The 57149-nt window shown below is 65.3% G+C and carries 50 protein-coding genes and 2 pseudogenes (2 of these 52 running past the window's edge); 41 read left to right on the top strand and 11 right to left on the bottom strand.

Annotated features, from left to right (window positions below; genetic code table 11):
- Nucleotides 1–2249: the 5' portion of a penicillin-binding protein 1A gene (locus MRB47_RS16835; RefSeq protein WP_376785885.1), read on the bottom strand. It extends 91 nt beyond the left edge of the window; the window shows 2249 of its 2340 coding nt (coding positions 1–2249); it begins with the start codon at nucleotides 2247–2249; the stop codon falls past the left edge of the window.
- A 308-nt stretch (nucleotides 2250–2557) separates the two neighbouring features.
- On the opposite strand from MRB47_RS16835, the gene MRB47_RS16830 reads away from it, so the two are divergent.
- The 18 genes from MRB47_RS16830 to MRB47_RS16745 all read left to right on the top strand — a co-directional run bounded on the left by MRB47_RS16830 (nucleotide 2558) and on the right by MRB47_RS16745 (nucleotide 24294).
- Entirely contained in the window at nucleotides 2558–3628 is a 1071-nt protein-coding gene (locus MRB47_RS16830; protein ID WP_088887567.1) for a pilus assembly protein PilM, read from the top strand.
- The gene (locus tag MRB47_RS16825) at nucleotides 3625–4236 is read left to right on the top strand and encodes a PilN domain-containing protein (protein WP_084002064.1); all 612 of its coding nucleotides are present in this window, start codon (nucleotides 3625–3627) and stop codon (nucleotides 4234–4236) included. The genes MRB47_RS16830 and MRB47_RS16825 overlap by 4 nt, the downstream gene beginning before the upstream one ends.
- Before the next feature lie 2 nt (nucleotides 4237–4238).
- Entirely contained in the window at nucleotides 4239–4916 is a 678-nt protein-coding gene (locus tag MRB47_RS16820) for a type 4a pilus biogenesis protein PilO (protein ID WP_252101254.1), read from the top strand.
- Nucleotides 4913–5467: a pilus assembly protein PilP gene (locus MRB47_RS16815; protein WP_287805337.1), complete on the top strand. Its 555-nt coding sequence runs from the start codon at nucleotides 4913–4915 to the stop codon at nucleotides 5465–5467. Before MRB47_RS16820 ends, MRB47_RS16815 begins: the two co-directional genes overlap by 4 nt.
- Nucleotides 5464–7608 (top strand): type IV pilus secretin PilQ, encoded by a 2145-nt coding sequence (gene pilQ, locus MRB47_RS16810; protein WP_411275708.1) that lies wholly within the window; start codon nucleotides 5464–5466, stop codon nucleotides 7606–7608. The genes MRB47_RS16815 and pilQ overlap by 4 nt, the downstream gene beginning before the upstream one ends.
- Before the next feature lie 18 nt (nucleotides 7609–7626).
- Nucleotides 7627–8496, top strand: a complete 870-nt coding sequence (locus tag MRB47_RS16805; RefSeq protein ID WP_252101252.1) for a hypothetical protein — start codon at nucleotides 7627–7629, stop codon at nucleotides 8494–8496.
- Nucleotides 8497–8505: 9 nt separating this feature from the next.
- The gene (locus MRB47_RS16800) at nucleotides 8506–9525 is read left to right on the top strand and encodes an IS30 family transposase (RefSeq protein WP_252100635.1); all 1020 of its coding nucleotides are present in this window, start codon (nucleotides 8506–8508) and stop codon (nucleotides 9523–9525) included.
- Nucleotides 9526–9541: 16 nt separating this feature from the next.
- Nucleotides 9542–10264: an Ig domain-containing protein gene (locus tag MRB47_RS16795; RefSeq protein ID WP_252101251.1), complete on the top strand. Its 723-nt coding sequence runs from the start codon at nucleotides 9542–9544 to the stop codon at nucleotides 10262–10264.
- A gap of 119 nt (nucleotides 10265–10383) precedes the next feature.
- The gene (aroB, locus tag MRB47_RS16790) at nucleotides 10384–11499 is read left to right on the top strand and encodes a 3-dehydroquinate synthase (RefSeq protein WP_252101250.1); all 1116 of its coding nucleotides are present in this window, start codon (nucleotides 10384–10386) and stop codon (nucleotides 11497–11499) included.
- A gap of 75 nt (nucleotides 11500–11574) precedes the next feature.
- Nucleotides 11575–12729: a deoxyguanosinetriphosphate triphosphohydrolase gene (locus MRB47_RS16785; RefSeq protein WP_371814853.1), complete on the top strand. Its 1155-nt coding sequence runs from the start codon at nucleotides 11575–11577 to the stop codon at nucleotides 12727–12729.
- Nucleotides 12730–12802: 73 nt separating this feature from the next.
- On the top strand, nucleotides 12803–13435 hold the full coding sequence (locus MRB47_RS16780) for a DUF1415 domain-containing protein (RefSeq protein WP_411275707.1): 633 nt from the start codon (nucleotides 12803–12805) through the stop codon (nucleotides 13433–13435).
- On the top strand, nucleotides 13432–14361 hold the full coding sequence (locus MRB47_RS16775; RefSeq protein WP_252101249.1) for a class I SAM-dependent methyltransferase: 930 nt from the start codon (nucleotides 13432–13434) through the stop codon (nucleotides 14359–14361). Before MRB47_RS16780 ends, MRB47_RS16775 begins: the two co-directional genes overlap by 4 nt.
- 82 nt (nucleotides 14362–14443) lie before the next feature.
- Nucleotides 14444–15145, top strand: a complete 702-nt coding sequence (locus tag MRB47_RS16770; RefSeq protein WP_012655704.1) for a transposase — start codon at nucleotides 14444–14446, stop codon at nucleotides 15143–15145.
- 181 nt (nucleotides 15146–15326) lie between these two features.
- A complete protein-coding gene (locus MRB47_RS16765) occupies nucleotides 15327–20060 on the top strand; it encodes a glutamate synthase-related protein (RefSeq protein WP_252101248.1) in 4734 nt (1577 codons plus the stop codon).
- A 63-nt stretch (nucleotides 20061–20123) separates the two neighbouring features.
- Nucleotides 20124–21602, top strand: coding sequence for a glutamate synthase subunit beta (locus MRB47_RS16760; RefSeq protein WP_012655706.1), 1479 nt, complete (start codon nucleotides 20124–20126; stop codon nucleotides 21600–21602).
- A 316-nt stretch (nucleotides 21603–21918) separates the two neighbouring features.
- On the top strand, nucleotides 21919–22719 hold the full coding sequence (locus MRB47_RS16755; protein WP_041835888.1) for an amino acid ABC transporter substrate-binding protein: 801 nt from the start codon (nucleotides 21919–21921) through the stop codon (nucleotides 22717–22719).
- Nucleotides 22720–22877: 158 nt separating this feature from the next.
- Nucleotides 22878–23531: an amino acid ABC transporter permease gene (locus tag MRB47_RS16750; protein WP_012655708.1), complete on the top strand. Its 654-nt coding sequence runs from the start codon at nucleotides 22878–22880 to the stop codon at nucleotides 23529–23531.
- Nucleotides 23512–24294 (top strand): amino acid ABC transporter ATP-binding protein, encoded by a 783-nt coding sequence (locus tag MRB47_RS16745; RefSeq protein WP_011804195.1) that lies wholly within the window; start codon nucleotides 23512–23514, stop codon nucleotides 24292–24294. The genes MRB47_RS16750 and MRB47_RS16745 overlap by 20 nt, the downstream gene beginning before the upstream one ends.
- A gap of 191 nt (nucleotides 24295–24485) precedes the next feature.
- On the opposite strand, the gene speE is transcribed toward MRB47_RS16745, so the two are convergent.
- Both speE and speD read right to left on the bottom strand, forming a co-directional pair.
- Nucleotides 24486–25448: a polyamine aminopropyltransferase gene (speE, locus tag MRB47_RS16740; RefSeq protein ID WP_252101247.1), complete on the bottom strand. Its 963-nt coding sequence runs from the start codon at nucleotides 25446–25448 to the stop codon at nucleotides 24486–24488.
- Nucleotides 25448–25858, bottom strand: coding sequence for an adenosylmethionine decarboxylase (gene speD / locus MRB47_RS16735; protein WP_011804197.1), 411 nt, complete (start codon nucleotides 25856–25858; stop codon nucleotides 25448–25450). Before speD ends, speE begins: the two co-directional genes overlap by 1 nt.
- A gap of 363 nt (nucleotides 25859–26221) precedes the next feature.
- On the opposite strand from speD, the gene MRB47_RS16730 reads away from it, so the two are divergent.
- From MRB47_RS16730 to hisA, 18 genes and pseudogenes are all read left to right on the top strand, one after another.
- Complete coding sequence (locus MRB47_RS16730) at nucleotides 26222–27082, top strand: ABC transporter ATP-binding protein (RefSeq protein WP_252101246.1); 861 nt, start codon at nucleotides 26222–26224, stop codon at nucleotides 27080–27082.
- Complete coding sequence (gene mlaE, locus MRB47_RS16725) at nucleotides 27079–27861, top strand: lipid asymmetry maintenance ABC transporter permease subunit MlaE (protein WP_011804199.1); 783 nt, start codon at nucleotides 27079–27081, stop codon at nucleotides 27859–27861. Before MRB47_RS16730 ends, mlaE begins: the two co-directional genes overlap by 4 nt.
- A 34-nt stretch (nucleotides 27862–27895) precedes the next feature.
- Nucleotides 27896–28381, top strand: coding sequence for an outer membrane lipid asymmetry maintenance protein MlaD (gene mlaD / locus MRB47_RS16720; RefSeq protein ID WP_252101245.1), 486 nt, complete (start codon nucleotides 27896–27898; stop codon nucleotides 28379–28381).
- Nucleotides 28378–29130: a VacJ family lipoprotein gene (locus MRB47_RS16715; RefSeq protein ID WP_252101244.1), complete on the top strand. Its 753-nt coding sequence runs from the start codon at nucleotides 28378–28380 to the stop codon at nucleotides 29128–29130. Before mlaD ends, MRB47_RS16715 begins: the two co-directional genes overlap by 4 nt.
- A 178-nt stretch (nucleotides 29131–29308) precedes the next feature.
- Nucleotides 29309–29956, top strand: a complete 648-nt coding sequence (locus MRB47_RS16710; RefSeq protein WP_252101243.1) for a phospholipid-binding protein MlaC — start codon at nucleotides 29309–29311, stop codon at nucleotides 29954–29956.
- Nucleotides 29957–29974: 18 nt separating this feature from the next.
- A pseudogene (locus MRB47_RS16705) lies at nucleotides 29975–30256 on the top strand (lipid asymmetry maintenance protein MlaB); the annotation flags it as partial.
- Between the two features lie 97 nt (nucleotides 30257–30353).
- Nucleotides 30354–31271: an ABC transporter ATP-binding protein gene (locus MRB47_RS16700; protein ID WP_011804204.1), complete on the top strand. Its 918-nt coding sequence runs from the start codon at nucleotides 30354–30356 to the stop codon at nucleotides 31269–31271.
- Nucleotides 31268–32023, top strand: coding sequence for an ABC transporter permease (locus MRB47_RS16695; protein WP_012655715.1), 756 nt, complete (start codon nucleotides 31268–31270; stop codon nucleotides 32021–32023). The genes MRB47_RS16700 and MRB47_RS16695 overlap by 4 nt, the downstream gene beginning before the upstream one ends.
- A gap of 1 nt (nucleotide 32024) precedes the next feature.
- Nucleotides 32025–32273, top strand: a complete 249-nt coding sequence (locus MRB47_RS16690; RefSeq protein ID WP_047349912.1) for a BolA family protein — start codon at nucleotides 32025–32027, stop codon at nucleotides 32271–32273.
- A 221-nt stretch (nucleotides 32274–32494) separates the two neighbouring features.
- Nucleotides 32495–33817, top strand: a complete 1323-nt coding sequence (gene murA, locus MRB47_RS16685) for a UDP-N-acetylglucosamine 1-carboxyvinyltransferase (protein WP_252101242.1) — start codon at nucleotides 32495–32497, stop codon at nucleotides 33815–33817.
- Nucleotides 33814–34464 carry an ATP phosphoribosyltransferase gene (gene hisG / locus MRB47_RS16680; protein ID WP_011804208.1) on the top strand — a complete coding sequence of 217 codons (651 nt, stop codon included), beginning with the start codon at nucleotides 33814–33816 and terminating at the stop codon, nucleotides 34462–34464. The genes murA and hisG overlap by 4 nt, the downstream gene beginning before the upstream one ends.
- 163 nt (nucleotides 34465–34627) lie before the next feature.
- Entirely contained in the window at nucleotides 34628–35947 is a 1320-nt protein-coding gene (hisD, locus tag MRB47_RS16675; protein ID WP_012655717.1) for a histidinol dehydrogenase, read from the top strand.
- Nucleotides 35948–36112: 165 nt separating this feature from the next.
- Nucleotides 36113–36298: pseudogene (locus MRB47_RS20020) on the top strand (hypothetical protein); the annotation flags it as partial.
- Nucleotides 36299–36388: 90 nt separating this feature from the next.
- The gene (locus tag MRB47_RS16670) at nucleotides 36389–36814 is read left to right on the top strand and encodes a PIN domain-containing protein (protein WP_228403841.1); all 426 of its coding nucleotides are present in this window, start codon (nucleotides 36389–36391) and stop codon (nucleotides 36812–36814) included.
- 39 nt (nucleotides 36815–36853) lie between these two features.
- A complete protein-coding gene (gene hisC / locus MRB47_RS16665) occupies nucleotides 36854–37960 on the top strand; it encodes a histidinol-phosphate transaminase (RefSeq protein WP_252101241.1) in 1107 nt (368 codons plus the stop codon).
- Complete coding sequence (gene hisB / locus MRB47_RS16660; RefSeq protein WP_011804212.1) at nucleotides 37957–38589, top strand: imidazoleglycerol-phosphate dehydratase HisB; 633 nt, start codon at nucleotides 37957–37959, stop codon at nucleotides 38587–38589. Before hisC ends, hisB begins: the two co-directional genes overlap by 4 nt.
- 50 nt (nucleotides 38590–38639) lie before the next feature.
- A complete protein-coding gene (hisH, locus tag MRB47_RS16655; RefSeq protein WP_011804213.1) occupies nucleotides 38640–39308 on the top strand; it encodes an imidazole glycerol phosphate synthase subunit HisH in 669 nt (222 codons plus the stop codon).
- A gap of 58 nt (nucleotides 39309–39366) precedes the next feature.
- On the top strand, nucleotides 39367–40110 hold the full coding sequence (hisA, locus tag MRB47_RS16650) for a 1-(5-phosphoribosyl)-5-[(5-phosphoribosylamino)methylideneamino]imidazole-4-carboxamide isomerase (protein WP_220638560.1): 744 nt from the start codon (nucleotides 39367–39369) through the stop codon (nucleotides 40108–40110).
- 6 nt (nucleotides 40111–40116) lie between these two features.
- On the opposite strand, the gene MRB47_RS16645 is transcribed toward hisA, so the two are convergent.
- The 8 genes from MRB47_RS16645 to MRB47_RS16610 all read right to left on the bottom strand — a co-directional run bounded on the left by MRB47_RS16645 (nucleotide 40117) and on the right by MRB47_RS16610 (nucleotide 53939).
- Entirely contained in the window at nucleotides 40117–41313 is a 1197-nt protein-coding gene (locus tag MRB47_RS16645) for a spherulation-specific family 4 protein (protein WP_252101240.1), read from the bottom strand.
- Between the two features lie 70 nt (nucleotides 41314–41383).
- Complete coding sequence (gene pelG, locus MRB47_RS16640; protein ID WP_013517775.1) at nucleotides 41384–42757, bottom strand: exopolysaccharide Pel transporter PelG; 1374 nt, start codon at nucleotides 42755–42757, stop codon at nucleotides 41384–41386.
- Nucleotides 42757–44289, bottom strand: coding sequence for a GT4 family glycosyltransferase PelF (gene pelF / locus MRB47_RS16635; protein WP_252101239.1), 1533 nt, complete (start codon nucleotides 44287–44289; stop codon nucleotides 42757–42759). The genes pelG and pelF overlap by 1 nt, the downstream gene beginning before the upstream one ends.
- Nucleotides 44286–45287, bottom strand: coding sequence for a membrane protein (locus tag MRB47_RS16630; RefSeq protein WP_011804218.1), 1002 nt, complete (start codon nucleotides 45285–45287; stop codon nucleotides 44286–44288). Before MRB47_RS16630 ends, pelF begins: the two co-directional genes overlap by 4 nt.
- Complete coding sequence (locus MRB47_RS16625) at nucleotides 45280–46674, bottom strand: PelD GGDEF domain-containing protein (RefSeq protein WP_011804219.1); 1395 nt, start codon at nucleotides 46672–46674, stop codon at nucleotides 45280–45282. The genes MRB47_RS16630 and MRB47_RS16625 overlap by 8 nt, the downstream gene beginning before the upstream one ends.
- Nucleotides 46675–46681: 7 nt before the next feature.
- On the bottom strand, nucleotides 46682–47236 hold the full coding sequence (locus MRB47_RS16620) for a hypothetical protein (RefSeq protein ID WP_011804220.1): 555 nt from the start codon (nucleotides 47234–47236) through the stop codon (nucleotides 46682–46684).
- 21 nt (nucleotides 47237–47257) lie between these two features.
- Entirely contained in the window at nucleotides 47258–51148 is a 3891-nt protein-coding gene (locus MRB47_RS16615) for a tetratricopeptide repeat protein (RefSeq protein WP_252101238.1), read from the bottom strand.
- A complete protein-coding gene (locus MRB47_RS16610) occupies nucleotides 51108–53939 on the bottom strand; it encodes a bifunctional glycoside hydrolase 114/ polysaccharide deacetylase family protein (protein WP_252101237.1) in 2832 nt (943 codons plus the stop codon). Before MRB47_RS16610 ends, MRB47_RS16615 begins: the two co-directional genes overlap by 41 nt.
- Nucleotides 53940–54111: 172 nt before the next feature.
- On the opposite strand from MRB47_RS16610, the gene galE reads away from it, so the two are divergent.
- From galE to MRB47_RS16585, 5 genes are all read left to right on the top strand, one after another.
- Entirely contained in the window at nucleotides 54112–55131 is a 1020-nt protein-coding gene (gene galE, locus MRB47_RS16605) for a UDP-glucose 4-epimerase GalE (protein ID WP_103737805.1), read from the top strand.
- A 158-nt stretch (nucleotides 55132–55289) separates the two neighbouring features.
- Complete coding sequence (gene hisF, locus MRB47_RS16600; protein ID WP_252101236.1) at nucleotides 55290–56069, top strand: imidazole glycerol phosphate synthase subunit HisF; 780 nt, start codon at nucleotides 55290–55292, stop codon at nucleotides 56067–56069.
- 104 nt (nucleotides 56070–56173) lie between these two features.
- Nucleotides 56174–56572, top strand: a complete 399-nt coding sequence (gene hisI, locus MRB47_RS16595; RefSeq protein WP_252101235.1) for a phosphoribosyl-AMP cyclohydrolase — start codon at nucleotides 56174–56176, stop codon at nucleotides 56570–56572.
- A 6-nt stretch (nucleotides 56573–56578) separates the two neighbouring features.
- Complete coding sequence (locus MRB47_RS16590; protein ID WP_011804226.1) at nucleotides 56579–56977, top strand: phosphoribosyl-ATP diphosphatase; 399 nt, start codon at nucleotides 56579–56581, stop codon at nucleotides 56975–56977.
- A protein-coding gene (locus MRB47_RS16585) for a DUF4870 family protein (RefSeq protein ID WP_252101234.1) crosses the window boundary here: on the top strand, nucleotides 56977–57149 show its 5' portion. 214 nt of this gene lie beyond the right edge of the window; only the first 173 of its 387 coding nucleotides appear in the window; its start codon is at nucleotides 56977–56979; its stop codon lies beyond the right edge, outside the window. Before MRB47_RS16590 ends, MRB47_RS16585 begins: the two co-directional genes overlap by 1 nt.

The following is a 57149-nucleotide window of genomic DNA, read 5'->3' as shown; positions in this document are numbered from 1 at the left end:
TCCATACCCAGGCTGGCGACGCCCGCGTTGCGCGCATATTCTTCGTAGAACCATTCGCCACTCACGTTCACGACGCCTGCGGGTACGGTGGGCTCTGCCACTGGGACGCCCTTAAGCGCTTTTTCCATGAAGCTGATCCAGACCGGCAGGCTGAGTCCGCCGCCGGTCTCACGGCTTCCGAGGTTGCGCGGCGTGTCGTAACCGATCCACGTCACAGCAGCCAGCGTGGGCTGGAAGCCTGCAAACCACGCATCGACTGCATCATTGGTCGTTCCTGTCTTGCCATAGATATCGGGGCGTTTGAGCGTGGCCTGTGCACGTGCCGCCGTGCCGGAGCGCGCGACTTCCTGAAGCATGCTGTTCATGATGAACGCGTTGCGTGGCTCAATGGCGCGGGGGTTGTCTGTGACGGCGGGAGGTTGGAAATCCGACAGGATGCGTCCCTTGTGGTCCGTGACACGGGTGATGAGATAGGGGTTGACGCGGTAGCCGCCGTTGGCAAACACCGCGTAGGCCGAAGCGAGTTGCATCGGGGTGACAGAGCCTGCGCCCAGCGCCATCGTCAGATAGGGGGGATGCTTGTCGGCTTCGAATCCGAAACGGGTCACCCAGTCCTGCCCGTTCTTGGGGCCGACAGCCTGCAGGATGCGAATGGAGACGACGTTCTTGGAGCGGGCAAGCCCTGCGCGCATGGTCATGGGACCGTCGTACTTGCCATCGTAGTTCTTGGGCTCCCAGGGTTGCCCGCCTGTCACGCCCGCACTGAAGAACAAGGGAGCATCGTTGATCACCGTGGCAGGTGTGAAGCCCTTTTCCAGAGCGGCGGAGTAGATGAACGGCTTGAACGCCGAACCTGGCTGGCGCCAGGCCTGGGTGACATGGTTGAACTTGTTCTTGTCGAAGTCAAAGCCGCCCACCAGGGCACGTATGGCACCGGAACGCGGATCGATGGCCACGAAAGCACCTTCCACCTCAGGAAGCTGGGTGATTTCCCAAGTCTTCTTGGGTGTTTGTACGACCCTGATGACCGCGCCCCGGCGCAGTTTGATGTTGGGCGGGGCTTTCTCGCTGAGTCCGGACTGCGCGGGCTTGAGGCCTTCGCCCGTGATCTCGATCTGTTCGCCATCGGCGCGGGCCGCCAGAATCCTCTTGGCGTTGACCTCCAGCACGACCGCGGCGAGCACATTGCCGTTATCCGGGTGGTTGGCCAGAGCGTCGTCGATGGCGTCTTCGGTCTCCTCAGACGCGGAGGGCAGGCTGACAAACCGCTCAGGCCCGCGGTAGTGCTGTCGGCGCTCGTAGTCCATGATGCCTTTGCGCAACGCGGTGTAGGCTGTCTCCTGCTCGCCGGCATTCAGCGTGGTGTACACATTCAATCCGCGCGTGTATGCCTCGGGGCCGTACTGCGCGTAGATGAGTTGACGCGCCATCTCAGCCACGTACTCCGCATGGATACGGGTCGAATCCGTCGACGAGCGCAGCTTGAGATCTTCTTGCTTTGCAGCAGTGGCTTCCTCGGCAGTGATGAAGCCGTTTTCCAGCATGCGATCAATGATGTACAGCTGCCGGATCCTTGCGCGCTTGGGGTTGGAGATGGGGTTGTAAGCGGATGGGGCCTTCGGAAGGCCAGCAAGCATGGCTGCTTCGGCAATGGATATGGACTTCAGCGGCTTGCCAAAATAGGTTTCTGCGGCTGCTGCAAATCCATAGGCGCGATTCCCCAGATAAATCTGGTTCATGTAGATCTCGAGAATCTGGTTTTTTGTTAACAGATGCTCGAGCTTAAATGTAAGTAATATTTCGTAAATTTTTCTGGTAAATGTTTTTTCGGAAGAAAGATAAACATTTCGCGCCACTTGCATGGTAATAGTGGAAGCCCCCTGGCTTTTTACGCGTCCTAGATTGGCCAGCGCAGCGCGCAACACCCCTTTGTAGTCCACGCCCCCGTGCTGGAAGAAGCGTGCGTCTTCGATCGCCAACACTGCGTTGGTCATCACAGGGGGGATGTCCTGGATGGGCGTCAAGTTGCGCCGCTCCTCACCGAACTCTCCCAGCAATGCGCCTTCTGCGGAGTACACCCGCAGGGGTAGCTTAGGGCGGTAGTCCGCCAGATCGGACACATCAGGCAGATTGGGATATGCCACCGCAAGGCCCAGTCCGATGGCGAGAGCACCGGTCAACGTTGCGGCGACGCCCAGGCCAAGGATCCACGTGAACCCCAGCAGAAGCCAGCGCACGGCGCGTGGCATTGAGGATGTGGGCGGGGAAGATGTTCTGTCGGGAGGCTGTGGCATAGGGTCTCGATACGAGGCAACCCGTCATTATAAAAATCTTGGCGTGTCGGCTTGGCTGGGCCGCCTTGCCCTGGTCAGCGCGCAAAAAATAGGGCCGACATTTCAGCGATAGCACCTGAAAATCGTCTGCTTTTGACAACGCCGCTTTTGTGCGAGAAAGGTAAAACTCTTGGCTGGTGAAAAACCTTACTGATAGCATTCATGTGAAGTGTTAAGTTTTGTTGCGTCATATAGATAAGTAGCGGAGGGGCACCTTGATCTCAATGGGGTCGTTGTTCAGTCGTCAGTCTGCCCCATTGCTGGGTGTGGACATCAGTTCTTCCAGCGTCAAGCTGGTGGAGTTGGGGCGAGATAAGGGAGGGGCGCTGGTTCTCGAGTGCTGTGCAATCGAGCAACTGGAGCGTGGGTGGATCACGGATGGCAACATCGAAAAGTTCGATGAAGTCGCCGAGGCGTTGCGTCGCGTTGTGAAAAAGAGCGGGACCAAAACCAAGAATGTCGCCCTTGCATTGCCATCCTCTGCTGTGATCACCAAGCGCATCACGCTGCCCGGCGGGATGTCCGAGCAGGAACTGGAAGTGCAGGTGGAATCCGAAGCCAACCAGTACATTCCTTTTTCGCTGGACGAGGTGAGCCTCGACTTCTGCGTCGTGGGCCCCAGCAAGAGCGCGCCAGGCGATGTCGACGTGCTGATTGCGGCCTCTCGCAAAGAGAAGGTGCAAGATCGTCAAGGTCTCGCTGAGGCGGCTGGACTGAAACCCGTGGTCGTCGACATTGAGTCGCATGCGGCACGCTTGGCAGCAGGGCGGCTGATTGAAGGGTTGCCCAATCGGGGCGCCGATGCGGTCGTTGCCCTCTTTGAGGTGGGGGCAATGACGACGAGCATGCAGGTCATTCGGAATGACGATGTCTTGTATGAACGCGACCAAGCCTTTGGTGGTGCGCAGTTGACCCAATTGATCGTGCGCCAGTATGGGTTCTCACAAGAAGAAGCGGAGGGCAAGAAGCGCAATGGCGACTTGCCTGAAGACTATCAATCTGCTGTCCTGCGCCCCTTCGTGGACAGTCTCGCTCAGGAAATCAGCCGCGCGCTGCAGTTCTTCTTTACGAGCACCCCATACAACCGCGTGGATCACATCATGCTCGCAGGCGGATCTGCCCCTCTGCCCGGCTTGACGGAATCCGTCATTCAGAACACGGGGTTTGCGTGCAGCGTCATCAACCCCTTTGATGGCATGGAAGTAGGCGGGGGTGTCCGCCTCAAAAAGATGGTGCGCGAGGCTCCGTCTTACTTGACCTCCTGTGGGCTGGCAATGCGGAGGTTCCTGCAGTGATTCTTATCAACCTACTCCCGCATCGGGAGGCTGCTCGTAAACGCAGGCGGGAGGCGTTTCAAGCCGTCATGCTCGCTTCAGCATTGGTAGGCCTTGCCATTGCTGCGGCTATTTATTGGTGGTTTCAAGCGATGATTACCGATCAGCAGGATCGTAATAATTTTCTTCGAAGCGAAATCAAAGTCCTTGAAGGACAAATCAAGGAAATCGCGACCCTTGAAGAAGAAATTGCTGCCCTTTTGGCTCGGCAAAAAGCTGTAGAAGATCTTCAATCCGATCGAAATTTGCCCGTACACCTTCTTAATGAGCTGGTCTTGCAGTTGCCGGATGGCGTTTATATAACAAGTCTTAAGCAGGCAGACCAGACGGTCACCATGCAGGGGATGGCGCAGTCTAATGAGCGTGTTTCAGAGATGCTACGCAATCTGGCCAATAATACGCCCTGGTTCTCAAAGCCAGAATTGGTCGAAATTGTCGCAGCTAACGTTTCGTTAACTCCCAAAGATCAGCGTCGTGTTGCCGCCTTTAATTTACGTTTCCGATTGGTGCGTAGTGCTGAAGCCCAAAAGGCTATGGAAGCTGCCAGCGCAGCAGGCACGGGGAAGTAAAAATGGCAAAGAAAAATAAGCCGAAATTTGATTTCGCAAAACTGCTAGAGGATTTGCAACGGCAATTCCAGAATTTGGACCCAAAAGATCCTTCTCTGTGGCCGGTGTTGCCTCGTGCGTTACTTTGTGTACTCATCGCTGCAGGTGTAGCTACATTTCTCTGGTTTTTTAAGTTGACAGACTATGAGCAGGAATTAACTGCCGAGAGAAGCACTGAGCAGACGTTGCGAGAGGACTATCAGAAGAAACTCGTGAAAGCCGTTAGTCTAGACGCGCTCAAAAAGCAAAGAGAGCAGATTCAGCAATACGTGATCCAGTTGGAAAAACAGCTGCCAAGCAAAGCGGAAATGTCTGCGCTACTTTCAGATATTAACCAGGCAGGCCTTGGCCGAAGTTTGCAGTTCGAATTGTTTCGTCCTGGGCAGATCGTGGTTAAAGATTATTATGCTGAATTACCTATCTCTATTCGAGTGGCGGGCAAGTACCACGACATGGGGGCCTTTGCATCTGATGTGGCGAATCTTTCGCGCATCGTTACCTTGAATAATCTGTCAATTACTCCTGCTTCAAAGGACTTAAATGGTAATTTGACCCTTGAGGCCACGGCGCGAACATTCCGCTATCTTGATCCGGAGGAGATACAAGCGCAGAAGGCCGCAGCTAAGGGGGCCAAGAAGTGAGATACCACAATGTACTAATTGCCGCGCTAGCCGCCGTTTTCATACTGACGGGGTGTGGGCCTAGCGGAGAGGATGAGCTTCGCCAATGGATGGCAGATCTGCGTGCGACAACGAAACCACGTGTCACGCCGTTGAAGGAACCCAAGCAGTTTTTTCCTCAAGACTACATTGCGGATAGTGGCGTTGATCCCTTCAATTCAATGAAATTGACGCTGGCATTAAGGCGGGACTCTGCAGAGTCCGCGGCCAATGCTTCGCTAATCGCACCAGAAATGGCGAGAAGAAAAGAGCCGCTGGAGGCATATCCGTTAGATGCAGTTCGTATGGTGGGAAGTATGAACAAAACGGAAGTGCCTACCGCGTTAGTAACCGTGGATAAATTGTTATATCAGGTTCGAGTGGGCAATTATCTTGGGCAAAATTACGGGAAAGTTGTCAGCATCACTGAAACGTACATCCGTTTACGAGAAATTGTTCAGGACCCATCTGGCGATTGGGTAGAGCGGATGACAACACTAGATCTGCAAGAGGGGAGTGAGGTGAAAAAATGATTCAAGAAAAAGTACGTCTTCGTGCATATTTACGGATGATGGGTGTAATAGTTACCGCAGCGCTGAGCGTGTCCGTAGCTCAGGCACGGGGGTCTATTGAATCTATCTCTGGCCTTTTGCAGGGTGGTGCCGAAGTTCTACGCATTGAGTTTTCCGAACCACAAGAACTCCCTACCGGGTTTTCAATCCAGAGCCCAGCACGTATTGCTCTTGACTTTCCTGGGGTGACCAATGGCACAGGCCGCACGCTGATAGATATTAATCAAGGGAACGTGAAGTCTGCCAACATTGTGCAGGCGGGAGAGCGGGCGCGCGTAGTCTTAAACCTCAAGCACCCCACGTCATATAGAGCCGAATCACAAGGTAACGCTGTGATGATATTGCTGGAGGCGGCAACTTCATCTGCGAAAATGCCGACGTCTCAGGCCGGCTCCTTTGCTGAGAGTCAGAACGTTGATGTGCTACCTCTTAAGGACTTGGATTTTCGACGTAGCACGGACGGTGCGGGGCGCATTGTTGTAGGACTTCCCAACAATCAGGTAGGCGTCGATTTACAACAGCAGGGGAAGGGATTAATCGTTGATTTCCTGCGCTCATCCTTGCCCGAGGGATTGCGGCGTAAGTTGGATGTGTCGGATTTTGGTACGCCGGTTCAGACTATCACTGCGACCCAACAGGGGGAACGCGTGCGCCTGATGATCGATCCTGTGGGGGAATGGGAATATAGCGCTTATCAAAGCGATAATCAATTTGTTGTTGAAGTTCGGCCGAAAAAGGTTGATTTAACTAAATTGACCCAGGGACCTACATACTCGGGCGAAAAATTGTCGCTGAATTTCCAAAATATTGAGGTTCGCTCATTATTGCAAGTGATTGCCGATTTTACGAATTTTAATATTGTCACGTCGGATACGGTTACAGGAGCACTGACATTACGACTAAAAGATGTCCCTTGGGATCAGGCTTTGCAGATTATCATGGACGCCAAAGGGCTGGGGATGCGCAAGTCTGGAACGGTGCTGTGGATCGCTCCGAAGGATGAAATCGATGAGCGTACGAAAAAGGACTATGAGGCCGCATTGGCTATCCAAAAGCTAGAGCCTTTGCGTACGCAAGCGTACCAGTTGAATTATGCGAAAGCTGCCGACATGGTAGTTCAGTTGACGACAAACACTTCATCCGGCGGGGGGGGGGGATCGAGCCAGAATACTCGTTTTCTTTCCGAGCGCGGCAGCGCGCTAGCTGAGCCTCGAACTAACCAGCTGTTTGTAACTGACACGGCTGCAAAACTTGAAGAGGTCCGCCAACTGTTGCTCACTCTTGACGTGCCCGTGCGGCAAGTGATGATTGAAGCACGCATTGTCGAAGCCCGGGATTCTTTTGGGCGTTCCCTTGGCGTACGCTTGGGCGGCGGGGATTTGCGTGCCAACAGAGGTGGAGACGGAGGTTATGCCTTGGGCGGTGGCAATCGCCTTGCACTAGGCACCAACTACAGTAATGCTACTAACTCAGCTGGTTTTGGGGGCAACGTGGATGTTGGCGGCAGTTTCGTTAACCTGCCGGCTTCCCTCTCGAACGTGCGAGATATGGGCTCGTTCGCTTTGTCTATCTTTAACTCGGCGGCTAATCGATTCCTAACGCTAGAGTTGTCTGCCATGGAAGCGGATGGGCAGGGTAAGATTGTTTCGAGTCCTCGTTTAATTACTGCCGACCAGACGAAGGCATTGATTGAGCAGGGTACAGAATATCCCTATTCAGTAACCGCACCAAATGGTGCTACCACGATTGCGTTTAAGAAAGCGGTTCTGAAACTCGAAGTCACCCCTCAGATTACCCCTGAGGGAAATATTATCCTCGATCTGGATGTGAACAAGGATAGCCGGGGGGAAAGCACCGATCAGGGTGTAGCGATAGATACTAAACATATTCGTACGCAAGTGCTTGTCGAGAACGGTGGAACGGTGGTGATTGGGGGTATATTTGAAATGGAAGAGACCAATCAAGAAAATAAGATTCCTTTGCTGGGAGATGTTCCAGTAGTGGGTAATTTATCTAAAAATCGCACTAAAGAATCTACCAAGCGTGAGATGTTGGTTTTTATTACTCCTAAAGTAATTACTGATCGTGGTCCAGTGCGTTAAGTTTGTAATGGGTGAATTATGAAAAATTTTAAATTCAATGTTATTTCTGCAATGGCAGCTGCCGTGCTTGTGGGGTGCGGTGGGGGAGGCGGCAGTGGCGGCGAGTCCCATTTCCCTTACAGCATCACGCTGCGTGCCGAAAAGACGCAATTGCCTCTGAATGTCAGCAACTACCCGGTGGGTCAAGGTGTTTACGCTCCTTTCTCCACTACCTTGTACGTGCAGGCCAAGGAAGGCGATCGCGCAATTCCTGGTGGGGAAAATGTCTTCAGCTGCAATATGGCTGGCGGTCTCGATTCGGGCCGCTTGTACTATCTCGATGGGGACCCGGCACACGAAGAGGAAGTGGATGATGGAAATGGCGGCAAGGTGAAGGTACCGTTGGCCTACCGCAGCATCACCCTCGGCTCGAACTCCGGCGGCAATTCGTTCCACTTCCATGCGAAGAATCAGGCTGGCACCGCACGTATTACTTGCAGCGTGACAGACCCGCGCGATCAGAAGGTGCATTCCGCCAGCGTTGATATCGTCGTCGGGGGGGTGACAGGTAAGCCTGCGAGTGTGAGCATGGTTGTTCCCTCGGAACGAAGCTACATGGGTACGAAGGGCAATGCAGACATTCGCAACCTCCCCAGTACTGTCATCATGCAGGCGTTTGTGCAAGACGACGCCATTCAGCCGGTATCCAGCAATTCCGGAGCCAATGTGCAGGTGCGTATCCTGCCGGGAACGGATGCGGCTTCTGGTGCGCGCTTGGTTGCGGGGAGCCTGAGCGGCAGCGTGCTGCAGTTGCCTTCGATTCGCGGAGTTGCACAGTTCTCGTTGCTCAGTGGTACTGATACGGGGGGCGGTCTCAAATCTGAAGTGCAACACCCTCACCAAGGGTAATGTACGCAAATGGGAACGAGATACGAGCACTTGCAGCCAGAAGACAGAGTGACGCTGGCATCGCTGCGCCAGCAGGGCTGGAGCATCAGGGCCATAGCCCGCCTTCAAGGCCGCAGCCCCAGCACCATCAGCCGTGAGTTGCGGCGCAACGCCTGCCACGGCGGTTACGCCAGCGCGCCTGCGCAGCGTCTGTGCCAGCTGCGGCGCATTCAGGCCAAGCCATACCCCAAGCTGCACAGCTGCGGGGCGTTGTGGACTCTTGTGACCACCATGCTGTGCTGGCTGTGGTCGCCCCAGCAGATTGCACGCACACTCCAGCGCATGTATCCCCAGGACCCAACCATGCATGCCTCGCACGAGAGCATCTACACCGCCATCTATGCATACCCACGCGGTGAGTTGCGCCGCCAGCTCATCGCACTGCTGCGCCAAGGCAAGAGTACACGCCGCCCGCGTTCAGCAGGCTCTGATCGGCGTGGTCAGATTCCAGACATGGTCTCTATCCATGTTCGCCCACCCGAGGTCAATGATCGCGTGATCCCGGGGCATTGGGAGGGGGATCTGATCAAGGGTGCTGGCAACCAATCGGCGGTGGGTGTGCTGGTAGAGCGCTCAACGCGCTTGGTGCTGCTGTGCAAGATGCCTGACGCATCCGCAGACAGTGCGCTGGCCGCGTTCACCAACAAGCTGCGCCAGATCGCACAGCCGATGCGCCAGACGCTCACCTACGACCAGGGCAAGGAGATGGCCCGGCACAAGGAACTCGCCCAAGCCCTTGGCATGCGGGTGTACTTTTGTGATCCGCACAGCCCTTGGCAAAAAGGCAGTTGTGAGAACACGAATGGGCTGCTGCGCCAGTTCATGCCCAAGGGCACAGACCTGAGCATGCATGACCAGGATGCGCTGGACTCCATGGCCGATCTGATGAACAACCGTCCTCGTCAGACTCTCGGCTGGGATTCTCCCTACCAGGCTTTTCAGCGATTCATGGCGGCTATCGCCGAGAAAAGCTCCGCTACCATTCATTGAATATCAACCAGCGGTGTTGCACTTCAGATTTGAGACCGCCGGGCCTATCTTCCTGGAGTTCACTGCAGACCGGTATGACAACAACGTTGGCAACGGCATCCAGGATCCGATCTCTATCATCGATGTGATGTCGGTACTTGAAGCAATCACAGATCCGCTGAAAGTCGCTGACGAAGACCTGGGTGACGTTACCAACACCATCTCCTACAGCCATTTGCTGACGGCCACGGGTGGTTTGCCGCCACTTAGTTGGTCTGCTACGGGCCTGCCCAAGGGGCTGACTGTTGACGCGAAGACAGGCCTTCTCAGTGGCACGCCGGATGACGTTGAGGGTCCTTACCGGGCTACGGTGACGGTGAGGGACAAGAATAAGCTGGTGGACTCGGCCACCATTACGCTGAATCTGGTGGGGGCTGTGAGGCCGGAAGACTTTGCAATCGGTAACTGCAACCTGAACCAGGTGTGCGCGTTGGGTACGGCGGTAGCAGGTCAGAACTTCGCCTTTGCCTTCACGTCGTCGGTTTCCGGCGTGACTTGGAGCTTCGCAGGTCTGCCCAGCTGGCTGACCGGCGGGACTACAGGTACGTTGGGATTCGTTTCGGGCACGCCTGCTCGCTGCAACCTGACGGCTACCCCGCCTAATCGCGGCGATGAAGGCACGCCCACGTTCTTCGTGACAGCAACCAAGGGCTCGACATCGGTGACGCGCCAAGTCTCGGTGACGGTGTCCTGCTCCTAATGAGCGGCGCCCTGGCCCGGAGCTTCCTGTAGGTCCCGGGCTCGCTGAGGGCGCTCTCCGTTGGAATCCATCCCCAGCTTGTCTGGGGATTTTTTTTTGTCCGTAGGAAAATCGGTGTGATGAAGCAGCCCTCCTCACTCACGACAAGCGTCCGCATCGAACTGGACGACCGCAGTTACGACATCGACATTGGTACGGCCTTGCTTGGGAATTTGGCCCACCACCAGGCCTTGCCCCCGGGCACGGCGGCCCTGATCGTGACGAATGAGACGGTGCAGCCTCTCTATGGTGGCGTTCTGGCAGCTGCGCTCGCGCCTCGCTACCCGGCGGTTCACACGGTGGTGCTGCCCGACGGCGAGGAATACAAGACCTGGGAAACGCTGCAGCGCATTTTTGATGTGTTGCTGGGCCAGGGGTGTGACCGCAAGGTGGTGCTGTTTGCGCTTGGGGGAGGCGTGATTGGCGACATGACGGGGTTTGCCGCCGCATGCTACATGCGCGGAGTGCCGTTTGTGCAAGTGCCCACTACGCTCTTGGCGCAGGTGGATTCGAGCGTGGGTGGCAAGACTGCCATCAACCACCCGCTTGGCAAGAACATGGTGGGTGCGTTCTACCAGCCGAGGCTGGTGGTGTGCGATCTGGAGACGCTCGATTCGCTGCCGGCCCGGGAGCTGGCGGCGGGCCTGGCCGAGGTGATCAAGTACGGGCCGATCGCAGACATGGAGTTGTTTGCCTGGCTCGAGGCCCACATGGACGCGCTCGTCGCGCGGGAGCGCGGCGCGCTGGCCCATGTGGTCAAGCGCAGCTGCGAGATCAAGGCGGCGGTGGTAGGCGCGGATGAACGCGAAGCCGGGCTGCGTGCCATTTTGAATTTCGGCCATACCTTTGGCCATGCCATCGAGGCGGGCATGGGCTACGGCGTGTGGCTGCATGGCGAAGGGGTTGCCGCAGGCATGGTGATGGCCGCGCATCTATCGCAGCGGCTCGGTTTGGTGGATGGATCTTTCGTTGAACGCCTGACGCGCCTGATCGAGCGCGCCGGTCTGCCCACACGGGGGCCGGTGCTCGACGCGCAGGACAATGCGGGGCGCTATCTGGAACTCATGCGCGTGGACAAGAAGGCAGAAGGCGGTGAGATCCGCTTCGTGGTGATCGACGGACCCGGCAAAGCCATCATGCGCGCCGCGCCGGATGCGCTGGTGCGCGAAGTCATCGACCAGTGCTGCGCATCCTAATGTTTACTATAAAAATAGTAGCTGATTGCGCTTCTCTGGTGGGCGTTATGGGGCTGTTTGGTGCTTGAGACGCATTTGGCATCTTATGCCTGTCACTCGGCGCGCACCCAGGGCAGGCGCCATCCCGAGGCGCCGGCGCCTACGCGTACGGAATACCAGCGGGACCGCGACCGCATCGTGCATTCCACCGCGTTCCGGCGGCTGGTCTACAAGACCCAGGTATTCCTCAACCATGAGGGCGATCTGTTCCGTACGCGGCTCACGCATTCACTGGAGGTTGCGCAGTTGGGGCGCTCCATCGCGCGGTCGCTGAGGCTGAACGAAGACCTTGTCGAGGCCATTTGCCTGGCGCACGACCTGGGACATACGCCCTTCGGCCATGCAGGGCAGGATGCGCTCAACGAGTGCATGGCGGACCATGGAGGCTTCGAGCACAACCTGCAGAGCCTGCGTGTGGTGGACACGCTGGAAGACCGCTACCCCGCCTACGATGGCATCAACCTGACCTACGAGACGCGCGAGGGTATCCTCAAGCACTGCTCGCGGCGCAACGCCGAGCAATTGGAGGCGCGCGAACCCGGCGGTGTGGGGCGGCGTTTCCTCCTCGGCCAGCAGCCGAGCCTGGAGGCGCAGCTGTGCAACCTGGCCGATGAGATTGCCTACAACGCCCATGACATCGATGATGGTGTGCGCTCGGGCCTGATTACGCTGGAGCAGTTGCGCGACGTACCGCTGTTCGACCGCTACCGCGCGCAAGCGCAGAACGACTACCCGCATCTCGCGCAGTCCGAAGGGCGGCGCCGATTGCTGAGCGAGGCCATCCGTCGCATGCTCAGCGAGCAGGTGTACGACGTGATCGATGCCACGCGCGCAGCGCTGGCAGAGCATGCGCCCGCTGACGTGGAAGCGGTGCGCCGGCTGCCGGCCCTGGTCGGCTTCTCGCAGGCCATGCGCGCGCAGTCGCAGGTGCTCAAGCGGTTCCTGTTCCAGTCGCTGTACCGCCATCCCCAGGTCATGCAGACCACGGACCGTGCCCGTCAGGTGGTGCGCGACCTGTTCGCCATCTACCAGGCGGACCCGCGGCAAATGCCACCGGCGCAGGCCGGCTGGGCGTTGGATGGCGACGATGCACGCCGTGCGCGCACGGTGGCGGATTTCATCGCAGGCATGACCGACCGGTTCGCCGCCCGAGAGCACGAACGCTTGACCGGTCAGCGCTTGCTGGCCTGACGCGCCAGCCCCGGTCCGCCTGTGCGGCAGGGCAGAGACATACAATGCGAGCCCTCTTCAGACCACGCCCGCCATGACCACTAGCCCTATGCCCGACCAGCCCCGCCAGGATGCAGCCGCCTGCGATGACAACGTGGTGGTGGCGGACATGGTGCGCTGGCTCGAGCGTGCCGTCATCGGACTCAACCTGTGCCCGTTCGCCAAAAGCGTGCATGTGAAGGACCAGATCCACTACGTGGTGAGCCATGCCACGGATGCGCGTGAACTGTTGCAAGACCTGGCAGCCGAGCTGGAGGCGCTGGCCGAAGCCTCTCCCGAAAAGCGGGACACCACGCTGCTCATCGCGCCGCTGGCCATGCCGGACTTTCTGGATTTCAACGACTTCCTGGAGTTGGCCGACGAGCTCGTCGAATCCATGGACCTGGCGGGCATCCTGCAGGTTGCGTCGTTCCACCCGCACTTCCAGTTCGAGGGCACCCTCGCTGACGATGTGACCAACTGCACCAACCGCGCGCCTTATCCCACGCTGCATTTGCTGCGCGAGGAAAGCATCGACCGCGCGGTGGAAGTGTTTCCCGAGGCGCAAGAGATCTTCGAGCGCAACATGGAATTGCTGGAGCGCCTGGGCGCGGCCGGATGGGCCGATCTGGACGTGGGGCCCCACTGGCCAGAGGGCGCGCCTGCAAAGGGTGCTCCGCAAGTATGAGCCGCTCTACCACCACCGGGCAGCCGCACCGCAGTGCGCGTGCCAAGTCGGGCACGCAGCAGACGGGCGCCGCCGACGCTGCGGTGCTGGCCGAACTGCGGCCAGGCCAATCCGTGGAGTTGCTCAAGGAACTGCACATCCTCACGCGCGAGGGACGGCTCAACCAGGACTCGCGCCGCAAGCTCAAGCAGGTCTATCACCTCTACCAGTTCATCGAGCCACTGCTCGCCGAGCTGTCCGCCGATGGCCACGCGCCGCTGCTGGCCGACCATGGCGCGGGCAAGTCCTACCTGGGTTTCATTCTCTACGACCTGTTCTTCAAGCAGCTCGGCCGTGGCGAGATTTACGGTATCGAGTGGCGCGCGGAATTGGTGCAGCGTTCACGTGAATTGGCGCAGCGCTTGGGGTTCGCACGCATGCACTTCCTGGACATGGCGGTGGCGGATGCCGCGGGCGCGGCAGAGCTGCCCGAGCGCTTTGACATCGTGACCGCACTGCATGCCTGCGACACGGCGACTGATGATGCGATTGCCTTCGGCCTGCGCAAGCAGGCGCGTGCCATGGTGCTGGTGCCTTGTTGCCAAGCCGAGGTGGCGGCCTGCCTGCGCGGCACCAAGGCGCTGAGCCTGTCGCGCACGCCGCTGGCCGAGTTGTGGCGCCACCCGATCCACACGCGCGAGATGGGCAGCCAGATCACCAATGTGTTGCGGTGCCTGCATTTGGAAGCCAGCGGTTACCAGGTCACGGTGACGGAGTTGGTGGGCTGGGAGCACAGCATGAAGAACGAACTGATCCTGGCGCGCTACACCGGCCAGAAGAAGCGCAGCGCGCGCGAGCGGCTGGCGGCCATACTCGAAGAGTTCGGGTTGGCGCAGGCCCTGGGGTCGCGCTTCGGTCTGGATGACGCCGGGTCGGTGGCGGCATGAGCCATTTAAGCCTCGAGCGCCCGCCAATGAAGCGCTAGAAGCTATAAATTTAAGAGCAATTGAACGGTCCCAAGACGGTTTCATGGCCCGCCTTCCCCGCCTCGCCCTCGCTGGCTACCCGCACCACATCATCCAGCGTGGCAACAACCGCCAGCCGATCTTCCTGGATGCCGCGGACCGGGAGCTCATGTGGTCGTTGCTGGTCGAGCATGCGCGGCAGCAGCAGGTGGCGGTGCACGCCTATGTGCTCATGGACAACCATTTCCACCTGCTGGCCACGCCGCAGGAGGGCAAATCGCTGCCTCTGATGATGCAAGCCGTGGGGCGCAGCTATGTGCGGCGCTTCAACCAGCGCCATGGGCGTTCGGGCACGCTATGGGAAGGGCGCTACCGCAGTGCCGTATTGCAGGCGGAGCGCTATCTGCTGCCCTGCATGGCATATCTGGACCTCAACCCCGTGCGCGCGGGCCTGTGCGCCGCGGCGGCGGACTTCCGGTGGTCCAGCCACGGCCACTACATTGGCCTGCGCAGTGATCGTCTCATCACGCCGCATGCCCTCTACTGGGCCTTGGGCAACACCCCCTTTGCCCGCGACGCGGCCTATGCCGCACTCGTGCAGGCGGGGATTTCCGCCAGCGAACAGGCGGCACTGACGCAGTCGGGCCTGAACGGCTGGGCCCTGGGGGATGACGGGTTTGTGCAGGCTCTGCAACAGCTGACCCCCCGTCGGCTCACCCGAGCACGCGCGGGGCGTCCCGCTTCCGTGGTCCCACCCAAACCGTAATTGGCCTGCACTTCCTTTGTAATGATTGTGTTTTATGCTCCTGAATTTGATGTGTCCCTAATAAAAATGCACCAATAAAGTGCGACAACTTTTCGGTATCTGACCCCAATTAAAGTGCTTGCGCGGCCATGTTGCGTTGCACTACGCTTGCGTTCCCTGCGAATCTTTGAGGAAGCGCGCCATGACCAAGGCTGCCGAAATCCAGCATCTGCAACAGCACGGCCTGTATGCATCCAGCAATGAACACGACGCCTGTGGCCTGGGCTTCGTGGCCCATATCAAGGGCGTGAAGCGGCACGACATCGTGACCGGCGCGCTCAAAATTCTGGAGAACCTGGACCACCGCGGCGCCGTGGGGGCCGACAAGCTCATGGGCGACGGCGCGGGCATCCTGATCCAGATTCCCGACCAGCTCTACCGCGAGGAAATGGCGCGTCAGGGCGTGGAGTTGCCCCCCGCCGGTGAATACGGCGTGGGCATGATCTTCCTGCCCAAGGAGCACGCCAGCCGCCTGGCCTGCGAGCAGGAGATGGAGCGCGCCATCAAGGCCGAGGGCCAGGTGCTGCTGGGCTGGCGCGACGTGCCGGTGAATCTGGACATGCCGATGTCGCCCACCGTGCGCGAGAAGGAGCCCATCCTGCGCCAGGTCTTCATCGGTCGCGGTTCGGACGTGATCGTGCAGGATGCGCTGGAGCGCAAGCTCTACGTGATCCGCAAGACGGCCAGCGCCGCCATCCAGGGCCTGAAGCTCAAGCACAGCAAAGAATATTACGTGCCTAGCATGAGCAGCCGCACCGTGGTCTACAAGGGCCTGCTGCTGGCCGACCAGGTGGGCGTGTACTACCTCGACCTGGCCGACGAGCGCTGCGTCTCCGCCATCGGCCTGGTGCACCAGCGCTTCTCCACCAACACCTTCCCCGAGTGGCCGCTGGCCCACCCCTACCGCTATGTGGCGCACAACGGGGAGATCAACACCGTGCGCGGCAACTACAACTGGATGCTGGCACGCGAAGGCGTGATGGCCTCGCCCGTGCTGGGCGAAGACCTGAAGAAGCTGTACCCCATCAGCTTTGCCGGCCAGTCCGACACCGCCACCTTCGACAACTGCCTGGAACTGCTGACCATGGCCGGCTACCCCATCAGCCAGGCCGTGATGATGATGATCCCCGAGCCCTGGGAGCAGCACGAGTCCATGGACGAGCGCCGCCGCGCGTTCTATGAGTACCACGCCGCGATGATCGAACCGTGGGACGGCCCGGCCTCCATCGTGTTCACCGATGGCCGCCAGATCGGCGCCACGCTGGACCGCAACGGCCTGCGCCCCTCGCGTTACGTGGTGACCGACGACGATCTGGTGATCCTGGCCTCCGAGGCCGGCGTGCTGCCCGTGCCGGACGGCAAGATCGTGCGCAAATGGCGCCTGCAGCCGGGCAAGATGTTGCTGATCGACCTGGAGCAGGGCCGCCTGATCGAGGACGACGAGCTCAAGGCCAACATCGTCAACACCAAGCCCTACAAGCAGTGGATCGAGAACCTGCGCATCAAGCTCGATGACGTGAAGGTGGGCGAATCGGCCGTGCAGCCAGCCGCGTCCGCGCTGCCGCTGCTGGAGCGCCAGCAGGCCTTCGGCTTCACGCAGGAGGACATCAAGTTCCTGCTCGCCCCCATGGCGAAGAACGGCGAGGAGGGCGTGGGCTCCATGGGCAACGACAGCCCGCTGGCCGTGCTCTCGGACAAGAACAAGCCGCTGTACAACTACTTCCGCCAGATGTTCGCGCAGGTGACCAACCCGCCGATCGATCCGATCCGCGAGGCCATCGTGATGAGCCTGGTGTCCTTCGTAGGCCCCAAGCCCAATCTGCTGGACATCAACCAGGTGAACCCGCCGATGCGCCTGGAGCTGCACCAGCCCATCCTCGACTTCGAGGGCATGGCCAAGCTGCGCCAGATCGAGCAGCACACGCACGGCAAGTTCAAGAGCGCCACCATCGACATCACCTACCCGCTGGCCTGGGGCAAGCAGGGCGTGGAGGCCAAGCTGGCCTCGCTGTGCGCGCAGGCCGTCGATGAGATCAAGGGCGGCGCCAACATCCTCATCATCAGCGACCGCAACCTGAGCGCTACGCAGGTGGCGATCCCTGCGCTGCTGGCGCTGTCGGCCATCCACCAGCACCTGGTGCGCGAGGGCCTGCGCACCACGGCCGGCCTGGTGGTGGAGACCGGCACGGCGCGCGAAGTGCACCACTTCGCGGTGCTCGCCGGCTACGGCGCCGAGGCGGTGCACCCCTACCTGGCGCTGGAGACGCTGGTGGACATGCACCAGGAGCTCAGCGGCGATCTGTCTGCCGACAAGGCCATCTACAACTACGTCAAGGCGGTGGGCAAAGGTCTGTCCAAGATCATGTCCAAGATGGGCGTGTCCACCTACATGAGCTACTGCGGCGCGCAGCTGTTTGAAGCCGTGGGCCTGAACAGCGACACGGTGCAGAAGTACTTCACGGGCACGGCCAGCCGCGTGGAAGGCATCGGCGTGTTCGAGATCGCCGAGGAAGCCATCCGCACCCACCTGGCCGCGTTCAGCGACGACCCGGTGCTGGAGACCATGCTGGACGCCGGCGGCGAATATGCCTGGCGTGCGCGCGGCGAGGAGCACATGTGGACGCCCGACGCCATTGCCAAGCTGCAGCATTCCACGCGCGCCAACAACTGGAGCACCTACAAGGAATACGCCCAGATCATCAATGACCAGGCCAAGCGCCACATGACGCTGCGCGGCCTGTTCGAGTTCAAATTCGATCCGGCCAAGGCGATCCCGGTGGAAGAGGTCGAACCCGCCAAGGACATCGTCAAGCGCTTCGCCACCGGTGCCATGTCGCTGGGCTCCATCTCCACCGAGGCGCATGCCACGCTGGCCGTTGCCATGAACCGCATTGGCGGCAAGAGCAACACTGGCGAGGGCGGCGAGGACCCCAAGCGCTACCGCAACGAGCTCAAGGGCATTCCGATCCAGCAGGGCGAGACGCTGTCGTCCATCATCGGCAGCGACAAGGTGCAGGCCGACATCCCGCTGCTCAATGGCGACTCGCTGCGCTCCAAGATCAAGCAGGTGGCATCGGGCCGCTTCGGCGTGACGGCGGAGTACCTGGCCTCGTCCGACCAGATCCAGATCAAGATGGCCCAGGGCGCCAAGCCCGGTGAGGGCGGCCAGCTGCCGGGCGGCAAGGTGTCCGACTACATCGGCGCGTTGCGCCACAGCGTGCCGGGCGTGGGCCTCATCAGCCCGCCGCCGCACCACGACATCTACTCCATCGAAGACCTGGCGCAGCTCATCCACGACCTGAAGAACGTGGCGCCGCATGCCGACATCTCGGTCAAGCTGGTGTCCGAAGTCGGCGTGGGCACCATCGCGGCCGGCGTGGCCAAGTGCAAGAGCGACCACGTGGTGATCGCCGGGCACGACGGCGGCACGGGCGCATCGCCCTGGTCGTCCATCAAGCACGCGGGCAGCCCCTGGGAGATCGGCCTGGCCGAGACCCAGCAGACCCTGGTGCTCAACCGCCTGCGCGGCCGCATCCGCGTGCAGGCCGACGGCCAGATGAAGACCGGCCGCGACGTGGTCATCGGCGCGCTGCTGGGCGCCGACGAGTTCGGCTTTGCCACCGCGCCGCTGGTGGTCGAGGGCTGCATCATGATGCGCAAGTGTCACCTGAACACCTGCCCCGTGGGCGTGGCCACGCAGGACCCGGAGCTGCGCAAGAAGTTCACCGGCAAGCCTGAGCACGTGGTCAACTACTTCTTCTTCGTCGCCGAAGAAGTGCGCCAGATCATGGCGCAGCTGGGCATCCGCAAGTTCGACGAGCTGATCGGCCGCACGGACCTGCTCGACACCCGTAAGGGCATCGCGCACTGGAAGGCTCAGGGTCTCGACTTCTCGCGCCTGTTCGCCCAGCCGCAAGTGCCTGCCGATGTGCCGCGCTACCACGTGGAAACGCAGGACCACAAGCTGGACAAGGCGCTGGATGTGAAGCTCATCGAGCGCTGCCGCCCCGCCATCGAGCGCGGCGAGAGCGTGCGCATCATGGAAGTGGCCAAGAACGTCAACCGCTCCGTGGGCGCCATGCTCTCGGGTGCCGTGACCAAGGTGCATCCCGAAGGGCTGCCGGATGACACGATCCGCATCCACTTCGAGGGCACGGGCGGCCAGTCCTTCGGCGCGTTCCTGTGCAAGGGCGTCACGCTGAACCTGACGGGCGAGGCCAACGACTACACCGGCAAGGGCCTGTCGGGCGGCCGCGTGATCGTGCGCCCCAGCCATGAGTTCCGAGGCGAGGCCGTGGGCAACACCATCGTCGGCAACACCGTGATGTTCGGCGCCACCAGCGGCGAGGCGTTCTTCGCCGGCGTGGCGGGCGAGCGCTTCGCGGTGCGCCTGTCGGGCGCCACGGCGGTGGTCGAGGGCGTGGGCGACCACGGCTGCGAGTACATGACCGGCGGCACCGTGGTGGTGCTGGGCAAGACGGGCCGCAACTTCGCGGCGGGCATGAGCGGCGGCATTGCCTACGTGTACGACGAGGACGGCAAGTTCGACTCGCGTTGCAACCTCTCCATGGTGACGCTGGAGCGCATCCTGCCGGGCGAGGAGCAGGCGGTCCACATGGGCCGCGGCATCTGGCACCGCGACCAGACGGACGAAGCCCTGCTCAAGAAGCTGCTGGAGGACCACAGCCGCTGGACGGGTAGCAAGCGCGCCCGCGAGATCCTGGACAACTGGGCCGCGTCGCGCAGCAAATTCGTCAAGGTCTTCCCGACCGAGTACAAGCGTGCCCTGTCGGAAATCTATGAAAGAAAAGTGCTGGAAGAGCAGGCTACACCTGCGGTAGCAGCTCCTAAAACGGAAGCGGTAGCCGCCAAGTAACTCGCGCGGGCGGGGCCTGGGGCCCCGCTGCGGCAGCATGCACAAAGACAGGACACCACGATCATGGGCAAGACCACAGGTTTCATGGAATACGAGCGCATCGAGGAGGGCTACAAGCCCGTTGGCGAGCGCCTCAAACACTACAAGGAATTCGTCATCGGCCTTGATGACGCGCAGGCCAAGCTGCAGGGCGCCCGCTGCATGGATTGCGGCACGCCGTTCTGCAACAACGGCTGCCCGGTGAACAACATCATCCCGGACTTCAACGACCTCGTTTATCACCAGGACTGGAAGAGCGCGATCGCGGTGCTGCACAGCACCAACAACTTCCCCGAGTTCACCGGCCGTATCTGCCCCGCACCCTGCGAGGCCGCCTGCACGCTGAACATCAACGACGACGCGGTGGGCATCAAGAGCATCGAGCACGCCATCATCGACCGCGCCTGGGAGCACGGCTGGGTGCAGCCGCAGCCGGCTGCCCGCAAGACGGGCAAGAAAGTGGCCGTGGTGGGCGCCGGCCCGGCGGGCCTGGCGGCCGCGCAGCAACTGGCGCGCGCCGGGCATGACGTCACGCTGTTCGAGAAGAACGACCGCGTGGGCGGCCTGCTGCGCTACGGCATCCCCGACTTCAAGCTGGACAAGGCGCACATCGACCGCCGCGTGGAGCAACTGGTGGCCGAGGGCGTGACGATCCGTACCGGCGTCTTCATCGGCGCGGCCAAGGACGGCCTGGGCAAAGGCAGCAAGGTCACCAACTGGTCCAAGGAAACCATCACGCCCGAGCAGCTGCGCAAGGACTTCGACGCCGTGCTGCTGACGGGTGGCGCCGAGCAGTCGCGCGACCTGCCCGTGCCGGGGCGCGAACTGGACGGCATTCACTTCGCGATGGAGTTCCTGCCGCAGCAGAACAAGGTCAACGCGGGCGACAAGCTCAAGGGCCAGATCCGCGCGGACGGCAAGCACGTCATCGTCATCGGCGGCGGCGACACGGGCAGCGACTGTGTGGGCACCAGCAATCGCCATGGCGCGGCCAGCGTCACGCAGTTCGAGCTGATGCCCATGCCGCCAAGCCAAGAGAACAAGCCCCTGGTGTGGCCCTACTGGCCGTACAAGCTGCGCACCAGTTCCAGCCACGAGGAGGGCTGCGAGCGCGCGTTCGCCATCGCCACCAAGGAGTTCATCGGCGACGGCAAGAAGGTCACGGGCCTCAAGACCGTGCAGGTGGAGTTCAAGGATGGCAAGTTCATCGAGGTCCCCGGCACCGAGAAGGAATACCAGGCCGACCTGGTGCTGCTGGCCATGGGTTTCGTGAGCCCGGTGGCTGCCGTGCTGGACGCCTTCGGAGTGGACAAGGATGCGCGGGGCAATGCCCAGGCCACGACGGACTTCACCGGCGGCTATGCGACCAGCGCGCCCAAGGTGTTCGCCGCCGGCGACATGCGCCGCGGCCAGTCGCTGGTGGTCTGGGCCATCCGCGAAGGCCGCCAGGCCGCGCGTGCGGTGGATGAATTCCTGATGGGGGAAAGCAGTCTGCCGCGCTGAGGCGGGAATCCCTCGCCATTGGGCAATTACAGAAGGCGGTCGCAGCCGCAGTCTGCTTACCCGTCTACCCGCACAACGGCGCCCTGGGCGCCGTTGTGCTTATTTTTTGATAGCTGCTCGCGCTTGCTGGACGGGCGCTGCGGCAGTTATTGGCATCAAATCCCCCGTTCCAGCGCTGCGAGTGGGCGCAGTCTCTGCATCGGTGGGACAATTCAGGGTTTGCCCGGTCATGGGCTTGCTGCGCGACCTTCCCGGTCGAGCGGCGTGCCCGGGCCGTTTGTTCTTTCCGACTGTTCTTTTCAAGAATCGCTACACCATGAAGAAGTTTGCCGCCGTTGCCCTGCTGACCCTGGGCGCCGTGCTGGTGGGTTGCTCCAAGCAGGAACCCGCCGCCCCCGCAGCCGCGCCTGCACCCGCCCCGGCCGCCGTCACGAAGATCGTCGTGGGCCTGGACGACAACTTCCCGCCCATGGGCTTCCGCGACGAGAAGAACGAGCTGGTGGGCTTTGACATCGACATGGCCAAGGAAGCCGCCAAGCGCCTGGGCGTGGAGGTGGAGTTCAAGCCCATCGACTGGAGCGCCAAGGAAGCCGAGCTGTCCGGCAAGCGTGTGGATGCGCTGTGGAACGGCCTGACCATCACCGAGGAGCGCAAGCAGAACATCCTGTTCACCGCGCCCTACATGGAGAACCACCAGATCATCGTGGTGCCCGCTGGCTCCGCCATCAAGGCCAAGGCCGATCTGGCCGGCAAGGTCGTCGGCGCGCAGGAAGGCTCCAGCGCCGTGGATGCCATCAAGAAGGAAGAGGCTGTCTTCAAGTCGTTCAAGGAACTCAAGACCTTCGGCGACAACGTGACTGCCCTGATGGACCTGACCACCGGCCGCCTGGAAGCCGTGGTGGTGGACGAGGTGGTGGGCCGCTACTACGTAGCCAAGAAGCCTGACCAGTACGCCGTGCTGGACGATAACTTCGGCACCGAAGAGTACGGCGTGGGCGTGCGCAAGGACGACACCGAACTGCACGGCAAGCTGGACAAGGCGCTGGCCGATATGAAGCAGGACGGCAGCGCCGCCAAGATTGCCGAGCAGTGGTTCGGCAAGAACATCATCAAGTAAGCAAGACCCTTCGCGCTTCTTCTCCCGCAAGGGGCGCGACCCCGGCACCGGCCGCCTTGGAACAGGGCGGCCGGTGTTGTTTCGTCGAGGCCCCGAGCCGCGACAATGCCGGGAACGCGGCGCCGCAGCTGTGCTGGCGCCGCACGCTGAGGCTCCGTATGGACTACGTTCTTTCCCTTCTGGGGCCGTTGGCGCAAGGCGCCGCGGTCACCCTGAAGCTGTTTGCGATCACGCTGGTACTGGCCGTGCCCCTGGGGTTGGTGCTGGCTCTGGCGCGCGTGTCGCGCTTTGCGCCCCTGTCGGCGGCGGTCAATGGCTACATCTGGCTCATGCGCGGCACGCCGCTCATGCTGCAGATGCTGTTCATCTACTTCGCGCTGCCCTTCGTGCCGGTGATCGGCGTGCGCCTGCCGGACTTCCCCGCGGCCGTGGCAGCCTTCGCACTGAACTACGCGGCCTATTTCGCCGAGATCTTCCGCGCCGGCATCCAGTCGGTGGACCGTGGCCAGTACGAGGCCGCCAAGGTGCTGGGCATGAGCTACGGCCAGACCATGCGCCGCATCGTGCTGCCGCAGATGGTGCGCAGCATCCTGCCGCCCATGAGCAATGAGACCATCACCCTGGTCAAGGACACGTCCCTCATCTACGTGCTGGCCCTGAACGACCTGCTGCGCGCCGCGCGCGGCATCGTGCAGCGCGACTTCACGACCACGCCCTTCATCGTTGCCGCCGCCTTCTATCTCGTCATGACCCTGGTGCTCACCTGGGGCTTCCAGCGCCTGGAGAAACGCTATGCCAAGTTTGACCAGTGACGCCACGCAGATGATCGAGGCGCGCGACGTGCGCAAGGCCTTCGGCCATGTGCAGGTGTTGCGCGGCGTGTCGCTGTCGGTGCACCGTGGCGAGGTGGTGGCGGTGATCGGTCCCTCGGGCTCCGGCAAGAGCACCTTTCTGCGCTGCCTGAACCACCTGGAAACCATCGACAGCGGCCACATCGCCATCGAAGGCGAAACCCTGGCCACGACCGACGCGCAGGGGCGCTGCGCCTACGTGTCCGATGCCGAGGTGCGCCGCATTGGCGCCAAGACCGGCATGGTGTTCCAGCATTTCAACCTGTTCCCGCACCTCACGGTGCTGGAGAACCTCATCGAGGCGCCCATGGTGGTGCAGGGCCTGGCGCGCGACGCGGCCATCGCCCGCGCCGAGGCCCTGCTGGACAAGGTGGGCTTGGCGCAGAAGCGGGACAACTATCCCTCGCGCCTGTCGGGCGGCCAGAAGCAACGCGTGGCGATCGCGCGTGCGCTGTGCATGGAGCCCGACATCATGCTGTTCGACGAGCCCACCTCGGCGCTGGACCCCGAACTCACGGGCGAGGTGCTGCGCACCATGCGCGAGCTGGCCGAGGAGCGCATGACCATGCTGGTCGTCACGCACGAGATGGGTTTTGCGCGCGAGGTGGCGAATACCGTGGCCTTCATGGACCAGGGTGAACTCATCGCGGCGCGTCCGGCCGGGGAGTTCTTTGCCGATCCCGGGCATGAGCGGGCGCGGGCGTTCTTGCAGCACATGCTTTGAAGGTCTAGCGCCGAATTGGGCTCTAGCGGTTATGGGATAAGCGCTGGGAGCTATGCTTTTGGTAGCTAATGGGATTCTGTGTCGCTGGCGGGGACGGCCTCGGCCAGCGACATCCAACCCTGCGCAGGGGCTTAAAAAAGATAGCTGCCAGCGCTCGCCCAGCAAGCGCTGGGCGGCGATTGGGCTAGACATTACGCGCCAGCGGACACCACCACCTCCGGCAACTCCGCCGGATCCCGTACCTCTTCCAGCATATCCCCGCTGTGCAGCGGCAGCGCAGGCCGATCCAGCAGCGCACGCACGAAGTTCGGCTGCGCCAGCAGCGCATGGTGCACGGCCCCGTTGTACAGCTGCAGATCGCCCAGGCCGCGCGCGGCGATGCGTGCGTCCACGTCGTCGGCGCTGAGCCGGGCGGGGTCGGTGCTGTCCGATGCCATGCCCATGCACCACAACGTGCCGTACAGCGGCACGTACTGCAGATAGGGGCGGAAGATGGGAAACACCGCGCGCACCGAGGCGGCGATGCGCCCCAGGCTCTCGGGCAGGTGCACGGGCGAGCCCAGGTGCAGCGACAGCACGCCGCCGGGGTTCAGCGCGCGGCGGCAGGCGGCGTAGAACTCCACGGTGTACAGCTCCACGGCGGGGCCGAAGGGGTCGGTCAGGTCCAGGATGATCTGGTCGAAGCGCTCCTCGGTCTGGCCGATGAAGGCGCGCGCATCGCCCAGGCGCACCTCCAGGCGCGGGTCGTCAAAGGCGCCACGGTGGATCTGGCCCAGCCAATCACGGGCCATGGCAATCACCTCGCCATCCAGCTCGGCCAGCACCACCTGCTCGATGCCGGGCAGCTTCAGCAGCTCCTCGGCGGCGCCGCCGTCCCCCCCGCCCACGACCAGCGCACGGCGCACGCCGGGGTGGGCGATGGCCGGCAGATGCACCATCGGCTCGTGGTAGAAGAATTCGTCGCGCTCGCTGGTCATGAAGCAGCCGTCGATGCGCATCACGCGGCCGAACTGCGGGTTGTCGAAGACCTCGATGTGCTGCCAGGCCGACTGGCGTTCGGCCAGCAGGCGGCGGTCGCTGAGGTAAAAGCCGAAGTCGGCGTTCAGGCGCTCGGCCACGTAGCGCGTGGCCTGCGCGGTGGGGGCGCCGCTCATCAGGCGCGGTCGACGCGGTGCAGGTGCGGATCGGCCGGGTTGAAGGCGGCCTGCAGGTCGTCGAAGAGCTTCTGCGCCTTGGGGCGGTTGTTTTCGGTGTAGTTGCACACGTACACGTCCAGCGTGACGTAGCCCGCCTCGGGCCAGGTGTGGATGGACAGGTGCGACTCGGCCAACACCACCACGCCGGTGACGCCGCCGCCTTCGCCAAAGCTGTGGAACAGGCTGCCCACGGTGGTCAACCCGGCGGCGGCCACGCGCTCCTTGCAGAACGATTCCAGATGCGCGGCGTCCAACATCAGGCGGCTGTCGCAGAGACAGCCATACAGGTCGCCGATCAGGTGCAGGCCCGTGGCCTGGCGCTGGGGGACGGGAGCCGGGATGGGGACGACGGACTGGAGATTCTTCATTATCTGGAGCCTTTTCTCTTTCTGCGGGGGTGGCAGGAAACGGCGCCGCGGTCGGACGCCGTCCGCCGGGTACCGACCAGCACGCTGCCGGGAGGCAGACGCGCAACGGAAGAAAAGGGAATGTCGCAGGCACATTGCCGCGCCTTCGTTCCGTTGTGCGTCGGTGACGCCCATGCAGCAACGCTGACAAGCAATCCGCCCGGAGGGTCGGGCGGGACATTTCTTAAGAACCGGTGAGTATAGCCAAACGTCATATGCAAACCACAGGTTTTAATGAGAGGCGCAGCCGAGCAGAGGGGTTTCCCCTATGATGCCGGGTTCGCCTCGCGCTCTGTCGTAGAGCTGGGCGTATCTGCATACACCATGTCCTCCCCACCCTCATCGCCGGGCGACGCCCTCGTGGAACTGCGCAACGTCACCTTCGGGTACGGCGAGCGGGTGATCCTGCGCGACCTGTCGCTGGCCGTGCCGCGTGGCAAGGTCACGGCGCTGATGGGTGCTTCGGGCGGGGGCAAGACGACGGTGCTGCGCCTCATTGGCGGCCAGCAGCGCGCCCAGCAGGGTGAGGTGCTGGTGGGCGGCCAGGACGTAGGGCGCATGGATACCGCACAGTTGTATGCCGCGCGCCGACGCATGGGCATGCTGTTCCAGTTCGGCGCATTGTTCACCGACATGAGCGTGTACGAGAACGTGGCCTTTCCGCTGCGCGAGCACACCGATCTGCCCGAGGACCTGATCCGCGACATCGTGCTCATGAAGCTGCATGCCGTGGGCTTGCGGGGAGCGCGGGACTTGATGCCCAGCCAGATCTCCGGCGGCATGGCGCGGCGGGTTGCCCTGGCACGGGCCATTGCCCTGGACCCCGAGCTCATCATGTACGACGAGCCGTTCGCCGGGCTTGACCCGATCTCGCTGGGTACTGCGGCGCAACTCATCCGCCAACTCAACGATGCCATGGGGCTGACCACCATCGTCGTCTCGCACGATCTGGAAGAGACCTTCCGCCTGGCGGACCACGTCATCATCCTGGGGCCCGGCACGGTGGCCGCCCAGGGCACGCCCGAAGAGGTGCGCGCCAGCACGGATCCGCTGGTGCACCAGTTCGTGCACGCGCTGCCTACTGGGCCGGTGCCGTTCCACTACCCCGGCCCCAGCGTGGCCGACGATTTCGGCCCCTTGCGCTCGCCCAGCGTGGACACCCAAGCCAGCGGAGGTACCCCATGAGCTGGTGGCGTCCCACGCACGTAGGCTACGCCGTGCGCACGAAGCTGGCCGATGTGGGTATGGGCGCACGCCTGTTCGCGCGGCTGCTGGGGCTGTTCGGCGACGTGATGCGCCGCCCTGGCCTGGTGCGTGACCAGGTGCACTTCCTGGGCAACTATTCGCTGTCCATCATCGCCATGTCGGGCCTGTTTGTGGGCTTCGTGCTTGCGCTGCAGGGCTACAACGTGCTGCAACTCTATGGCTCGGCCAACTCACTGGGCCTGGTGGTCACGTTGGGCCTGGTGCGCGAGCTGGGGCCGGTGGTCACGGCGCTGCTGTTTGCCGGACGCGCGGGCACGTCGCTCACGGCCGAGATCGGTTTGATGCGCGCCGGCGAACAGCTGTCGGCCATGGAGATGATGGCCGTGGACCCGGTGCGCCGCATCCTGGCGCCGCGCTTTTGGGGCGGCGTGATCGCAATGCCGCTGCTGGCACTGGTGTTCAACGCGGTGGGTGTGATCGGTGGCTGGCTGGTCGGCGTGGTTCTCATCGGCGTGGACGGCGGGGCGTTCTGGGGCCAGATGCAAAGCGGTGTCGACGTCTGGAAGGACGTGGGCAACGGCATCGTCAAGAGCCTCGCGTTCGGCGTGGCCGTCACCTTCATCGCGGTGCTGCAGGGCTTCGTGGCCAAGCCGACGCCGGAAGGCGTCTCGCGCGCCACCACGCGCACGGTGGTGATGGCGTCGCTGTCTGTGCTGGGGCTGGACTTCGTCCTCACCGCCTTGATGTTCAGTATCTGACGGCGACCATGCGTCTGTCTTGAGGAAATTCACCATGCAGCATTCCAAAAACGATTTCTGGGTGGGGCTGTTCGTCCTGCTGGGCGGAGCAGCGCTGGTCTTCCTGGCCCTGCAGTCGGCCAACCTGTTGAACCTGAGCTTCCGCTCGGGCTATACCGTGACGGCGCGTTTCGACAACATCGGCGGGCTCAAGCCCAAGGCCGCGGTGCGCAGCGCCGGCGTGGTGGTGGGGCGCGTGCAGTCCATCGGATTCGACGACACGACCTACCAGGCGCGCGTGACACTGGAGCTGGAAAAGCGCTATGTGTTCCCCAAGGACAGTTCGCTCAAGATCCTGACCAGCGGCCTGTTGGGCGACCAGTACATCGGCATCGAGCCGGGTGCCGACGAGAACAACCTGGCCGAGGGCGACATGGTGACCGCCACCCAATCCGCGGTAGTGCTGGAAAACCTGATCGGCCAATTCCTGTATGGCAAGGCCGAAGAAGGTGCTTCGTCCAATGGAGGTACCAAGAAATGACAAATCAACCTCGCTTCACGGGCTGGATTGCCCGCTGGGCGGCGCTGTTGCTCGGCGCGGCCCTCATGAGCGGCTGCGCCACGGGCCCCAACGCCAACCCCGCAGATCCGTTCGAACCCTTCAACCGCGGCGTGCATTCGTTCAACGACAGTGTGGACAAGGCGGTGCTCAAACCCGTCGCCACCGTTTACCGCGACGTGACGCCGCAGCCGGTGCGTACGGGCGTGAGCAACTTCTTTGGCAACCTGGGCGATGCCTGGTCGTTCGTCAACAACCTGCTGCAGTTCCGCGGGCTGGAGGCTTACGAGAGCCTCGTGCGCTTCACCACCAACACCTTCTTCGGGCTGGGCGGCGTACTGGACATCGCCAGCGAGGCAGGCATCGAGCGGCACAAGCAGGACTTTGGCCTGACGCTGGGCCGCTGGGGCGTGCCCACGGGGCCGTATCTCGTGCTGCCGCTGCTGGGGCCGTCCACCGTGCGCGACACGGCCGCTTTGCCGGTAGACAGTTGGGGCAACCCGCTGGGCCAGCTCGACCCGGTGGAGTTGCGCAATTCCCTGTACGGCCTGCGCCTTGTCGATAAGCGCGCTAGCCTGCTGCGCGCGGGCTCGGTGCTGGATACGGCGGCCCTGGACCCCTACAGCTTCACGCGCGACGTGTACCTCAAGGTGCGTAGTGGCGTGTCAGGCGCACGCGACGAGGGCGCCTATGAGGAAAACGGGGGCAAGCTGCCTGACGACGAGTACTGAAAACCCGCAAAGGCCGGCCTGACAAACACTCGGGCCCCTGGCTGACAGGCGCGGTTGCAGTTGCTTGCATCCCTGCACGGTGGCGACGCATGTGCAGCGCGGGGCGCCCTCCACAATCTACCCAACGAAACCAGACATGGCAGCGCACGGCGTCGCGCTGCACGCAAGGAGCCTCACCATGATGAACCGCCGTACCCTGATCCATGCCGCCGCCGCGATGGCGGTGGCCATGTGGGTGGCCGTGCCCCAGGCCGCGCTGGCGGCCGACGAGGCGCCGGATGCCCTCGTCAAGCGCCTCTCGGTCGATGTGCTGGAGACGCTGCGCAAAGACAAATCCATCAAGGCCGGCGACGTGGACCGCATCATGGCGCTGGTGGACAAGACCATCATGCCCCACGTGAACTTCCGCCGCATGACGGCAGCGTCCGTCGGGCCGGGCTGGCGCAAGGCTACGCCGGAGCAGCAGGCGCGCCTGCAGGACGAGTTCAAGACACTGCTGGTGCGCACTTACGCGGGCGCGCTCAGCCAGGTCACGGACCAGAGCATCGTTGTGAAGCCGCTGCGCGCAGCCGCCGAAGACAAGGACGTGCTCGTGCGCACCGAAATCCGCGGCCGGGGCGACCCGATACAACTGGACTACCGTCTGGAGAAGACGCCGGGCGAGGGTGCGGGCTGGAAAATCTACAACCTCAACGTTATGGGTGTGTGGCTGGTGGAAACCTACCGCAGCCAGTTCGCGCAGGAGATCAACGCCAAGGGCGTGGATGGCCTGATCGAGGCGCTGGTGGCGCGCAACAAGGCCAACGCCGCCTCCAGCGCCAAGTAACCAGAACAGAAAGAACCGAAAGGCCTGTGCATGCTGGTGCTGCCCGCTGAACTCACCCACCGCCACGCTGGCGCCACCCTGCGCATGCTGCTGCAAGGGCTCAAGGCCCAGGACGAATCGCTGGTGGTGGTGGATGCCGGTGCGCTGACGGCCTTCGACTCCTCCGCACTCGCGGTGCTGCTGGAGTGCCGCCGCGCAGCGGTGTTCGAGAACCGCGGTTTCGTGGTCAAGGCCCTGCCGCCGGCGCTGTCCAGCCTGGCGGGGCTGTACGGGGTGCAGGAACTGCTGCCCGCCCTGTAGCGGCGGCCTGCGGGGCTGCCCGCACCTGCGGGTTGCCTGCCGGCCAAACCCCTGCGGACACGCGCGCAAGAGCCCCCCTTTAGAATGCCGCTCTTCCATGCCCGCCGTCTCCTTCCAATCCATCTCCAAGAGCTTTTCCACTCCCCGAGGGCCTTTCCAGGCGCTGCAGGATGTCAGTCTGGACATCGAGGAGGGCGAGTTCTTCGGCCTGCTGGGCCCCAACGGCGCCGGCAAGACCACGCTGATCAGCATCCTCGCCGGGCTGGCGCGCGCCACCAGCGGGCGCGTCAGCGTGCTGGGCCATGACGTGCAAACCCAGTATGCCGACGCGCGCAGGCTGCTGGGCGTGGTGCCTCAGGAACTGGTGTTCGACCCGTTCTTCAACGTGCGCGAGACGCTGCGCATCCAGTCCGGCTACTTCGGTGTGAAAAACAACGATGCCTGGATCGATGAGCTGCTGGAGAACCTGGGGCTGGCCGACAAGGCCACGGCCAACATGCGCCAGCTCTCGGGCGGCATGAAGCGCCGCGTGCTCGTGGCCCAGGCGCTGGTGCACAAACCGCCCATCATCGTGCTGGACGAGCCTACGGCCGGTGTGGACGTGGAACTGCGCCAGACGCTGTGGCAGTTTGTGGCGCGCCTCAACAAGCAGGGCCACACGGTGCTGCTGACCACCCATTACCTTGAAGAGGCCGAGGCGCTGTGCACGCGGCTGGCCATGCTCAAGCGCGGGCGCGTCGTGGCCTTGGCGCGCACGTCCGAGCTGCTGCAGGCGGCCTCCACCAACGTCCTGCGGTTCAAGACCGACGATACGCTGCCGGCCGACCTGGCAGCGCTGGCGCGCGTGACCGGCCGCGTGGCCCAGTTGCCCGCGCAGGACGCGCAGGAGATCGAGCAGTTGCTGGCCCGGCTGCGCGCCGCTGGCGTGCGCGTGGAGGATGTGGAGATCCGCAAGGCCGACCTGGAGGATGTGTTCCTCAACGTCATGGCGGCCGAGCAGGAGGAGCACGCATGATCGGCTGGCAGACCCTGTTCTACAAGGAAGTGCTGCGCTTTTGGAAGGTGGGCTTCCAGACCGTGGCGGCGCCGGTGCTCACGGCGGTGCTGTACCTGCTGATCTTCGGCCATGTGCTCGAAGACCATGTCAAGGTCTATGACCGGCTGAGCTACACCGCCTTCCTGGTGCCCGGCCTGGTGATGATGAGCGTGCTGCAGAACGCCTTTGCCAACAGCTCGTCCAGCCTGATCCAGAGCAAGATCATGGGCAGTCTGGTGTTCGTGCTGCTCACGCCGCTGTCGCACCGTGCCTGGTTCGCGGCCTACGTGGGCTCGTCCATGGTGCGCGGCCTGGTGGTGGGCCTGGGTGTGTTCATCGTCACGCTGGCGTTCGCCACGCCGCAGTTCGCCGCGCCGTTGTGGATTCTTGCGTTCGCGCTGCTGGGCGCGGCGCTGCTGGCCACGCTGGGGGTCATTGCGGGACTGTGGGCCGACAAGTTCGACCAGATGGCGGCATTCCAGAATTTCATCATCGTGCCCATGACCTTCCTGTCGGGCGTGTTCTATTCGGTGCAATCGCTGCCGCCGTTCTGGCAGGGCGCAAGCCACCTGAACCCGTTCTTCTACATGATCGACGGCTTCCGCTACGGCTTCTTCGGCGTGAGCGACGTCTCCCCCTGGCTCAGCCTGGGCGTCGTCGGCCTGGCATGGGCGCTGGTCAGCTTGCTGGCGCTGCACCTGCTGCGCACGGGCTACAAAATCAGGAACTGACATGACTGCAGACCAACTCAAGGACATCATCAGCGCGGGCATGGCCTGCGACCACATCACGCTGGAGGGCGACGGCCGCCACTGGTACGCCACCATCGTGTCGTCCGAGTTCGAGGGCAAGCGCCCCATCCAGCGCCACCAGCGTGTCTACGCGACACTGGGCGCACGCATGCAGTCGGACGAGGTGCATGCGTTGTCCATGAAGACCTTTACCCCCGCCGAGTGGGCGCAGGCCCAGGCGGGCGACTGATACGGCCCCGTCCTTCGCAAGATGGCCGTGCGGCCGGGACCGTGCCCCGGCGCGGGGGCGGCACGGGCGTCATGCCCCGGTCCTCGCCGGTGGATGGGCGCATACACCGTCGCGCGGCATTCCCCCAAAGAAGTCGCACACTATTCTTTTAATAGCTGTTACCGCTTGATAGATAAGCGCTGGAGCCATTTTTGGCACTGAATGCAGCAACCGGCAAACCCATGGACAAACTCCTGATTCGCGGTGGCCGCCCCCTGGTGGGCGAGGTGCCGATTTCCGGCGCCAAGAACGCCGCGCTGCCCGAGCTGTGCGCCGCGCTGCTCACGGCCGACCCGGTCACCCTGCACAATGTGCCGCGCCTGCAGGACGTAGCCACCATGCTGCGGCTCATCCGGAACATGGGCGTGCAGGTGGACCGCATCGCTAACCCCGACTGCTCCGTGGCCGATGCGGCCGGCATAGTGCGCCTGGACGCGGGCGGCCTGTCCACGCCCGAGGCGCCCTACGATCTGGTCAAGACCATGCGCGCCTCGGTACTGGCGCTGGGGCCGCTGCTGGCGCGTTTCGGCGAGGCCACGGTGTCGCTGCCGGGCGGCTGCGCCATCGGATCGCGTCCGGTGGACCAGCACATCAAGGGGCTGCAGGCCATGGGCGCGCAGATCGTGGTCGAGCACGGCTACATGATCGCCAGGCTGCCGCAGGGGTGGACGCGACTCAAGGGGGCGCGCATCACCACCGACATGGTCACGGTGACCGGCACCGAGAATCTGCTCATGGCCGCCACGCTGGCTGAGGGGGAGACCGTGCTGGAGAACGCCGCGCAGGAACCCGAGGTGGCGGACCTGGCCGAGATGCTCATCAAGATGGGCGCGCGTATCCAGGGCCATGGCACCAGCCGCATCCGCATCCAGGGTGTCGAGCGGCTGCACGGCTGCGAACACGCCGTCGTGGCCGACCGCATCGAGGCCGGCACCTTCCTGTGCGCCGTGGCCGCCACGGGCGGCGATGCGCTGCTGCGCCACGGGCGTGCCGACCACCTGGACGCCGTGATCGACAAACTGCGCGACGCGGGCGTGCAGGTGGCACCGGAAGAGGGTGGCATCCGCGTGCGCAGCCCTGGCGCGGCGCTGCTCAAGGCGCAGGGCTTTCGCACCACTGAGTACCCGGGCTTTCCCACCGACATGCAGGCGCAGTTCATGGCGCTGAACGTGGTGGCCCAGGGCACCGCCACGGTGGCCGAGACGATCTTCGAGAACCGTTTCATGCACGTCAACGAACTGCTGCGCCTTGGCGCGAAAATCCAGACCACGGATGGCCGCGTAGCGGTGATCGAGGGGCTGGGCGGCGCGGCGCCTGCGGGCGCGCGGCTATCGGGCGCCACCGTCATGGCCACCGACCTGCGCGCCTCGGCCAGCCTGGTGATCGCCGGGCTGGTGGCCGACGGGGAAACGCTGGTGGACCGCATCTACCATCTGGACCGCGGCTACGACTGCATGGAAGCCAAACTGCGCGGCCTGGGGGCCGACATCGAGAGAATTCAATGACGCAGCAGATCACACTCGCCCTGTCCAAGGGCCGCATCTTCGAAGAAACCCTGCCTCTGCTGGCCGCTGCCGGCATCGAGGTGCTGGAAGACCCGGAGAAGTCGCGCAAGCTGATCCTGCCCACCAGCCGCCCCGAGGTGCGCGTGGTGCTGGTGCGTGCCACCGACGTGCCGACCTACGTGCAATACGGCGGCGCCGATCTGGGTGTGGCCGGCAAGGACTCGCTCATCGAGCACGGCGGCCAGGGGCTGTTCCGCCCGCTGGATCTGAAGATTGCCAAGTGCCGCGTGAGCGTGGCCGTGCGTGCCGATTTCGACTACCGCGAGGCCGTCACCCAGGGCTCGCGCCTGAAGGTGGCCACCAAATACACCAGCATCGCGCGCGATTTCTTCGCCAGCAAGGGCGTGCACGTGGACCTCATCAAGCTCTACGGCAGCATGGAACTGGCGCCGCTCACCGGCCTGGCCGATGCCATCGTGGACTTGGTCTCCACTGGCAACACGCTCAAGGCCAACAACCTGGTGGAGGTCGAGCAGATCATGGACATCAGTTCGCACCTGGTGGTGAACCAGGCCGCGCTGAAGCTGAAGCAGGCGCCGCTGCGCCGCATCATCGACGCATTCGCCTCCGCCGTGCCGCAGGGCTGAGGGGTGCGCAGGCTGCGTCTGCGCCGCTTTGGTTCCGCGTCCATCGCCCGGCGTTGCAACCGCGCGCCGTGGCCCGAGTTATGGTGAGAACATCGTGGCCGGGCACCCCTCGGCTACCGCAACGGCGCGCCGATTCCTTTCGTACATTCTGAGTAGGTCCACTATGCAATTCGTAGCTGCTCCCGTCCGCCTGTCCACCGCTGACGACACTTTCGAGGTGGAGTTTTCCGCACGCCTGCACTGGTCGGCGGACACGGATGCGGCCATCGAGCAGCGCGTGGCGGGCATCCTGGCCGACGTGCGCGAGCGCGGCGACGCCGCAGTGCTGGAGTACACGCAGCGCTTCGACGGCCTGCATGCGCAAGGCTTGCCGTCGCTGGAGCTCAAGGCCAGCGAACTGCAAGCCGCCTTCGACGGCCTGCCCGCGGCGCAGCGCGACGCGCTGACGGCCGCCGCTGCCCGCGTGCGCCGCTACCACGAGGCGCAGAAAAAGGCCAATGGCGAAAGCTGGAGCTACCGCGACGACGACGGCACCCTGCTGGGCCAGAAAGTCACGCCGCTGGACCGCGTGGGCATCTACGTGCCGGGCGGCAAGGCCGCCTACCCGAGCAGCGTGCTCATGAACGCCATTCCCGCGCACGTGGCGGGCGTGCAGGACATCATCATGGTCGTGCCCACGCCCCAGGGCACCAAAAACCCGCTGGTGCTGGCCGCGGCGCATGTGGCGGGCGTCACGCGCGCCTTCACCATCGGCGGCGCGCAGGCCGTGGCGGCGCTGGCCTATGGCACGCAGACCATTCCCAAGGTGGACAAGATCACCGGCCCCGGCAACGCCTACGTGGCCAGCGCCAAGAAGCATGTGTTCGGCACCGTGGGCATCGACATGATTGCCGGCCCCAGCGAGATTCTGGTGCTGGCCGACGGCAGCACGCCGGCGGAATGGGTGGCGATGGATCTCTTCTCGCAGGCCGAGCACGACGAGCTGGCGCAGTCCATCCTGCTGTGCCCTGATGCGGCCTACATTGACCAGGTCCAGTCCGCCATCGACCGTCTGCTGCCCCAGATGCCGCGCGCCGAGATCATCGCCAAGAGCCTCACCGGGCGCGGCGCGCTGATCCACACGCGCAGCATGGAAGAGGCGTGTGAGATCAGCAACCGTATCGCTCCCGAGCACCTGGAGGTGAGCAGCCGCGAGCCGCACCGCTGGGAGCCGCTGCTGCGCCACGCGGGCGCGATCTTTCTGGGCGCCTACACCAGCGAATCGCTGGGCGACTATTGCGCCGGGCCCAACCATGTGCTGCCCACCAGCGGCACGGCACGCTTCTCGTCGCCGCTGGGCGTGTACGACTTTCAAAAGCGCAGCAGCATCATCGAGGTGAGCGAGCAGGGCGCGCAGAGCCTGGGCCGCATCGCCAGCGTGCTGGCGCATGGCGAGGGGCTGCAGGGGCATGCACGGGCGGCGGAGATGCGGCTCAAGTCCTGACCACTCCGACAGCCTGTACGCCTACCAAGCCACCTTGCGAGGTGGCTTTGTCTTTTCAAAAATGAGAGCGCTTGACGCTGAATGAACAAGTCTTAGAAGCGAAAAACACAGTAAGCTCATCAAACACGAATTTCGTGTGACACGAAATTCGTGTACGATGAACGCATGAAGAACGTCACCATCACCGTGGACGATCCGGTGCTCGAATGGGCCCGGATCGAGGCGGCGCGGCGCGGCACCAGCGTGTCGCGCATGGTGGGGGACTTTCTAGGCGAGATGCAGCGCCGCGAGGACGCCTACGAGCGTGCCTACCTCGCCTGGCGCACGGACGAGCGCACCTGGCGCGCGGGCGCCGTAGCGCGGCGTATCAACGGCTTCGAGCGCAGTCCTGCCCACGTAGGTGAGGCGCCGCAGCCACTGCAGCGCAGCCTGGCGCAACCCGTGTTTGTGGACACGGCCGTGCTGGTCGCCGCCGAGGACGGCGCCGATGCCGCCCTGCAAGCCCCGGTGCTGGCCTGTCTGGACTTGCTGTGGCGCGAGCGCCTGGGGCGTGTCAGCAGCCAGGTGCTGGCCGAGTTCTACGACACCGTGACGCGCGCCGCCAGCGCGCCCATGCCGCACGGCGATGCACGCGCGGCCATCCGCCGCTACCACAGTTGGACGCCCTGGCAGATCGATGCTGCCACGCTGGAGACCGCCTGGGCGCTGGAGGCGCGGCACCAACTGGCCTGGGGCGACTGCCTGGCGCTGGCCGCCGCGCAGCACAGCGGCTGCGCGAGCCTGCTGTCGCTGAGCCTGCCGCAGGGCGCGCAGTATGGCGGCGTAGAGGTGCTGCATCCGCTGCATTGCGCGTTGGCTGTCCCCTGACATGGCCGATGTCGCTGGATCGAATGGAGTGATGAACGCATGACAACCCCTTCTGCCGAACTGCCAGCGCTGGCGCGCATCCGCGACGACGTGCGCGCCATGCAGGCTTACGTCGTGGCCGATGCGACCGGCTACCTGAAGATGGACGCGATGGAGAACCCCTTCGGCCTGCCGCCCGCGCTGCAGGCCGCGCTGGGGCAGCGCCTGGGGCAACTCGCGCTCAACCGCTACCCCGGTACGCGCCAGAACGACCTGAAGGCTGCGCTGGCAGCCTACGCCGGGGCGCCGGCAGGCTCGGCCGTGCTGCTGGGCAATGGTTCCGACGAGCTCATTTCCCTCGTGGCGCTGGCCTGCGCGCGCGCGCAGGCGACCGTGCTGGCGCCCGTGCCGGGCTTCGTGATGTATGCGATGAGCGCGCAGCTGCAGGGCTTGGGCTTCGTGGGCGTGCCGTTGACGGCGGACTTCGAGCTGGACGAGGCCGCGATGCTGGCCGCGATCGCCCAGCACCGGCCGGCCATCACCTTCCTGGCCTATCCCAACAACCCCACGGCCACGCTGTGGGACGAGGCCGTGGTGCAGCGCATCATCGACGCCGCCGGTGCGCAGGGCGGCATCGTGGTCATGGACGAGGCCTACCAGCCCTTTGCCAGCCGCAGCTGGATCGAGCGCATGCGCGCGCAGCCCGAGCGCAACGGCCATGTGCTGCTGATGCGCACGCTCTCCAAGTTCGGCCTGGCCGGCGTGCGCCTGGGCTACATGATCGGCCCCGCCGCGCTGGTGGCCGAGGTCGACAAGGTGCGCCCGCCCTACAACGTGAGTGTGCTGAACACCGAGGCCGCCCTGTTCGCGCTGGAACATGCCGACGTGTTCGCCGCCCAGGCCGACGAGTTGCGTGCCGCGCGCACCGAGCTGCTGGCCGCGCTGCGCGCCATGCCCGGCATTGAGCGCGTGTGGGACAGCCAGGCCAACATGGTGCTGGTGCGTGTGCCCGATGCTGCCCGCGCCTATGAGGGCGTGAAGGCCCGCAAGGTGCTCGTCAAGAACGTTTCTACAATGCATCCATTGCTGGCAGGCTGCCTGCGTCTGACGGTGGGCAGCAGTGCCGACAACGCCCAGATGCTCACAGCGCTCCAGGCATCCCTATGACTTCCTCCGCACTCGTTCCTTCTTCCGCAGAACTCTGCCCCGACCGCACGGCCGAGGTCAGCCGCACGACGGCCGAGACGCGCATCACCGTGCGCGTGAATCTCGACGGCACCGGCGCGGCGAGTCTGCACACCGGCATCGGCTTTTTCGACCACATGCTCGACCAGATCGCGCGCCATGGGCTGATCGACCTGCAGATCGACTGCGACGGCGACCTGCATATCGACGGCCACCACACGGTGGAAGATGTGGGCATCACGCTGGGCCAGGCTTTCGCGCGGGCCGTGGGCGACAAGAAGGGCATCCGCCGCTACGGCCATGCCTACGTGCCGCTCGATGAGGCCCTGTCACGCGTGGTGGTGGACTTCTCGGGCCGCCCGGGGCTGCACCTGCACATTCCGTTCACCGCCGGGAGCATTGGCGGTTTCGACACCCAGCTCACCTACGAATTCTTCCAGGGCTTCGTGAACCATGCGGGCGTGACGCTGCACATCGACAACCTGAAGGGCATCAACGCCCACCACCAGTGCGAGACGGTGTTCAAGGCCTTCGCGCGCGCGCTGCGCGCCGCGCTGGAGCGCGACCCGCGCGCCGCAGGCGTGATCCCGTCCACCAAGGGTTCCCTGTAAAATTCAAGCCAAATTGGCCTGTAACGCTTATCCATCAAGCGCAAGCAGCTATGAATAGTGAAGCAAAAACCGTCGCGGTCGTAGACTACGGCATGGGCAACCTGCGCTCCGTCTCGCAGGCCGTGCAGGTCGCGGCGCAGGGCAGCGGTTTCCGGGTAATGGTCACCGCGCACCCCGATGAGGTACGCGCGGCCGACCGTGTGGTGTTGCCCGGCCAGGGCGCCATGCCGGACTGCATGCGCGAGTTGCGGGAGTCGGGCCTGCTCGAATCCGTGCTGGAGGCTGCCGCATCCAAGCCGCTGTTTGGCGTATGTGTGGGCATGCAGATGCTGCTGGACCACAGCGCCGAGGGCGACACCCCCGGGCTGGGCCTGATCCCGGGCGAGGTGCTCAAGTTCGACCTGGCCGGGCGCACCCAGCCCGACGGTAGCCGCTACAAGGTCCCCCAGATGGGCTGGAACCGCGTGCGCCAGGCGCGCCACGGCGGCGTGGCGCACCCGGTATGGGCGGGCGTGCCCGACGACAGCTACTTCTACTTCGTGCACAGCTTCTACGCGCGCCCGGCCAACCCGCTGCACTGCGCCGGCGAGGCTGACTACGGCGGCCCCTTTGCTGCGGCCATCGCACGCGATAATATTTTTGCTACCCAGTTCCACCCGGAGAAAAGCGCCGAGCACGGCCTGGCGCTGTACCGCAACTTCTTGCACTGGAAGCCCTGATTCTTCAACCCGGCAGGGCCGGGCCTTGTGCGGCTCGCCCCATTCCCCGCTCACCATCATGCTGCTCATCCCCGCCATCGACCTCAAGGACGGCCACTGCGTACGCCTCAAGCAAGGTGACATGGACCAATCGACCACCTTTGGCGAAGACCCCGCCGCCATGGCCCGCAAGTGGGCGGATGCGGGCGCGCGCCGCCTGCACCTGGTGGACCTGAACGGCGCGTTTGCCGGCCAGCCCAAGAACAAGGCGGCCATCAAGGCCATCCTGGCCGAGGTGGGCGCCGACATTCCGGTGCAGCTAGGCGGCGGCATCCGCGACTTGGACACCATCGAGCGCTACATCGACGCCGGGCTGCGGTACGTCATCATCGGCACGGCCGCGGTGAAGAACCCCGGCTTCCTCAAGGATGCGTGCAGCGCGTTTGGCGGCCACATCATCGTGGGCCTGGACGCCAAGGACGGCAAGGTGGCCACCGACGGCTGGAGCAAGCTCACCGGCCACGAGGTGGTCGATCTGGCGCGCAAGTTCCAGGACTGGGGCGTGGAATCCATCATCTACACCGACATCGGCCGCGACGGCATGCTCTCGGGCATCAATATCGAGGCTACGGTTAAGCTGGCCCAGGCCCTCACCATCCCCGTGATCGCCTCGGGCGGCCTGGCCGGCATCGCGGACATCGAGAAGCTCTGCGAAGTCGAAAACGAAGGCGTGGAAGGCGTCATCTGCGGGCGCGCGATCTACTCGGGCGACCTGGACTTCGCCGCGGCCCAGGCGCGCGCCGACGAACTGGCCGGCGCGTAGGAAAGCTCAGCAGCCGGGCAGGGCGCGGCCCTTGTTGATGGCGTCCGCCGTGCCCAGCATCTGCTCCCAATAGGCCGGAAGCGTGGCCCAGGGGTTGCCCGTGTTCGTGGGGTAGTCATAGTGCCGGTCCGTGGCGTAGACCAGGCCGGTGTTGCGCTGAGGCGTGTTGGCGGACCGCAGCACCTCCTGCATGGCGCCGCAATTCGCCGCGTCATGCACCAGCGCCGCCTGCGCGCCGTTGGCCAGGTTGTAGACCCACTTGTTTGCGGGCTGGGGGGTGACGCTGCGGTAATCGACGGCCTGGCCCTCGAAGCTCACAAGGGCATCGACCACGCTGGCGGAATCGGCGACCGGGTAGGTGCCAGGGTTGCCCACCACGCGCAACCGGGAGTCCAGGCCCTTGATGTACTGGTAGATCTCGCGGTAGAAGCCCAACTGCTTGCTGGTCGCGTCCATCTCGTCGAGAAAGAAACCATCGACCTGCGTGCCGTAGATCTTGCGGTAGTTGTCGACGTTGCGCTGGATGTCGGCGACCGAGCGCGCTCCTGTGCCATAGCGGGTGTAGACGTAGCCCAGCACCTTTCCGCCGTTTTGCCGGAAGGCGGTGATGGCCGCCGTGAACAGGGGGTCTTCCTTCGTGAAGATGCCGTTGCTCGGGTTCAGGATGGCCGTGATGGGCACCGCCGGAAAACTCTGCGCGCCGCTGGCCAGCTTTTCCCAATCCGAACCGGGGCCCGCGCTGAAGTACGCCGGGACCAGCAGTTCCAGCGGCTGGGGCTGCGGGCGGATGTACAGCGTGCGCGTGGCGGCGCCGGCCTTGTCCTGCGTTGCCGCCGCGAGGGCCTGCAACTGCATCTCGCCGGCTTGCGCGGCGGTCAGGCTGGAGGTGGCCACCCCGCCGCGGGTCTGCGGCTGCACGGGCGCGAAGCTGGCGCTGGCCGGGCCGCTCAGGGTGATGGCCGTGCCGTCGGGTGCCGCCGCGCCGGCGATCTTGACGCTCAGCTGCAGTTGCACGGGAGTGTTGACGGTATGCACGTTGTCGGCTTCGGCAGGGGCGGTGAAGGCCACCTCGGCGCTGGATGCGGCGGGCGAAGAGCCGGAGTCGCTTCCCTGGCCCGATCCGCCGCCGCAGCCGGTCAAGGCCGCGGCCAGGGTCAGCAGGGATGCGGCAAGGGGATGGGAGGGGCGCGAACGGAGATGCAATGGCGTTTTGGGGAGTGCTTGCGGGACTGGCAGCGGCGATTGTGCCCACAGCGCCGGTTCCCGAATCGCTCTATTGCAGCATGAAAGTCTGGTACTCCAGCCGATGCAGGCGCCGCGACAGCAGCAGCAGGCCTGCGGCCAGGGTCAGCAGGGTGGCCAGGGCGAAGCCGTAGCCATACAGGGCGGCGCCGAACGCCAGGGTCAGGCCCGTGAGCGCCACGTTGAGCAGCACGAACATGGCGCACAGCAGCAGCACGGTGCGCCGCTGGTCCAGGTAGAAGAACACGTTGAGCACGGCCATCAGGCCCACCTGCAGGCCGGCGCCGACCACCTGCACGTGCAGCAGCGGCAGGTACAGGCGCGAGATGCCCAGGGTGTCGAGCAGCCAGGGGCCGGCTACGAAGGTCACGAGCACGGCCAGGGTCTGGATCTTGGCGATCTCGCCCAGGCCCTGCTGGATGGCGTAGACCATCTCATCGCGCATGGCCTCTATGTATTCGAGCGAGCCGCCGCCGCGCACCGCGTCGTAGAACTTGTCGTAGTACTCGACGAAGTCGGTCTCTATGCGCACCAGGAACACCGCCATGCCGGGGATGATGGACAGGTAGGACAGGAACACCGGCAGGTCGTAGATCAGCGAGGCGCGCAGGTGGCCGATGATGGGCTGCGAGGTGGGCGGGAAGAACCAGAACATGAACTTGTCCGCCCAGATGCCCAGGTTGTAGAGGAGGCCCACCGCCACCAGCGACGGGTAGAGCTTGTCGGGCTGCAGGAAGTCAAAGGAGATCAGCTGCCGCGCGGGATGGAACTCCTTGACCACCAGCAGCCACATGCCCGCCAGCAGCACGAAGTGGCCGAGCACGAAGGCGCCCAGCAGCCCCTCCAGGCCCCAGGGGCGCAGCAGCAGGGCGCTGGCCACGATCAGCCCGTAGGCCAGGCCGAACAGGCCGACGATGGCCTTGTAGCGCTTCATGCCCGACAGCAGCACCGTGAGCACCCATACGCCGCTCATCAGCATGAAGCCCGCCAGCATGAGCAGCCGGTAGGCCAGGCCCAGGCCCGGCAGCACGATGAACAGCGCCAGCGTGGCCAGAACCCCAGCCCCCAGCAGCACGATCACCATCAGGCCGTGCAGGTTGGGCATGACCAGGTGCTTGTGCTTCTCGAACAGGCGGTCGGAGATGAAGCGGGTGAACGCGAGCTGCACCAGGCTGGTGTAGATCAGACTGCTGGCCACCAGGTAGGTGACCGAGGTCTGGAACTGCGTCACCAGGGTGGCCGGCACGACCACGCTGGCGCTGAAGATGCCGACGAGCAGGATGCCGACGATGGACAGCACCCAGGGCCCCGAGCCGATCACGCCCGCGTAGGCGTAGGCCTGCACCAGGCTCAGCAGGGTGTTCTTGCGCAGCATGTGGCGCAGTTCGAATCCAATGCCGGCCATCAGGCTGCTCCCGGGGTGCGTGCCAGGGCGTGTTCGTAGACCTGGCGGTAGCGGTCGAACATCAGGGTGTCGGTGTAGTAGCGCTCCACGCGGGCGATGGCCGCGCGGCTGGCGGCCTGCCAGGCGGCGGTGTCACCCAGCAGCTGCAGGGCGGCATCGGCCAACTGCTGCGGCTCGGCGATCGGCACCACCGCGCCAGAAGGCCCGAGCGCGCGGTCTTCCTCGTCGAGCCCTTCGAGGAGCTGGCGGCACGAGCCCACGTCGGTGGAAACGGCAGGCACGCCGGCCGCGTAGCCTTCGAGCAGCACCAGGGGCAGGGCTTCGCTGATGGAGGACAGCACCACCAGGCCGATGCGCGGCATCAGGTCCTCCACGCGCTGCATGCCGAGGAAGCGCACATGCTCCTGCAGGCCCAGGCTGCGCACCTGGTTACTGCATTCCTCGGCATAGGCCGGGTCTTCCTCGGCGGGGCCGGCGATCCAGCCCTGGGCGTCGGGGCGCTGGTTGACCACGCGGCGCATGGCGCGGATGAAGGTCTTGATGTCCTTGATGGGCACCACGCGCCCTATCAGGCACAGCACCGGCGGCGGCTCAAGCGGCCGCTGCGCGCGCAGCGGGGCGAAGCGTTCGAGCTTTATGCCGTTGGGGATGTTGGCGGTGCGCTCGGGCGCGGCGCCGTCCTGCACCTGGCGCAGCCGGTTGGCCTCGTACAGGGCCAGGATGGGATCGGCATGCGCGTAGCAGTAGCGCCCCAGCCACTCGAAGAAGTGGATCCACATCTGGCGGAAGTACGACAGCTCGGTCGGGTCGCGCTGGAAGATGTTGCGGTTGTCGCGTATCCACTCGCTCTTGAACAGGTCGATCTTGCGTTCCTTGGTGTAGATGCCGTGCTCCGACAGGATGAGCGGCACCCCGCGCGTCTGCGCCAGCAGCGCGCCCAGGAAGCCCGCGTAGCCGGTGGAGGCGCAGTGCACCGCGCGCACGGGGATCAGCTGCCGCGCCACGCGCGCCAGCAGCCACAGCGGCTGCAGCATGAGGCGCACGGTCCAGAAGAAATCGACGAACGAGGGGTCGGCGCAATGTGCGCGGTAGATGCCGCAGATGATGTCCCAGGCGCGCTTGCTGTAGAGGAAATCCCCGAGCTGCACGGATCCGCCGGGCATCATCTGCTGCGCCACTTCGCGGAATGCCTCCATGGCTCGGGGAGCCGCCGGGCCCTGGTCGAAGGCGTCCAGCAGGCGCTGCACCAGCGCCTGGCCCTGCGCGTCGCCCCTGCGCGCGGCCGGCTGCGGGTGCCAGTGGGCCTGCTCGTGCAGGAAATGCTCCTCGAAATGCACCACGTTGTCGGGCAGCGGGTACTTGAAGCCGCCGTAGTCCTCGCGCCGGCTGCCCAGGAAGACGATGGCGAAGCGGTACTCGGGGTAGGCGCGGATGATCTGGTTGATCCAGCTCGACACTCCGCCGCTCACGTAGGGGAACGTGCCCTCCAGCATCAGGGCGATGTCGGCCGACTGTGCCTTGGGGTGGTTCATGGCCGCTGGCTCCAGTAGTCGATTACGGGGCGCAGGCGCGGCAGCGCTCCCCATTGCCTGAGCTCGCGCATCAGCGCCTGCGCCTGCGCGTGGTCGCGCCGCTCGAAGGCCAGCTGCGCCAGGTAGGGCAGCACCCGGGTCGCGGGCAGGCCCAGGGCGCGGGCTTTGTCGTAGGCGTGTTCCGCTTCCTGGGTGCGGCCCAGCGCATGCAGCAGGCGCCCGCGGCGCAGGTGCATGGCGGCGTTGCCTTCCTGCCGCTGCAGCACCAACTGGCAGTAGCGCAGGGATTCCTGGATGGCGTGCGCGTGTAGGTCGCCCTGCACCAGCGCCTGGTACACCAGCTCCCAGTACAGGTCGGACAGGCGGTGCGCGCTTTGCAGCTGCTGGCTGCTGTCCGGGAGCGCGGCCTGCAGGGCGTCGAGCTCGCTGTCGATGGCGCGGTTGATGCGTTTCTCCAGGTTGTCGAGCATGCCGTAGGCCAGTAGGCGCAGGTCTTCGCTCGCGTCGCCGAGCACGCTGCGCAGGAGCGGCGAGGCCGTGCGCCCCGAGGCGTATTGCAGCGCGGCCATGGCGCGCATGCGCGCCTGTACCGGCACCTGGGCGTTGGTCAGGAACGAGTGCAGGCCGGCGTGGCGGAACTGGCTCTGCCGGCGCTGGTGCTGGTCGAATTCGGGCAGCTGCACCGCATCGAAGTCTTCCGGGAGCGACCTGCGGCGGTACAGGCGCAGGATGACGAAGGCCGCTATCACGCCCAGGAACCCCGCCACGGGCACGGCGTAGCTGCAGGCCGTCATGAGCAGCAGGGTGGCCCAGCGCGGCTTGGACAGGCGCGGCGGCAGCAGCGGCAGCAGCGACAGCGACAGCAGCACGCTGGCCGCGGCGTGCAACAGCAGATAGCTGGCCAGGGCCGCGTCCGAGCGCTCGGCCAGCAGCCATGCGCCGCTCCAGGCGCTGACCTCCAGCCCCAGTGCCGACAGGCCTAGCTTGAGGTTAAGCATGGGCGATGGCGTGCAGGCGCTGCACGGTGCGCACGGGCTGCGCGCTGTCGGGCTGCACCACGTGCGGGAAGATGCCGGCCTGGGCCAGCGATTGCTGGCTCTTGTGCTGCATCCAGCCCTCCAGGCGGTGGATGTAGCCCTCGGCCGTGGTGGCGTTGCCCAGCGGCATGAGCACGGCCAGCACCTGGCGTCCGGGCGCCTCGATCCGCCAGACCTCGTCGAGCTCGCGCTTGAGGCGCTCGATCTGCGGGGGCAGGTCCTGCTCCAGCGCGCGTTGCTGGAGCTCCAGGGCCACGACGATGCTGGGCACCTGGGTGCTTCTGTGGATGTGGGCCAGGCGCTGGAGCTCGAAGGCGAAGAGCGGCGGGCAGTCCGGGAACTGCTGCACGATGGGCTGGGCCAGCTGGCTCATGGACAGGCCGTCGGTGTAGTAGCCCAGCAGCAGCTGTATGGTCTGCAGGCTTTCCTCCTGCAGGGCGAAGAAGGGCATGTCCTGTACCACCAGCAGGCCGTACATGTCGCCCGCCAGATCGAGCAGCGGCGCAGCGACCAGGTAGCGCGTGTCCTGCTGCGCCGTCACGGCCTGGCTCACGTGGCACAGCTGGCCCGTTTGCAGGGCCTGGCGCACCAGCGGGTCGTCGGCGTGCAGTCCGTCGTAGGCGCCTATGCTGGCGCTGGGCCGGGCGGCGGCGTGCCCGTCGGACACCGCGTGCATGGCCGCGCACTCCAGCTGACAGTACTGCGACAGCAGCCGCAGCAGCGCCTGCGGGGCGAGGGCGTCGCCGCCGTCCTCGCTCCCGGCGTGGCGCAGCGCCGCGAGCGCGTCGCGCATGGACATGGGGCGGGCGATGAGTTCCTGCTCCAGGCGGTCGTGCGACAGGCGCAGCAGGTAATGCTGGCGCACCAGGTGCTCCAGGCGCTGGTCCAGGTACAGCTGCAGGGTCTCGGCGCGGCGCGTGCGCGCCTGCCAGAGGCTGGAGAACTCGCCCACCAGCATCACCAGGATCAAGCCCCCCAGGAAGTACAGCTGGGGGAAGTTGCCCCAGTGCCCCGCGTTGAGCCCCAGCCAGCAGGCCAGCAGCACGCTGGCGCCGCCCAGGCCCGCCATGGGGCCGTAGCGCAGGGCCAGCACCACGGGCGCCAGCCAGGGCCATGGGAATGTGGCCTGGATCTGCAGCGGGTCCTGTGGCGCCCAGGCCAGGCCCAGTGCGACGGCCAGCAGGGGCAGCAGCAGGGTCTCGCCCACGGTGACGGCGGGATGGGTGGCCGCGATGGCCAGCCTGCCCAGCAGATGCCTGGGCAGGCCCGTGCCTGGGAGCGCCCGTGGACGGGCGTTTTCACCGGCCGTCTGGCGGCGTGCGCCGGGGCTGTCGGAGGGTGTTGGCATGCGGCGTTCAGCGGCTGCCGGCCAGGCCGGATTGCAACAGCTTGCGGATCAGCTTCTGCGCCACCGCCGACAGCGCCTCGCGGCTCCAGCCGCTCTGGCCGCCCGAGCCGCTCCACAGGGTGTCGCCCGTGGCCACGTCCAGAATCTGCAGGGTGACGCCTGCGGCGGGCTCACCGTCCACGCCCACCTTGTAGCGCCACTCCTCCACGCTGCCCGCGAGGGCGTAGCGGATCTTCTGCTCGCGCGCCCAGGCCAGCGCGTCTTCGGAGCGCTGCGCGTCGCCGGCGCCGAACAGCGCTTCCTGCTGCGTGGTGGCGGGAGTGCGGCGCACCTGGCCCACGCCCTGCGCGCTCAGCAGCGCCTGGGCGATGGCCTCGGCGCGCTGGCCCGCCAGCGGGGTCTCGGTGTGGTTGGCGAAGGGCAGCACCACCCAGCTCGCCTGGCGGGCCAGCTGCGGCGGGTGGCTCTGGTCCAGGGTGGAGCAGGCGCTGAGAAGGGCGATCGCGCCCGTGGCCAGCAGCAGTCCCAGCTGGCGTGCACGAGAGGGGCGGCGGTGGAGCATGAAGGGTTCTCCTCGATGGTCTTAAAAATGAAGCCGGTACGACAGTTCCAGCACGCGCGTGAGTCCCAGGGACTGCACGCCTGACTTGCCCAGGCCGAAGCTCAGGCGCAAATGGTCCGGGCCCAGCACGCTGCCGGCCAGCCCCAGGCGCAGGTCGTAGCCCGCGCCCAGCAGGCTGTGCCGGGTGAGGCTTACGCTCGCGAAGGGCCGCAGCGCGCGCGTGTGGTCCTGCTCGAAGCGCATGTTGGTGGACAGCCGCACGCCGTAGAACTGGAAGCTCTCGGGCAGGAAGTAGTCCAGGCCCAGGCTCGTGACGCCCGCGGGCGCGAAGCGCTGCAGGAAGTCCTGGCCCTGCTGGCCCAGGAAGAAGGGGTGGCGGCGCTCGAAGCGGTGGGTGGACCAGAAGGCGCCCCATTCCCACGTGGGCGCGTCCTGGCGGTAGGCGTGCGAGTATTCGATCGCGGTGTGGCGCCCGCGGCCCACCTCGGCGCCCGTCTGCAGGCGGTACTGCTCGCTCCACTGCGACAGCAGCAGGCTGTCCTGGCGCGTGGCCTGGTAGCGCAGGTGAGCGGCCACGCGCGTCTTCATGCCGCCCAGGCGCAGCGCCAGGCTTTCCTCGCTGGGCAGGTGCCAGCCCAGTTCGCCGCGCAGGGACAGGCGGTTGTCCAGGCGCTGCTCGTGCTCGATGGACAGGGGCGTGGTGTCCGCGTACCCCCGGCGGCTGGCCACGCGCAGCCGGGTCTCGCCGTCGGCATGGCCCCAGCGCAGCAGCGCGCCCGCGATGTCCTCGCCGGGTGCGTCGCGCAGCTGGTCGGGCGCCGTGACGCGGCGCTGGATGCGGCTCGCGTCCAGGTCCAGCGACAGGCGCGGGCTGATGGCCAGGTGCAGCCGGGCCTCGGCCTGATCTTCGTCGATGGCGCCCAGGTCGCTGTGCCGCGAGAGCATGCCGGCGTGGTCGCTGAAGGCCAGCAGGTTGTCCGTGAGCTGCAGGTGCAGCGGGTTGTCGTCGGGCTGGCTTTCCTGCGTCTCGAAGGCGGCGCTCTGCGCCAGGCGGATGTCGCCCACCGCGGCAGCGGTATTGACGCGGTCGTAGCGCGGCAGGCGCTCGTCGAATTCCTGCAGCAGCTGGCCCGCGGCGGCCTTGTCGTCCTCGGCCAGGGCCACGGTGATCTCGGCCCACAGCGGGCGATTGGTGCGCAGGCTGCGGCTGCGCGCGTACTGGTGCCACAGGAAGCCGCGTTCGGCCGTGTATTCGCCGGCGTCCTGCAGCCAACCTATGGCGGTTTCGGCCGCGGCGTTGGAGTAGCCGCCCTGGGCATCGCGATCCAGGCGCAGTAGCTCGCGCAGCACCTCCTGTGCAGGGTCGCCGGGCCTTTGCAGCAGGATCAGGCGCGCGCGGGCGACGCGCTGCGTGGCCTCCAGCCCTTCCTCGGTGAGCCAGCGCTGGCGCGCCTGCGCGGGAGTCAGGCGCCGGCCGTTCCGCCCCTCCTGCCATTGTTGCGACAGCAGGTGGCGGCGCAGGCGCCAGGCGCGATCCGCCTCCTGGTTCTGCTCCAGGGCATCGGCGTAGTTCATGAGCCAGAGGAAGTCGCCTTCGCGTTCGGCCACATGGGGGCTGAGGTAGCGGTGCAGCGCCACCTGGGGCAGCGACAAGGCCTGGTAGGCGGCCGCCAGCGCCTCATGCAGGTCCTCGTCCGCGCTCCAGGCCTGTTCGTGCGCGGCCAGCAGCCGGCGGATCGAGGCCGCGTCGTTGCTGTCGATGAGCAGCCACAGCAGTGCCTGGCGCATGTCGGAGGACGCCGGATCGATGGCCAGCCCCTCTTCGTAGTACTGCCGCGCCTCTGCGAACCGCCCGGCGTTGTGGTGGTAGCCGCCCACCAGGCGCAGGAATTGCCCCGAGCGGCGCATTCGGGCCAGGGAATGGCGCGCGGCGTCGGGGGTGGGGTCGAGCTGATCCAGGGCGTGCGCGAATTCGTTCCACTGGTTGCGGCTGGAGTACAGGGTCAGGGCCTCGATCAGGTGGCGCGGCTCATCGTGCTGCTGCCAGGCCAGCAGTGCCACCTTGGCGGCCTCCAGGGGCTGGTCCTGCTGCAGCAGGCCGATGAGTGCGTCGTAGTCCGCGACGTCGGCATGTTGCGCGTCCACCAGCTTGCGGTAGGCGGCAATGGCGAGCTGGTCGCGCGCCCGGCTCCTGGCCAGGTCGCCCGTGAAGCGCCACAGCTCGGCGGCCGCTTCAGCGGACGCAGGAGGGTGGTCCTGCACGGCCTGCAGCCATTGCAGGCCCAGTTCGGGCTGGCGGTGCTGCAGGGCCAGCACGGCGGCATGCATGGCGCGCTCGGGGGTGATCTGTGCAGGGTCGGCCAGCAGTTGCCGCCAGGTCTGCAGGGCCAGATCGGGCTGGCCTGCGCGTTCGGCCAGCTGCGCCAGCAGCTCCAGCGCCTCGGGGTCCTGCGCGTGCTGGCGCAGGTAGTCGATGGCGGGCTGGGGTTCACCCAGGCGTTCCTGCGCATCGACCAGGGCGCGCATCAGGCGCGGGTCGCCGGAGCGGCTGCGCAGCTGGTGGCGCAGCGCCTGCACCAGCGCTGCATCGTCGAACTGGCCCGGCGCCAGCCGCAACACGGCCTGCCAGGCGGCGTCCTGGTTCGTCTGGCGCGCCAGGACGAGCCAGTTCTCCAGCGCGATGCCGGGGCGCTGCGTCCACTCAGACACCTGTGCCAGGCGCTCGCGCCATCGCATGTCGGCGGGGTTCTGGCGCACCGCGGCGTTGGCGATGGTCCAGGCGTCCTCGAGCTTGCGGTTTTCCAGGAACACCTCGTAGCCCAGGGTGTAGGTCTTGTCGTCGAAGGGCAGGGCGGGCGAAGGCCGGGCGGAGGCCTTGTCCGCCACCTGCTGCGCGAGGCGCAGGGCCGGATGCACGAGCAGGTCGGCGCCATCGTCGAACACCGGCCCCGCCAGCGCGGCAGGCGGCTGCGGGCGCCAGGCGACGGGCCGCAGCGCGAAGTCCTGCTCGGCGCTGGCCCATTGGGTGACCTGCCGTTCGAGCGCCATGCGCAGCAGGCGGCGCACGTAGTGCTCGGCCACGTCGGGGCGGCCTGCGGCGCGTGCCAGCTGCGTGAGCATGAACAGGGTCTGCGGGTCGTCGGCCAGGGGGCCCAGCTCGCGCTCGGCCAGCTCCAGGGCGGCCGCGGTCTGGTTGCCCGACCGCAGTGCGGCAATGGCCGCGCCGTAGTACGCCTTGGCCTGGGCTGGGTCGGGGGTGCTGTCGCGCGCGGACAGGTAGAGCTGCGCGCAGCCCTCGTAGTCGCCGCGCGCCAGCGCTTCCCTGGCTTCGCGCTCGTAGTACAGGGCGGCCTCGCGCGGGTCCTGCGGGGCTTCCCGGCGACTGAGTGCCAGGGCGATCTCCTGCTCGCCGAACTGGCCGGCCAAGGCTGCCAGCCTATCCTGCCGCTCCTGGGGCCAGCTTTCCTGCGCCAGCTGGCGTATGTGCCGCCGCAGCCCATCGAGCAGCGCGAGCCGCCTGTCAGGCTCGCGGTCCGGGACATGCCGGTACTCGGAGTGGAGCAGGTCCCATTGCGCCCACAGCGCTTCCTTGCGCAATGCGGGGTCGGCCGAGTCCAGGGCGGGCTGCAGCGTCGTGCGCGCGCTGGCGGTGTCGCCATGGGCGATCTGGCGCTGCGCGAGCAGCAGGCGCAGGCGCGGGTTGTCGGGGTCGCTGCGCAGCAGGTTGTTCAGGTAGGCGGTGGACAGCTCGGTCTCGCCGCTCGTCGCCAGGCGCTGCTCCAGATTCTGGCGCGGGTATAGCAGCCACAGCGCGCCGCACGCCATGGCGGTGAGCAGCGCGACGAGCCAGTTGGGCGCAAGGATGGGCCGCTCAACGCTCTGGGCAGAGGATCTGGATCTGGGCGGCGGCATCGGGCAGCTTGAACTGTTGCACTGCGGTGCGGTCCTGTGCGGCAGGGCGCAGGGCGGTGAGGGTGCGCTGGCCGGCGCGCACCTGGCAGGCCTGGGTGTTGGCCAGGGCAAACTCCAGCGGCACATGGCCCTGGAGCGTGAATTGCACGCGCCGGCCATCGCCCTCGGCCTGCCAGTCGACCAGGCGGGCGTTGGCGTCGTGCAGGTAGGGGGTGGCGGCCTCGCGGCCGTCCGTTTGCAGGAAGGCGGACGGTCCGCTCAGGTGCACGTACAGGCCTTCGCCGCCCCGGCGCCAGCCCGCCACGGCCTGGCTGGCGCCTAGCCGGGGCAGCCCCAGCGCCGGGGGCAGCCGCACGGTGCGCAGGGCGCCATTGCTGCTGCGCAGGCGCCAGCCCTCGCCATCGCGGGCCATGGCGTAGTCGTAGAAGTCCTGCACCTTGGTGACGAACTCGGAGGCGTGTACGGGGTGCAGGGGCTGCGCGAGGGCCCAGTCGTAGACTTTCTTCAGCGCCTTGAGCGCGGCGGGCTTGCTGGCCGAGTAGGTGTGGTAGTAGATGCCCACGGGCTTGATGCGCCGGGGGCTGTCCGTCATCTCGAAGGTCTCTATGGCGCGCTCGAAACCGTAGTACGGCCCCGTCCACAGGTTGGTGTAGATGTTCTCGTTGGTGATGGGGGCGTAGACCTGCAAGAACCCGCCCTTGCGGATGCCCAGCGCCCCCACGGCCGTGAGCGAGGGGTTGGCGCGGCTGATGGAGGTGTCGCCGCCGTTGATGTTCAGCAGCCCGGCGCGGTGGGTGATCTCCAGCGCACGGGCGCTGGGCGCCGTGTCGCCCGTCCATTGCAGGACCTTGACGGGCTTGCCGCTGGGCGCCAGGCGCTCGTTGATGTAGTGGCTTGAGCCCACGATCTCGCGCTCCAGGTCCATGGTGTAGCCGGGAACCACCAGGGACTGCGCCGCCTCCGGGTTCTCCTTGAAAAGACCGTGCTGCACGTTCGCGTCCCACAGGAAGGGGTGGCTATAGGTATGGCTGCCGACCTCGATGTGGGGCAGGCGGAAAATCTTGCGCGCCACTTCCTCCATGCGCGGGCTCAGGCCGGGGTACAGGCCGTCGGGAGCCACCTCGGCTTCGATGACGGACATGGTCTGGGGGATGCGGTACTTCTCGAATATCTCCTTGAGCAGCACCTGCGCGGCCAGCGGGCTGCCGGGGAACTCCGCCAGCGAGGGGAAGCCGTCGCCGTCCACATGGGCCAGCAACAGGCGGCGGCCGTTCTCCGTGGTCGTGTCGGGCACCGGAATGGCGGGCAGGCGCAGGGCCTGCTGCAGGAAGGCGAAGGGATCGACCAGCCAGCGCGCGTCCTCCGTTCCGGGGATCTCGAACAGCACGTTGGGGTCGAGAATGAAGCCGCCCCAGGGGGTGATGGCGCCGCCAACGAAGGTGCGGCCGCGGGCGTCGCGCAGCTCCACCAGGGGCTGGGCCTGGCGCGTCATGTCGGGCGCCAGCTGCACCAGCTCGGTCTGCCGGGAGGGCAGGGGAAGCGGGTTCTCCAGCCCCATCATGGGGGCGAGCTGCACCTGGCGCAATGCGCCCTGGGGCTCGGCCCTGTCGAGCGCCAGCCCCAGGCTGCGCGTGAGGGCGCGGTCGGGCGCCATGCCCCAGTCGCCCACCACCGCCAGCGGCATGCCTTCGTGGATGCGCGCCTGCAGCCATTGGCTCAGGCCGGCGCGTTTCGCCGCAGGCACGTAGCCGGAGAACCAGCTCACCACGCCGGCATAGCGGTCGCGCGCCACCAGGCCGGGCAGGCTGTCGCGCACGTCCACGTAGTCCGTCACGTAGCCCATGTGGTTGAGCGGCATCTGCAGGAAGCGGTGGGCGTTGGCGTAGTTGAGCGCGGGCGATTCGCCGCCGTTGTAGAGCACCAGCACGCGTCGCGGCACCGGCTCGATGCTGCCCATGCCGATGGTCGCCAGCTGCGCGTCGGTGACCCAGGGGATGAAGCCGTCCTGCAGGATCCTCTGAGCGGTGGCGCGCGTGAGCGCCCGGTCGTGCGGCGAGACGTAGTCGATCACCAGCACGGGCAGGCCGTCGCGCTGCCGGACGGTGCGCAGCTGGTCCATGAGCCATTGCCGGTCCTGTTCGGGCACTTCCTCGTAGCGCCGGGTCCTGGCATTCCAGCGCTGGTAGAGCGATTCGGCGGCCACCATCTCGACCATGCCCCGCACCCGCGGCAGGATGTCGAAACCCCGGTTGAGGATGAGCCGTATGCCGGGGAAGCGCTGGTGCAGCGTCTCGATCACCCGCACCAGCCCCTGCTGCTGGGCCTGCTCGTCGAACGTGCCCGCCAGGCGGTAGGAGTCCAGCGTGTCGAGAAAGAACCCCCGAAAGCCCCGCTCCCACAGGGGGGCGACGACGCGGCTGGCGAAGAAATCGGGCCATGCCGCCACGCTCTGGTCGATGACCTCGGACTGCCAGTCCTGGTTGCGCGCCAGCTTCCAGTCCGCCGGGATGTCCGCGTGGTAGGCGCGCGAGGGCTGCACCTCGGTCACCGAGACATAGGCGTACACCTTGGTGGCGGGCTCCAGCGCGCGGGCCTGGCGCGCCGCCTCGTGGTCGGGGTCCACCACCAGCAGGTCGAAGGCGCGGAACTCGCCCAGGGGAATTTCATGGCCGTAGTACAGCGCCACCGCGGGCGTGGCGGCCTGGGCGCTCCAGGCCAGCGGCAGCAAGGCCAGCCCCCATGCCAGGCGCGTGCACAACTGCAACAACTGCAAAAGGAAGCGGAGGGCCATGGGACCGTAAGGGGCTGCCAATAGGGTTTTGGAGGGCTTGCGTACCCAAACTTCAAATTGTATGGGGCGCAGAATCACATCGATTGATTTCCCGATCCATCGGATTGTCACGTTTGTTAACACTGCGTTTGCCACAATCCCGACCAGACTTGTACGCATATAGGAGGGATCTGTGATCTTGGTGACCGGAGGCGCGGGCTACATCGGCTCGCACATGTGTGTGGCGCTGGCTCAGGCGAACGAGCCGTTCCTGGTATTGGACAACTTTGGCAACAGCCGCCCCTCGGTGCTGGAGCGCATCGGGCGCATCACGGGGCGCGAGCCCGAATGCGTGCGGGGCGACGTGCGCGACGCGGCGCTGCTGCAGCAGTTGTTTGCACGCCACGAATTCACGGCGGTGATCCACTTCGCCGCGCTCAAGGCGGTGGGCGAATCGGTGCGCGAGCCCCTGGCGTACTACGACAACAACGTCGCGGGCACGGTCACGCTGCTGCAGGCCATGCGGCAGGCGGGCGTGCGCCAGCTGGTGTTCTCGTCGTCCGCCACGGTGTATGGCGACCCGGCCTCCTTGCCGATACGCGAGGACTGCCCGCTCTCGGCCACCAACCCTTACGGCTGGAGCAAGCTGATGATGGAGCAGGTGCTGGCCGACGTGGACCACGCCGAGCCCGGCCAGTGGCGCATTGCGCGGCTGCGCTACTTCAACCCCGTGGGCGCGCACGAGAGCGGGCTGATCGGCGAGGACCCGCAGGACATTCCCAACAACCTCATGCCCTACGTGGCCCAGGTGGCCACGGGCCAGCGCGAGGTGCTGAGCGTGTACGGCGGCGACTACCCCACGCCCGACGGCACGGGCGTGCGCGACTACATCCACGTGTGCGACCTGGCCGAGGGCCACGTGGCCGCGCTGCGCTACCTGCGCGCGCATCCGGGGCTGCTCACGGTGAACCTCGGCACGGGACGGCCGGTGTCGGTGCTGGAGATGGTGCGCGGGTTCGAGCAGGCCAGCGGCCGTGCCGTGCCCTACCAGGTGGTGGCGCGCCGCCCCGGCGATGTGGCCGCCTGCTGGGCCGACCCAGCCCTGGCCGAGCGCCTGCTGGGCTGGCGCGCGCGACGCGATGTGCAGGCCATGTGCCGGGATGCCTGGCGCTGGCAGGATGGCGAGGCGCGCCGACTGGGCGATGCTCCTTGATTGATAGCTGGTCGCGCTTGTCAATCAAGGAATTGATGGGGGAAATGGTTTGGAAACCAAATCCGACGAGCGCGAAAAGCTATTGATTCAATAGCTGAGCATGGCGCCGCCCATGGTATCTTGCGGCCCTTCTTCTTCAAAAGCCGGAGTGCTGGCGCATGCTTGCCAAACGCATCATTCCCTGCCTTGACGTGACCGGTGGCCGTGTCGTCAAGGGTGTCAACTTTGTCGAGCTGCGCGACGCGGGCGATCCGGTGGAGATCGCCGCGCGCTACAACGCGCAGGGCGCCGACGAGCTCACCTTCCTGGACATCACCGCCACCAGCGACGGGCGCGACCTGATTCTGCCCATCATCGAGGCCGTGGCCAGCCAGGTCTTCATCCCCCTGACCGTAGGCGGCGGCGTGCGCACCGTGGAAGATGTGCGCCGCCTGCTCAATGCGGGCGCGGACAAGACCAGCTTCAACTCCGCCGCGATCGCCAACCCCGACGTCATCAGCCAGGCCTCGGCCAAGTACGGCGCGCAGTGCATCGTCGTGGCCATCGATGCCAAGCGCCGCCAGGGCGCGGAAGTGGCCGAGCGCGGCGAGGGCTGGGATGTGTACAGCCACGGCGGGCGCAAGAACACCGGCCTGGACGCCGTGCAGTGGGCCGTGGAGATGGCGCGCCGCGGTGCGGGTGAGATCCTGCTGACCAGCATGGACCGCGACGGCACCAAGAGCGGGTTTGATCTGCAACTCACCCGTGCGGTGAGCGACGCCGTGGGCGTGCCCGTGATCGCCTCGGGCGGCGTGGGCAACCTGGACCATCTGGCCGATGGGGTGCAGCAGGGCGGCGCGGATGCGGTGCTGGCGGCCAGCATCTTCCACTACGGCGAGTTCACCGTGCGCCAGGCCAAGGAGCGCATGCGCGAGCGCGGCATCCCCGTGCGGCTCTGACGCCGCGAATGGATGCCGAAAAGGCCTGTAGCGCGCTTCCAACAAGTGCTGTAAGCTATAAAAAATGTAGCATACATCGGCGTTGTAACTGCCGATGACCGACAATGGACACCATGAACTGGCTTGATCAAGTGAAATGGGATGCGCAGGGCCTGGTGCCCGTGATTGCGCAGGAGGCCGCCACGGGCGACGTGCTGATGTTTGCCTGGATGAACCGCGAGGCGCTGGCCAAGACCGCCGAGCTGGGCCGCGCCGTGTACTACAGCCGCTCGCGCGGCAAGCTGTGGTTCAAGGGCGAGGAGTCGGGCCATGTGCAGCAGGTGCACGACATTCGCCTGGACTGCGACAGCGACGTGGTGCTGCTGAAGGTGACGCAGCTGGGCCACGAGCCCGGCATTGCCTGCCACACGGGCCGTCACAGCTGCTTCTTCAACGCTCTCCAGAATGGCGCTTGGCAGGCTGTCGATCCGATCTTGAAAGACCCCGAATCCATCTACAAATAAGAAGCCATGACCCGCACCGATACCCATGCCCCTCTGTCGCAGGACGCGCTTGCGCGGCTGGCCGGCGTCATCGAGAGCCGCAAGCCCGCCAACGGCGGCGACCCTGACAAGAGCTACGTCGCGCGGCTGCTGCACAAGGGGCCTGACGCCTTCCTCAAGAAGGTGGGCGAGGAGGCGACCGAGGTGGTCATGGCGGCCAAGGACTTGGACCATGGCGCCGACAAGGCCAAGCTGGTGTACGAGGTGGCCGACCTGTGGTTCCATTCGATGATCGCGCTGGCGCATTACGGGCTTGCCCCCGCCGACGTGATTGCCGAGCTGGAGCGCCGCGAGGGCATCAGCGGCATCGAAGAAAAGGCCCTGCGCAAGGCCGCAGCCCGCAGCAGCGAAGAAGGAGGTGCGTGATGAACAACGATATCGTCGACGTGGAGCCCAGCGAGCGGGCCGAATCCCTCAAGACGGTCGGATGGGTCAGCTACATCCTGCACCTGATCGTGGCCGTGGCGGCGGTGCTGCCGGGCGCGCAGCCTAGCGCCGCGCTGCTCATCGTCGCGCTGGTGATCGACCTGGTGAAGAA

It is taken from the genome of Diaphorobacter sp. LI3 (assembly GCF_022807955.1).
GTDB classification, from domain to species: Bacteria; Pseudomonadota; Gammaproteobacteria; order Burkholderiales; family Burkholderiaceae_C; genus Diaphorobacter; species Diaphorobacter nitroreducens.
The sequence above is the reverse complement of the archived record's forward strand: the minus strand, read 5'-3'. Positions and strand labels throughout refer to the sequence as shown.

What these genes read in the sequence shown, in the direction of transcription:
- MRB47_RS16830 (WP_088887567.1), top strand. Translation starts at nt 2,558, where the DNA reads ATGGGGTCGTTGTTCAGTCGTCAGTCTGCCCCATTGCTGGGTGTGGAC.
- MRB47_RS16820 (WP_252101254.1), top strand. Translation starts at nt 4,239, where the DNA reads ATGGCAAAGAAAAATAAGCCGAAATTTGATTTCGCAAAACTGCTAGAG.
- pilQ (WP_411275708.1), top strand. Translation starts at nt 5,464, where the DNA reads ATGATTCAAGAAAAAGTACGTCTTCGTGCATATTTACGGATGATGGGT.
- MRB47_RS16805 (WP_252101252.1), top strand. Translation starts at nt 7,627, where the DNA reads ATGAAAAATTTTAAATTCAATGTTATTTCTGCAATGGCAGCTGCCGTG.
- MRB47_RS16800 (WP_252100635.1), top strand. Translation starts at nt 8,506, where the DNA reads ATGGGAACGAGATACGAGCACTTGCAGCCAGAAGACAGAGTGACGCTG.
- aroB (WP_252101250.1), top strand. Translation starts at nt 10,384, where the DNA reads ATGAAGCAGCCCTCCTCACTCACGACAAGCGTCCGCATCGAACTGGAC.
- MRB47_RS16780 (WP_411275707.1), top strand. Translation starts at nt 12,803, where the DNA reads ATGACCACTAGCCCTATGCCCGACCAGCCCCGCCAGGATGCAGCCGCC.
- MRB47_RS16775 (WP_252101249.1), top strand. Translation starts at nt 13,432, where the DNA reads ATGAGCCGCTCTACCACCACCGGGCAGCCGCACCGCAGTGCGCGTGCC.
- MRB47_RS16770 (WP_012655704.1), top strand. Translation starts at nt 14,444, where the DNA reads ATGGCCCGCCTTCCCCGCCTCGCCCTCGCTGGCTACCCGCACCACATC.
- MRB47_RS16765 (WP_252101248.1), top strand. Translation starts at nt 15,327, where the DNA reads ATGACCAAGGCTGCCGAAATCCAGCATCTGCAACAGCACGGCCTGTAT.
- MRB47_RS16760 (WP_012655706.1), top strand. Translation starts at nt 20,124, where the DNA reads ATGGGCAAGACCACAGGTTTCATGGAATACGAGCGCATCGAGGAGGGC.
- MRB47_RS16755 (WP_041835888.1), top strand. Translation starts at nt 21,919, where the DNA reads ATGAAGAAGTTTGCCGCCGTTGCCCTGCTGACCCTGGGCGCCGTGCTG.
- MRB47_RS16750 (WP_012655708.1), top strand. Translation starts at nt 22,878, where the DNA reads ATGGACTACGTTCTTTCCCTTCTGGGGCCGTTGGCGCAAGGCGCCGCG.
- MRB47_RS16745 (WP_011804195.1), top strand. Translation starts at nt 23,512, where the DNA reads ATGCCAAGTTTGACCAGTGACGCCACGCAGATGATCGAGGCGCGCGAC.
- speE (WP_252101247.1), bottom strand. Translation starts at nt 25,448, where the DNA reads ATGAGCGGCGCCCCCACCGCGCAGGCCACGCGCTACGTGGCCGAGCGC.
- speD (WP_011804197.1), bottom strand. Translation starts at nt 25,858, where the DNA reads ATGAAGAATCTCCAGTCCGTCGTCCCCATCCCGGCTCCCGTCCCCCAG.
- MRB47_RS16730 (WP_252101246.1), top strand. Translation starts at nt 26,222, where the DNA reads ATGTCCTCCCCACCCTCATCGCCGGGCGACGCCCTCGTGGAACTGCGC.
- mlaE (WP_011804199.1), top strand. Translation starts at nt 27,079, where the DNA reads ATGAGCTGGTGGCGTCCCACGCACGTAGGCTACGCCGTGCGCACGAAG.
- mlaD (WP_252101245.1), top strand. Translation starts at nt 27,896, where the DNA reads ATGCAGCATTCCAAAAACGATTTCTGGGTGGGGCTGTTCGTCCTGCTG.
- MRB47_RS16715 (WP_252101244.1), top strand. Translation starts at nt 28,378, where the DNA reads ATGACAAATCAACCTCGCTTCACGGGCTGGATTGCCCGCTGGGCGGCG.
- MRB47_RS16710 (WP_252101243.1), top strand. Translation starts at nt 29,309, where the DNA reads ATGATGAACCGCCGTACCCTGATCCATGCCGCCGCCGCGATGGCGGTG.
- MRB47_RS16700 (WP_011804204.1), top strand. Translation starts at nt 30,354, where the DNA reads ATGCCCGCCGTCTCCTTCCAATCCATCTCCAAGAGCTTTTCCACTCCC.
- MRB47_RS16695 (WP_012655715.1), top strand. Translation starts at nt 31,268, where the DNA reads ATGATCGGCTGGCAGACCCTGTTCTACAAGGAAGTGCTGCGCTTTTGG.
- MRB47_RS16690 (WP_047349912.1), top strand. Translation starts at nt 32,025, where the DNA reads ATGACTGCAGACCAACTCAAGGACATCATCAGCGCGGGCATGGCCTGC.
- murA (WP_252101242.1), top strand. Translation starts at nt 32,495, where the DNA reads ATGGACAAACTCCTGATTCGCGGTGGCCGCCCCCTGGTGGGCGAGGTG.
- hisG (WP_011804208.1), top strand. Translation starts at nt 33,814, where the DNA reads ATGACGCAGCAGATCACACTCGCCCTGTCCAAGGGCCGCATCTTCGAA.
- hisD (WP_012655717.1), top strand. Translation starts at nt 34,628, where the DNA reads ATGCAATTCGTAGCTGCTCCCGTCCGCCTGTCCACCGCTGACGACACT.
- hisC (WP_252101241.1), top strand. Translation starts at nt 36,854, where the DNA reads ATGACAACCCCTTCTGCCGAACTGCCAGCGCTGGCGCGCATCCGCGAC.
- hisB (WP_011804212.1), top strand. Translation starts at nt 37,957, where the DNA reads ATGACTTCCTCCGCACTCGTTCCTTCTTCCGCAGAACTCTGCCCCGAC.
- hisH (WP_011804213.1), top strand. Translation starts at nt 38,640, where the DNA reads ATGAATAGTGAAGCAAAAACCGTCGCGGTCGTAGACTACGGCATGGGC.
- hisA (WP_220638560.1), top strand. Translation starts at nt 39,367, where the DNA reads ATGCTGCTCATCCCCGCCATCGACCTCAAGGACGGCCACTGCGTACGC.
- pelG (WP_013517775.1), bottom strand. Translation starts at nt 42,757, where the DNA reads ATGGCCGGCATTGGATTCGAACTGCGCCACATGCTGCGCAAGAACACC.
- pelF (WP_252101239.1), bottom strand. Translation starts at nt 44,289, where the DNA reads ATGAACCACCCCAAGGCACAGTCGGCCGACATCGCCCTGATGCTGGAG.
- MRB47_RS16630 (WP_011804218.1), bottom strand. Translation starts at nt 45,287, where the DNA reads ATGCTTAACCTCAAGCTAGGCCTGTCGGCACTGGGGCTGGAGGTCAGC.
- MRB47_RS16625 (WP_011804219.1), bottom strand. Translation starts at nt 46,674, where the DNA reads ATGCCAACACCCTCCGACAGCCCCGGCGCACGCCGCCAGACGGCCGGT.
- MRB47_RS16620 (WP_011804220.1), bottom strand. Translation starts at nt 47,236, where the DNA reads ATGCTCCACCGCCGCCCCTCTCGTGCACGCCAGCTGGGACTGCTGCTG.
- MRB47_RS16615 (WP_252101238.1), bottom strand. Translation starts at nt 51,148, where the DNA reads ATGCCGCCGCCCAGATCCAGATCCTCTGCCCAGAGCGTTGAGCGGCCC.
- MRB47_RS16610 (WP_252101237.1), bottom strand. Translation starts at nt 53,939, where the DNA reads ATGGCCCTCCGCTTCCTTTTGCAGTTGTTGCAGTTGTGCACGCGCCTG.
- hisF (WP_252101236.1), top strand. Translation starts at nt 55,290, where the DNA reads ATGCTTGCCAAACGCATCATTCCCTGCCTTGACGTGACCGGTGGCCGT.
- hisI (WP_252101235.1), top strand. Translation starts at nt 56,174, where the DNA reads ATGGACACCATGAACTGGCTTGATCAAGTGAAATGGGATGCGCAGGGC.
- MRB47_RS16590 (WP_011804226.1), top strand. Translation starts at nt 56,579, where the DNA reads ATGACCCGCACCGATACCCATGCCCCTCTGTCGCAGGACGCGCTTGCG.